Origin of the sequence: Ruminococcus sp. RTP21358st1_G6_RTP21358_211008 (assembly GCF_040908885.1) — a bacterium.
GTDB lineage: Bacteria > Bacillota > Clostridia > Lachnospirales > Lachnospiraceae > Blautia_A > Blautia_A faecis.
The window spans coordinates 1-57671 of record NZ_JBDGDM010000016.1; the positions used below are offsets into that span (position 1 = coordinate 1).

The following is a 57671-nucleotide window of genomic DNA, read 5'->3' on the forward strand; positions in this document are numbered from 1 at the left end:
AAGATTGCGACAATAGATAATATTCATACAGTGATACATCAGATTCTGCAGCTTGCTGTTGAAGACAATTACATAAGAAGAAATATTTCAGATAATTTGCTGAAAGAATTAAAAAGTTCTCATCATTATGAGGATTCACATAGACGCGCTTTGACATTACCAGAGCAGGAGCTGTTTATGGAATTTTTGTCTAAAGAGAACTCACAGTATTATCATTGGCTTCCCATTTTTACAGTTATGCTGGGAACTGGAATGCGTGTAGGAGAAATTACCGGGTTACGTTGGAACGATATCGACTTAAAGGCCGGAATGATAAACGTGAACCATACGTTGGTTTATTATAAACATCGGGATGGGAACGGCTGCTATTTCGATATTCATTCTCCAAAGACCAAAGCTGGAGTACGTCAGATTCCTATGACGGAGGAAGTAAAGAATGCGTTTCTGTTAGAGAAAAGAATGCAGGATCTAGCAGGAATACAGTCCCAAGTAACGGTTGACGGGTATCACAACTTCATTTTTGTGAATCGCTTTGGTAATGTGCAGCACCAGGGAACTCTGAATAGGGCTTTACGGCGTATCATACGAGATTGTAATGATGAACAGCTACTAAAAAAGAAGAATCCGGTATTGTTACCCAATTTCTCCTGCCATTCCCTGCGTCATACATTCACGACACGTTTAGTTGAGGCTGGGGTGAATATAAAGGTTATTCAGAACCTGTGCGGTCATAGCCGCAGTGATGTTACACTTGATATTTATACAACGGTTACCAAAGAACTGAAGCAGAGTGAGTTTGACGATTTCCAGAAGAAGCTGAAGGAGAAGAAAAAAGCCTGGAAAGAGAAGCTGGGGGATACTGTGTAAGTTTATTGGAAAAGATTACAATGTTACAGCAATGTTTAATATAGTTTTTATAGATTGATAAATTAAGGGAGATATCATGAAAATAAAAGAGCTGTATGCGGATTTTTAGAGATACTTTATTTACTAACTGCCGTTTGCCAGTATAAGAATGCTTTCAGGTATTAGGAATAAGTAAATGTAGATTGACAGAAAATACAGAAAAGCATATTATAATAATAGGTGGGATTTCCCACACAAAATGCTTGCGCAGGAGGTGTTGATAATGGAAGCAATGAAGGATTATGTTGCCCATCTGGATAACAAAAAAAGGATTACCCTCAGAGGAGCTGCTTATCAGTATTACAATGTAAAAGAATACGGAAATGGCTGCATTATTCTGGAACCTCGGGAATTGGCTGTGCCAGAGAGCATTTCAGCCAGAACTCTGGCAGATATGGATCGTGCAGTAAGCAACTTTAAGAAAGGTGATGTTTCTCCCACTATCGACCTGTCAGATTTTTAAAAGGAATAAGGTATGAACTTTAATATACGAATGGGAATTCCTGAAATGCAGGAACTTTGGCTAGATCTGCAGGAGAAATATCGTTCTGGCAATATAAAAAAGAAGGAAGAACAGTTGTATAAAAAATGGGGAAAGGCTTTAAAGCTGTTGTCGGCAGATCCAGGCTATCCGAGCCTTCAAACCCATGAAATAGAGCCATTATCCAGACGTTATGGAATGAAAGTGTGGCAATCTTACCTGGAAAATAAAACCAGTGGTGCAATGAGAATGTACTGGGTTTACGGTCCAGATCAGAAAAATATTACGATTATCGGCTTGGAGCCACACCCAGAAGATAAGAAAAATGGTGCATACGACCGAATTTCACTGTCAGATTTGTAGAATAAAACTGAATATGGAATTTTAACTGAGCAGCTATTCTATAAATAATGGAGTGGCTGCTTTTATTCCTTGTTAAGAAGCGGCTGGTTTGTCGAAAAAATCTCGTTGCGTATTTATGGATAATGCGCTTATAATGAACGTATAGAAAAACGCCAGAAATATTTTCATAAAAGTGGGAGTTGTAAGAAATGAGCGTGCAGCCAGATTGGCGTTTCATAGTGAGAAGGCATTATGGTATTTGCAGTTGATAAGGAGGGATTCTTATGCTAGAAATGATATATAGTTTTAATGGGAAAGATATCACTATGAATGTATGCATACAAATTAGGGATGTATTAAAATTGTTGCAACAACATTATCATATCGGCTTTGAAGAAGCCGCCCTGAAATTTTATCAGTCAGAAACGTATAAGACACTACAAGAAACAGAAAATGGATTATGGGCAGAGTCTGCAGAATATATAGCTGACAGATATTATGAGGAAGCCGAACGCGATCCTGTTGCTTTGCAGGGAAATTATTGACAGATATGGAGTTGAAAAATGTTAAGTATTTATTTAGGGGATATGCCAGAGGCGATATACCATCCTCCGACATACTTTGATAATACGTATGAAGATGAATGGCTAACGAATCCTTTGTCAGTGAAAATGATTGCTGATGTAGACAAATCCACGGTAATAGGAACTCATCTGATAGAGAGCTCTGTTTTGGGACCGATATCGCCCAAGGAACTGTCAGGGAGCGTAAAAACGTTAATACTGATGGCATTTGATGAAAATGGTCGAGTGTTTAATGCCTCTGTATGTGGAGATAGCTGTTCAAAATGGATATTGCAGATTGCGGAAAATAAGGATTTGACAATTAATCTTCTTCATATTATGGACTTTGGAAGGGGAAATTTTGAAGCAAAAATAGTAAATACAGGACAGCTTGTTCATAATATGCAGGAATTTTTGGATGTTGCAGTAGAGTACGTTTAGAAAAGATAGGCATAGAAAAATAATCAGTTCAGAATGTAAAAACTGAATACTTCCAGTTGGATTTTGGGGCATAATCTTTGTACCAATCTTGTACCAATTTTGTACCAATCGGTACAAAAAATAGTAGGAAAACGTAGATTTCCGTGAAATCACGAAATGTGAAAAAGCCCGAAAAATAGGCATTTGTGGGACATTGGAGAGAGGAATTAAGAGACATCCTGATTTTCCCGACAATGAAGTCACTGGACGCTGACAAGAAAGCTTCCAAGACTTCCGAAGCAGCTCCGGCAGAGGCTGAAAAAACAGTTGAGAAGATTGATTTTTCCAAAGTAAAAGTTGAGCCATTATTTGAAGAAATGGTTGATTTCGATACTTTCAGCAAGTCTGATTTCAGAGCTGTAAAGGTAAAAGCATGTGAAGCAGTTAAGAAATCCAAGAAGCTGTTACAGTTCACTCTGGATGACGGAACAGGCACAGATCGTACGATTTTAAGCGGTATTCATGCTTATTACGAGCCGGAAGAACTGGTTGGAAAGACCTTAATTGCAATCACCAACCTGCCACCGAGAGCCATGATGGGAATTGAATCTTGTGGAATGCTTCTCAGTGCAATTCATGAGGAAGAGGGCGAAGAAAAACTTCATCTTCTGATGGTTGATAACCACATTCCGGCTGGTGCAAAGCTGTACTAAAATTAAATATTAAATGTCTAAAACCATGATGTCAGACCGCATTTGACAACAATTTGACAACAAAATTTGGGATAATAATGAATCGTTATGAAGCATGACGAATTTCAGGTGAAAGGACACAGGTTTGGCAATGAAGTAAGAGCACTTCTTAGAGTTAATCTAAGAGGTGCTTTTTTGCGTTGCATATCAAAGAGGCGCCAGTGGCGCGTCTGATGATTCGGCCCTGGAAAGTTATATCCCGGCAGTCAGCTTCTGTAAAACAGCAAATCTAATTTTGGAGGAAAACATCATGGGTAAAAGTTATAAACCAATTACAAGTATGAAGGAAGTACCAGAGCAGCTTAGAAAATTACGCCGACAGTATCTGCGTTATCAACAGGCAGAGATTATTTACAGCATTTCTCATAAGAAACTTTTTGAACTCGCCAGTGATGCAGGTGCAATTTACAGAATAGATGGAACCGTATTGATTAACCGGGATATTTTTGATGACTATCTGGAGCGTTTTCATGAACCGGCAACAGGAAATGATAAGGAGAAGAAGACGGATGAGCGGTAATGTATGGATGTTTTCAGATGAAATCGATGATGAAGATCTGGAATTTATGCGCCATGATTACGTGACCTATAACATGGCGTGCGAATACTACAGACTGGGAATCAAACCCGTTGTCCGTATGGCACATGAAGCAGGGGCAGTATATAAAATTGGGAAAAAGGTGTTGATTCGAAGAAGTATATTTGAAGCATATCTGAGAGAGAAGAGAAAGATTTGATGGAGGAGAAGAACATGAGCAATCAGAGAAAAATACTACATGATGAAAGGAATGGATTAGATTATGTGTTGGTAGGAGATTATTACCTGCCAGTGCTATCATTACCGGAAGAAACCAGACCGATTGGGTACTGGGGAATGCTTCGAAAAGAATATATGAAAAACTATAAATCAGGTATGTATTCTTATCTTCTGTTGACTGGGAAATTGGACAGCTATCTGGCAGATCTGAATGAACAGGCACAGGAACGGTATGAATTGATTGAGGCACAAATACGAAGTGCGGAGGGAGTTACAGAGGAATTAAAAGCATGTAATCCTATGGAGTGGGTGCGACAGTGTAATAATGTCGAGAATCGTGTGCAGGAAATTGTATTGAGTGAATTGGTATATGTATAGGAGGAGCGTATGAGATACAGGATTGAATATGCTGATGGAAGATGTTGCAATTTCGCAAACAGCAGAAAAGATTTACTGGATTGGTTGAAACTTCTGAAAGATGAACAGATTGTTGATATCCGTAAAATCTATAAAAGCGGTGTTACAGATTCAGTTCTGGATAGTTACCGAAGATATTTAAAATAGTGAAGGGGTAGATGAAGATGTTGAAGCATATATGAGCCAGCACCGTCATGATACAGACATACAGGAATTGAAAACATATTTTACAAGTGTGATAGACTGGATTTCTGGTGTATTTAGTGATGTGGAAAGTGAAATGCGTGGGATTGAGTGGGGAAGATTATTTGAAACTTATCATAACCAACCATATGATCCGGTGGAAGCAGGAAGCGGCACATAAGGAAGCACCGAAAGTAAGAGAAGATAAAGCCAGATAGATGTGAGGACGTGGGAGAAATCCTGCGTCCTTTTTTAATGCGGATAAATATGATAGATGGTAAATAGTGTGTTGTTATTACTCGGTCAACCGACTATGATATATAGTGAATATTTTGTAGAAGATAGAATGTCTGGTGACAGATGAAAAGCAGCATAAAGAATAGCGGTGAAATTCAAACAAAGGAACCTTACATCAAATGTAAGTGGTGTATTTATGCTTTGTGTAGTAAAATTTTAATTGTAAAAAAGTATGAACAAAAAAGAGGTGTTAAGAATGGATTATACAAAAAAACTTTTAGAAGTACGCGACCTGCACAAAGCATATTCCAAAGAGGGCGTTCCCACAAAAGCACTAAACGGAATTACCTTTGATGTTCTAAGTGGCGAATATTTGGGAATTATGGGAGCCAGCGGTTCCGGGAAAACAACATTATTAAATTGTATTGCTACGGTCATTAAACCTACCTCTGGACAAATTTTGCTCTCCGGGGCGAATATAAGTGCCTTTGACGGTGCTAAGTTAGCGGAATACCGTGGAAATAGAATTGGTTATCTGTTTCAAGACTTTGCTTTGCTTGATAATTTGACAGGCAGAGAAAATATTCTGTTGCCCTTATCCATTCACAATATAGATAGTTCCATAGCCGAAAAGCACCTAAATGATATAGCCGGATTTCTTGGAATTACTGATGTTCTTTCAAAGTTTCCGGCGCAAATGTCCGGCGGTCAAAAGCAGCGTGTAGCCGCAGCCCGTAGTTTGATTTCTAATCCAGATATTATTTTGGCTGATGAGCCGACAGGCGCATTAGACACAAAAGCTGCACGGTTGCTTATGGAAAAATTACAGGAAGTCAACCAAGTGCAAGGACGTACCATTTTAATGGTTACGCATGACCCTAACGCAGCAAGTTTCTGTTCCCGCATTTTGTTCATACAGGACGGCGTTATTTTCCATGAATTGCGTCGCAAAGTTCCGACAGAAACACGGGAAGAATTTTATGCGCGCATATTACAGGTAATGGCGCAAATGGGAGGAGGGAGCGCAAATGTTCTTTAACCTTGCATGGAGAAATTCCAAACGTAGCCGCAATGAAAATCTGATTTACTTTCTGACAATGGTAACGGCGGTAGCGGCATTTTACATTGTGCTTTCTCTCGGAGCGCAGGACGTTATACGCTTTTTAAGCAGCCTTGAAAGCGATGCCGTGGAACGGCTGCTTACAAACCTTTTACCTACTGTCTATGTTTGTGCATTATTATTTGTATTTTTCCTTGTAGTATTTGCAAATAAGTATCAGCTCGAATGTCGCAGCCGGGAACTAGGATTATATTTGATGTTTGGTATGACAAAGACCCGATTATTTACGCAAATTATGACGGAGGGGCTTATCACTTCACTTGTCGCCCTCTTGGGTGGACTTATCTGCGGTGGTTTTCTATCCGAAGTTATCAGCCTTGCAACGGCACGTTTAGTCGGACACGGTGTTATTGCACATCAATCAAGTTTTTCATTAAGCGCAGTTTTCTTTACGATATTGGGATTTTTAATCATCCAATGTGTGGCGTTGTTTATACTATGCGGAAAATTGTTTAAGAAAGAAGTCCACCAACTGCTTTATGGAGAAATGGGAAAAAAACAACACACGGGCAGCACACACGGAAGTTTGCTATCCCTTGTAATTGGTACGGCAGTTTTACTTGTTGCATACTGGGTTGTCATAGAACACTTCATGACTGGCGGTGGTGTAATGCTGCTTGTTGCTGTCCTGCTTGGAATTGTTGGAACAATTCTTTTTATCCGAGGCATTGCCCGGCTTTTAAGTATAGTAGCTGCTTCTAACAAACGGAAAGCGACAAATGGACTTTATGTATTTACTTTGCGACAGCTTCACGAGAATGTTGTTTATAAATATATTTCAATTAGTGTTGCGTCTATTCTGATGATGCTTACCATTATGTTTATTGCAAATGGTTCTGCAACTATTATGTCGCATGGGAATGAATTAACAAGAACTTCTGCTGTTTATGATTTTACAGTAATGGGCGAAGAACAGAATGTTGAGCAATACCTTTCCGACGACCAAATGCGAGTTTATGTAGCTAATCTTAACCGTATGGAAACAGGGAACATGAAACGTCCTGCTTCCGGGGAAATGAAATCCTTTGTTGACTGGTCTGTATTAAGAAAAGAGATTGTTCAAAACTTGCCAGAGGGTGTAATAGACCCTGCGACACAAGAAGCTGCCAGTTACGAATTTGGTTCACATCAACCCGCAGCCCTTAATCTGCTTGGATTTATTGATACGGGGAGTGTTTCTCCTTATATGCTCCCAGTTTCATCATATAATCGCCTGTTGGAAGCCGCAGGAGAAAAGCAAATAAATCTTGAAAATGACGAAGCTGTTTTTTACCTCAACCCGGACTTTTTAGAAGATGAACAGGAAGATACCGTTGCTCTGTTAGACAGGATTGCAGAGAACGCACAGACAAGCGGTAATGCGTTGATTTCCATTGACAAAAAGTCAGTTACACTTGTTCCGTCTGTACCGATGAAAGGACTTACTGCTGATGAAAATGTTAAAATTGTAACCGCATTGATTGTTTCCGACGAGATATATCATAACTATGTAGACCCGGACACCTGTTCTGTATATTGGAATTTCTGTATTCCGAATGAGATTGTAGAAGCAAACGGACTGATGCTGTCCGTTATGGAAGCACGCGATTTGCTGAAGCCGTCCGGTCTGTATTACGAAAGCTATCTTGATAATTTCGGGCGGCAACTATTTTATCTTATCTCCGGGAGTTACATGACTTTATATATGGGCTTTATGCTATTGATTATCGCGTGTGCATTGCTTGCTTTGCAATTCTTAACACAAATGCAATCGACAAAATCAAGATATTTGACACTCTCAATTTTGGGTGCGAGGCGAGAACAGATAAAACGGTCAATTTATAAACAAGTTTTATGGTATTTTCTACTCCCCCTAATGTTGGCTTGTATAAGTGGTACGGTTGGTCTTTATGCAATGCAGCAGCATTTATACTCTGACAGCACAAGGATCGGGCAATCTTATCCGTTGTTGATTATTATGGCATTTACTGTCGTTCTTATTATGGCAATTTACGGTGTGGCTGTTGCGCGGACAGCTACACGGGAAATCGGAAAAATAAATTACAAGCCTAATTCATAACAGGCTTACGTGAAAGGAGGTGGTCGTATTGGCACGAATTATGGTAGTTGAAGATGATGTTTATATGCGGGAAGAACTGACGGATTTATTGAGAAAGTCGGGGTATGAAACAGCCTCGTTATTTGATTTTGAAAACGCAATACCGGAAATTACAGAGTATTCCCCCGATTTGGTTTTACTCGACATAAATCTTCCATTTCATTCCGGCTTTGAAATCTGCAAAGAATTAAAAGCAAAGCAGCTTGGAACAGTGTTGGTATTGACAGCAAGAGATAAATTGCAGGACGAACTTCACGCATTAGGATTGGGAGCTGATGACTACTTAACAAAGCCGTGTAATATAGAGCGCCTGCTTGCCCGCATTAAAAATTTATTACGACGCAAAGAGGAACAGATACGGCAAGGCTTACTGGACGGGAACGGATTTTTACTTGACCCAAACACCTTTACAATTTATGTGGGGAAGAGTTCTTCCCTCATGCCACCCAATGAGGGAAAAATATTGCTTGCGCTTTTGAAGAAAAGCCCTAATCTTGTTACCAAACATGAGCTGTGCAACGTGCTTTGGGGAACGGAAGAATGCATTGACGAAAATGCGCTGCAAGTAACTTTTACGCGATTGAGGAAAACGCTCCGTGAATTTGGTCTTGAAGAACGGATAGAAACAGTACGCGGACAAGGCTACCGCTTGAAAGAGCAGGTGCGATTATGAAGAAGCTAAAAATATTTTTAACCTATATTTCCTCTAATCGTGTATGGATTATCACACTTGCCTGTTTGGACGTATTCTTTATATTCCTTGCCTGGCTGGCTAATCCAGATTATTTTATCAATTATGTTGCATTGATCATTTTCGTATCATTTGCCACACTTGCTATCCCGCTTGCTATATCAATCAGAAAACGCAACAAGACAGACGCTATTTTTCGGCGTTTTCTATTGGAGCCAGACGATACCAACGAATACTTACTGTGTGAAGCTGTTCCCGCAGTATTACGCCCTTATATCTGTGAATTGGGGCAGCATTTGAGGACGCAGCAGGAATATATCAACGAACAGAAAATTACAGTTACAGATTATCAACACTACATTGAAAATTGGGTACATGAAATCAAAAAGCCGCTATCCCTTATGACCTTGCTACTGGACAATCGAAAAGATGAAATGTCCCCTTTGGTTCATACCCGTATGCTGTATGTACGCGACCATACCCGACAGGATATAGAACAAATTCTATACTTTTCAAGGCTTGGGGCTACTCATAAGGATTACTTTTTTGAGCCGCTTTCAATTCTTGAAATTTGTCGTGAAGCAGTTGAAGATAATTTAACGCTTCTTGAAGAAGCTGGATTTTCTGTTGAATATACCGAAAACGATGCTCAAGTGATTTCTGACAAAAAAGGTTTGATGTTCATTTTAGGACAGATAATCAGCAATAGTGTGAAATATACGGGGAACAATCCTGCTCCTCGACTTCTCTTTTCCATTGCTGATAGTGCGGATAATGAACAGATTTCTTTATCTATGAAAGACAACGGCACAAGCATACCGTTGTCTGACTTACCTTTTGTTTTCGACAAGGGGTTTACTGGAGATACGGGCAGTTACCTTAGTCGTTCTACGGGTATGGGGTTATACCTTGTTCAGAAAATGGCAACTGACCTGTCTATCACGGTGGAGCTAAAAAACAATTCTTGCGGTGGAACAACTGTAACCTTGACGTTCCCGAAAGTGGAGCGTCCATTTGGGAGGTAATGAAATGCAGTTACAAAACGAAACAATAAAAGAGCGCACACCAATAAAAGGCTTGCTCATTGATTGGTTGATTATATTTGGAACATATCTTTTTATCCGTGTATTCTTCGCCCTCTTTGGGCTTCATCAGAATATTGTCATTTTGGGCTGTTGCCTTGCGGTATTGCCATATCTTTTGGGGGCAGTATATTTACAGAAATCCCACAAGCAATGTCCATTATGGCTTTCTGCATCGGCTATTTTAATACCGTCCATTGTTGAAAAAATAGCGATATATTTATTTGGTGCGTACTTATACAATTTAAGCCCGATAAATGTTTTAGGAGTTATGGAAGCGATTAAGAGTAACGCATCATACACAAACTTCATTAAAAATCAATCAGCACAGAATTTAATCAATCTATCATATTTGAATTGGACATACATTCTATGCAGTATAGCTATTTCTGTTTTGGTTATCTTGCTTTTAAATCAGACAAAACAGAAAAGTAATAAAGGATAAAGAGAACTTTATGAAAGTGACATAGTATAAAACATCTGCCACTCGACGGCAAAAGAAAAAAAAACGTCGCACAGCAAATATATAGGGTTAATTGTGAGATGAAAATATGAGAAATTAGCTGTATTTGATATATCTGAATCCGGCAGAGAGATTGGAGAAAAGTTGATACTTTTGCTTGATGAAAGACAACGGAAAGAACTTGCACAGTATTCGCCATATATTGCAATACCAAAGGTGTCTTCGCAAAACAGAAGATATATTCCGATGGATTATCTTGAAGGAGAAATAATTCCAGGCGATAAACTTTTTACAATGCCGTCAGCCACAAGTTACGAGTTTGGAATACTAATGTCCAATGTTCATATGGCATGGACCAGAGCAGTATGTGGTCGACTAAAGAGTGATTATAGTTATTCTAATATGATTGTTTATAATAATTTCCCTTGGCCTTCTCCAACAAATGATCAAAAGGAAAAGATAAGAAAAACGGCACAGGCTATCTTGAATGCTAGAGCACTTTATACAGATAGCAATCTTGCAGATCTTTATGATCCTTTGACAATGCCAACAGAATTACTGAAAGCACATAAAGCAAATAACAGAGCAGTGATGCATGCTTATGGATTTAGCATTAAAATGTCAGAAGCAGACTGTGTTGCTGAATTAATGAGAATGTATCAGAAATTGACAAAAGAAAAATAATGATTACCCCAAAGGGCATTAACCATAAGTGGTTAGTGCCTATTTTTTTGCTTTTTTTCAAAATCATCTGACTTTATACATTCTGCCACATGTGATTAGTGGAAAAATGATTTTTCAAGAAAATCCATGTCCTCACGTTCTCTGGAATATGCAACTAGCGAAGAAGTATTTCATTTATGTACAAAAAACTTGCAAAAAGGGGTTGGTAAATACCATTTCCAACGCTTTATAGGTAGAGGAATAATTATTTTTCAAAATTTCCCAAAATCATGTCCGATTTTGTCGCTCCCAATACAGAGTATATGAAGGGACTAACGAAAGTAAAAGAAAAAATGATAAAAATGTAAAAAAATATCACGAATCTTTTGCATCTTGCAAAGTCATTTGACTTTAGTAATTAGAGGACGTTTTGGAATGTTCCTTTGTTGAACCTTGACAATTGATAAGTGCACCCTGAAAGCCTACCAGGAGTTCTGCCATGACCTTTCTTTTTCTGAAAGCAAGCGGAATCATAATGACACTCCCGATGATGGGCGGTTGATCAAAGCCTTATGATCAGTGACCTGTGTATGCAGGCAGAGGCAGTCTGAGACGGCTGCAGGTGACAGGGAAACGCACAATAGACCGCTGATGCAACAAGTAACTAATAACAATGATTAAAGGGTATCATGCCCGGAAAGGACGTAAAAACTATGAATAGAGTGATTTTAATGGGAAGACTGACAAAGAATCCGGAGATCAAATATGCCGGAAAAGATAATGATATGGCAGTAGCAAGATATACACTGGCAGTGAACAGAAAATATAAACGTGATGGTGAACAGGAAGCGGATTTTATTTCGTGTGTAACATTTGGCAAGAGTGCAGAGTTTGCACAGAAATATCTTCACAAGGGAATGCGGATTGTGATCGGTGGTCGCATCAGCACTGGCAGTTATAAGGATAAGGATGGAAAGACGATTTATACCACAGATGTGATTGTGGAAGAACATGAATTTGCCCAGAACAAGGACAGCGGTGCTGGAGCAGATTCACTAGAAACCCTGAAAGCAGATAAAGACGGATTTATGGAGGCGAAGGATGAAGAAATTCCGTTTGACTAATAAAAACAGAAATCTGCCTAATAAAAATGTGGAGGTTATTTATGAGTGTAAGTTATAACAGATTGTGGAAACAGCTCATTGATAAAAATATGAAACGGATAGAAATGCAACACCTCACCGGGATTAGTGCAAATATCCTTGCCCGGATGGGAAAAAATCAATATGTATCAATGGAAACAGTCGAGAAAATTTGTAAGAAAATGAATTGTACTATTGACGAGATGATGGAATTTATAGATTAAAGATAGCAAGCCGGATACGGCATAATTCTCTTAGCAAAGCTAAGAGCGCACTTCTATACAGGCAATTACATCTGCCTGTATCGTGCGACCTGCGGTGCCATTCCCGATTTTGAAGAATTTCAATCCGGGAATATAGCGAAATCATAGATTTCGGACAAGGGGATAATTTCCCCTTGCGGCACAAGGCCTATCTTGTTGTAGCAATTAAAGATTTTTAAGATTACAGAGGTCAGTATGTCCTTATTGTGGAACGACGACCTCAGTTTTTTATATTCAGGAATCGGCATTTGTGAAAAGACCGGTTCTTTTTATTTACAGAAAGAGTAGGAGGTTGAAAACTTGAGCAGAGCGAAAAATCCAAAATATGAATCCATGTCACTGGAAGAACTGAAAGCCAACATGGAAAAAAGTAAAAAGGAACTGGAACATGCGCTCCACAATAAAAATATTCTGGAGCAGAGAAAGAAGTTGGTGGAGCGAAAGGAACGTTCTCACAGATTGATTGTTAAAGGAGCAGAGTTTGAAAAAGCATTTCCATTATCAAGAGATCTGGAACAGGAAGAAGTTCAGGATGTTATGAAACAGTTGCAGAACAGTAGTTACAACAAGAGTATCGTGCGGCAGGTTCACATAGCAGCCTTACACAAAGAGCAACAGCAGATTGCAGAAGCAGTTGAAAGAGCAGAAAGAGGAGATGACAGCTAATGGCACTGTATCATTTTTCGGTAAAGCAGGTGTCCAGAGGAAAAGGTCAGACGGTGGTTAATTCCGCAGCTTATATTTCGGGGCAGAAGCTTTATAACGATTATTATGGACAGACACATGACTACACAAAAAAGTCTGGAGTGGTTTTCACAGAAATCCTGACTCCGGAATATGCGCCGGAACGTTTGTCTGACCGGGAAACGCTCTGGAATGAAGTAGAGCAGATAGAGAAAAGTAAACGGGCACAGTTAGCTTATTCTTTTGATATTGCTTTACAAAATGAACTGACACTGGATGAAAATATAGAACTGGCGAGAGAGTTTTGCAGGGAACAGTTCGTAGCACGTGGCATGATTGTAGATCTGGCGGTTCATGAGGGAAAATCAAAGAATGAGGATGAACCAGATAATCCACATTTTCATGTACTTGCTCCAATCCGTGCGTTTACAGAAGATGGAAGCTGGGGCAACAAGCAGAAACGTGAATATGTTTTGGATGAAGACGGAAATCGGATTAAAGATGCCAGAGGAAAGGATATATTCAATGCTGTTTCCACTACCGGATGGAATGATCCGGAACTTTTAAAGGAATGGAGAAGAGCGTGGACAGAGAAGGTGAACGAAAAATTCCGGGAGTGCCATATGGCAGCCAGAATTGATCACCGTTCTTACAAAGAGCAGGGAATTGACCTGATTCCGACCATACATGAGGGATATGAAGTTCGGGCGATGGAGAAAAAGGGGATTAAAACAATCATCGGGGAACTGAACAGAGCTATTCGACAGTTCAACCAGATGTTTATTTCTCTGAAAGAATCCATTCAGTGGATGAAGACAGCTTATGAAGAAATGAAGGTAGAACTGGATCGCAGACAGAACCCTACACTTCTGGAAAGCCTGCAAGATTATTATGATAAAAAGACACAGGGCAGACCACCACTTCCCAATTTCTATGCGGAGATGAAACGAAAAGGGAAGAATCTCTCCAACTTACAGGAGTTTGCAAAGTCTATCAATTATCTTCAGACACATCAGATAGAGACAATGGATGACTTGAAGGAACGGATTGATGAACTGAACGGTGTTGTTTCTGTCGGTAAAAAGGAAATTTCCGAAAAGCGAGAGCAGTTAAAGAAATTGGAAAATCTGGAAAAGATGGCAGAGGTAATAAAGACAAACCAGCCATTGATTGATGAGTATAACCGTTTCTATTTTCAGAAAAGACGGGAGAAATATTACCAGCAGCATAAGAAAGAAATCAATTACTATCGCAAATGTGAACGGGAGCTGAAACAGCATCTGGATAAAAATGGAAAAGTTCCAACTGCCAGATGGAAACGGGAAAAAGAAGAACTCCGGACAGCGATCGAAGAGCTGAAAGCAGATAAGCAGCCATATCAAGATGAGTTGGCTTTTGTGAAAAAAGTACAGACCTGTGCAGATATTGCCAGACGTGACCGGGAAATGGCAGAAGCAGATACTTCCGGGCGTTCAGAAGAAAAAAGCGAGAAGCAGACAAAGTTCCCAGCATTTCACGCAGCTCAGACGGAAGATATTTTTGAAGAAAGCGGTAAAGCAGAGCAACAGCCGGTGAATCAGCAGGAGAAGAAGCCAGAAAAGAAGACTTCTCTTCTGAGAAAATTGGATGAAAAGAAGAAAGAGTGTGCAGTGCGTGATGCAAAACAACAGGCAGTGAAGAAAAAACGGAACCATGAGATGAGTTTATAGCAGTCTGTCAGCAGGACAGACAGGAAAGGATGATAAAAATGCAGTATACAGAAGAACAGATTGCAAAAGCAAACAATACCGATCTTGTTTCTTTCCTGAACGCACAGGGAGAACAGTTGGTGAAAAGTGGCAGAGAATACCGTTGGAAAAAGCATGACAGTGTAACGATATCTGGAAACCGATGGTATCGGCATAGTCAGAGTAAAGGAGGTTATCCGGTAGATTTTGTGATGGAATTTTATTATGCAACATTCCCGGAAGCAGTGAAAATGCTGATCGGGGAAGAAGGCGAAGGCAGGCAGAAGTCCTGCCCCGCCCCGTCTAAAGACTTTCGATTACCGGAGAAAAATGAGGATAATGAAAAAATCATGAAGTATCTGACAAAAAAAAGAGAGATTGAGAAAACACTGGTGGAAGATTGGATTGACAGAGGTGATATTTACGAAGAAAAGGAGCATCATAATGTTATATTTGTCGGCAGAGATGCAGATGGTATTCCGAGATATGCACACTGCCGGGGAACTGGTGAAATAAAATATCGTGGAGATGTAGCAGGTTCTGATAAAGCTTTTGGATTTTGCCACAGAGGAACGGATAATCAGTTATTTGTGTTTGAAGCAGCCATTGACCTGCTTTCTTTTATCCAATTATTTCCAAAAGACTGGAAGAAACGCAGTTACCTGAGTCTGGGTGGCGTCTCCAGTGTGGCACTAATGTCTTTTCTTTCTGAACGCCCTCAGATTACTTCTGTTTTCCTGTGCCTGGATAATGACCAGGCAGGGAATGAGGCTTGTGAGAAACTGGCAGGAGAAATCTCAGAAGGATACAGTGTAATTCGTCTGAAACCATCGCGAAAAGACTGGAATGAAATCCTCTGTGATAAAAATACTGACAGAAAGAAAGCAATCGCAGAAACAATCACAATAAAAGTACCAGAAGCAGAAGAACTGGTGCCGATGTTATGTTATGAAGATATTAAGCAGACCAGTGTGGAGTGGTTGTGGTTTCCTTATATTCCATTTGGAAAACTGACAATCATTCAGGGCAATCCGGGAGAAGGAAAAACTTATTTTGCAATGATGCTGACGGCAGCTTGTACCAATCGAAAGTTATTTCCTAATATGGAAGATATTGAACCGTTCAATGTAATTTATCAGACAGCAGAGGACGGTATGGGTGACACTATCAAGCCAAGACTGATAGAAGCAGGAGCAGATCTGAGCCGGGTTATGGTAATTGATGATACGGAAGAAGCATTAACCCTATCTGATGATCGAATTGAAAAAGCAGTCAGACAGAATCGAGTGCGGCTTGTAATCATTGATCCGGTACAGGCATTTATTGGAGCAGATGTGGATATGAACCGGGCAAATGAAGTGCGTCCGGTGTTCCGAAAACTGGGAATGATTGCAGAGAAAACCGGATGTGCCATTGTGCTGATCGGACATCTGAATAAATCTTCTGGGACGCAGAGCACGTATCGAGGACTTGGTTCTATTGATATTATGGCAGCAGTGCGAAGCTTGATTTTCATCGGGAAAGTAAGAAAAGATCCAACCACAAGGGTATTGATTCATGAAAAAAGCTCGCTAGCGCCACCAGGGGAGACAATGGCGTTTAAACTGGGAGACGAAGATGGTTTTCGATGGGTGGGAGCCTATGAGATTTCCGCAGATGAATTGTTAGATGGGAAAGAAGGAAAAGCAACAGAAACAAAGCTGGAGAGAGGGGCAAAGCTGATCAGGGAACTGCTTGCTGATAAAAAAGAAATTTCAATCAGGGAATTAGATGAAAAAGCAAAGGAACAGGGAATTTCTGGGAGGACCATGCGTGATGTAAGAAGCCGGATGAAGAATGAGTTGGAGTACCAAGTAAATGAAAAGCAGGAGAATAGTATTCGATTAAAAGAATGATGGGTGGCAGAGTCATCGAAGCAAATACAGATTTTTATAGATACCCTATCTGCCACCTGCCGTCTGCCGGTGCATGAATACTTTCAAGTATCAGGAGTAAGTAAAAGTAGATTGACAGATAATATAGAAAAGCGTATTATAATAATAAGAGGTGGGATTTCCCACATAAATGCTTGCGTAGGAGGTGTTGGTAATGGAAGCAATGAAAGATTATGTTGCCCATCTGGATAACAAAAAAAGAATTACGCTCAGAGGAGCTGCTTATCAGTATTACAATGTAAAAGAATACGGAAATGGCTGCATTATTCTGGAACCTCGGGAACTGGCAGTGCCAGAGAGTATTTCAGCCAGAACTCTGGCAGATATGGATCGTGCAGTAAGTAACTTTAAGAAAGGCGATGTTTCTCCGGTTATTGACCTGTCAGATTTTTAAAAGGAATAAGAGATGAATTTTAATATACGAATGGGAATTCCTGAAATGCAGGAACTTTGGTTAGATCTGCAGGAGAAATATCGTTCCGGTAATATAAAAAAGAAGGAAGAACAGTTGTATAAAAAATGGGGAAAGGCTTTAAAGCTGCTATCGGCAGATCCAGGGTATCCAAGTCTTCAAACCCATGAAATAGAGCCATTATCCAGACGTTACGGAATGAAAGTGTGGCAATCTTATCTGGAAAATAAAACCAGTGGCGCAATGAGAATGTACTGGGTTTATGGACCAGACCAGAAAGATATTACAATTATCGGACTGGAACCACATCCGGAAGATAAGAAAAATGGCGCATACGACCGAATTTCACTGTCGGATTTGTAGAACAAAACTGAATATGGAACAAAAATACAAGCAGTTAGTCTATGAAAAATAGGTTAGCTGCTTTTTTCATGCAGAAAAGGAGGTGCGGTGTATGGGATATGCACGTAAAGATGTAGAGAAAACAAAGAAAATAGCAAAGAAATTCGTCCGTTATCAGGAAGGGGCAGAGCTTTACAGCATTGGGCTGACGAAATTCCAGGAGCTGGCGAAAGAAGCCAAAGCAGTGTATAAGATTGACAAGGTTGCTCTTGTAAACTGTGAGATATTTGAAAAGTATCTGGAGACATTCCGGATTGCGTAGGGAAGAAAAAATTGTGGAAGGACGAAAAACAGGGATTGACTTTTTGTCATACGAAAACTATAATGAAGATGTGGAGGAATAAGAACAGATATGGCGAAGACAGGAAGACCAAAGTCGGAAAATGTAAAAAAGAAAGTATTGAGTATCCGGGTGGAAGATTCTATGTATAAGCGTATCTGCGATTATGCCGGAAAGCACAAAATGACTGTGACAGAAGTTGTCCTGCAGGGACTGGAAAGAATTTTGAACAGACCTGAATAACATGAAGTCCTTCCTTTATTGAAGGAGGATTTTATATGGCACAGACACGAAAAGATCTGCGAGGCAGAGTCTTGCGGAAAGGTGAATCACAGAGACGTTCCGATGAGAGGTATGTATATACTTATACAGATCCCCTTGGAAGACGTAAGTATGTTTATGCACAAGACCTTGTAACGCTTCGAGAAAAAGAAGCACAGCTCATGAAAGATCAGATGGACGGTCTGGATATTTATGTTGCCGGAAAGGCTACAGTAAATTTTGTATTTGACCGCTACATGAGTCTCAAAAACAATCTGAAACCAACGACCAAGAGTAATTATCTTTATATGTATGACCGATTTATCCGGGATACATTTGGAAAGCGGAATATAGCAGAGATTAAGTATTCTGATGTGGTGCAGTTCTATAATCATTTGACCAAGAAGCAGGAACTGAAGATTAACACATTGGAAACCATTCATACGTTATTACATCCAACTTTTCAACTGGCTGTGAGGGATGACATTATCAGAAAAAATCCTACGGATGGAGTCATGGCAGAATTAAAGAAAAACTTAGGCATGAAGACCGGTGTGAGACATGCACTGACAATTCCACAGCAGAGAGCATTTATGGAATATATTGCTACGCATCCGATTTATTTTCACTGGTGGCCGATTTTTACGATTTTTCTTGGAACCGGGTGCCGGATTGGAGAAGTTTTAGGGCTTCGATGGGAAGACATTGATTACGAGAAGCGGATTATCAGCATCAATCATAATCTGACGTATTATCCGGTAGGAGAAGACCGGGCATCGGAAAATCACATTTCGACGCCGAAAACAGAAGCCGGAATGCGTACGATTCCCATGTTGGATACAGTGAAAGATGCTTTTGAAATGATCTGGGAAGAGCAGAAAGAAAATGGCTGGACAGATGCAGAGATTGACGGAATGACAGGCTTTGTTTTCTGTAACCGTTATGGAAATATAATGAATGCCCAGTCAGTCAATCGGGTAATCAAGAGAATCTCATCTGCTTATAATGCAACAGAAGAAATAGAGGCAAAAAAAGAGCATCGGGAGCCGGTGCTGTTGCCGGATTTTTCAGCGCACAGCTTGAGACACACATTCTGTACAAGGCTTTGTGAAAGAGAAACCAACCTGAAAATAATCCAGTCGATCATGGGGCATAAGGATATCCAGACCACTATGGATATCTATGCAGAAGCGACAGAGGAGAAAAAACAGGAAACATTTGAACATTTGGCTGCAACAATGGATGTATTTTAAGAAGGGCTTATGAACCCTTTTATCTGACAACAGAAATAACCAAATGACATCAAATTGACAACAGATATGATTTGACAATGATTCATCATGAATGGTGATGAAGAGAAGACAATTTAATAGAAATAGCACAGCGAAGCATCACGAAGGGTAATGAAGAAAAATCAAAAAAATTCCCGACAATGAAGACCCTCGGTGGTGTAAAATCCGAAAATGGTGTAAGTTCTAAAGAGGTTTCTACACCAAATTCAGAGCCGGAAAAAATTGATTTTTCTAAGGTAAAGGTTGAGCCTTTGTTTGAAGAAGATGTTGATTTTGATACATTCTCAAAGTCAGATTTCAGAGCAGTTAAGGTTAAAGAATGCGTTGCTGTACCGAAGTCAAAGAAACTCCTTCAGTTCACTCTTGATGACGGAACAGGCACAGATAGAACCATTTTAAGCGGTATTCACGCATATTACGAGCCGGAAGAACTTGTTGGTAAGACACTTATCGCAATCACAAATCTTCCTCCAAGAGCAATGATGGGCATTGACTCTTGTGGTATGCTTCTCAGTGCAGTACACGAAGAAGAAGGCGAAGAGAAGCTTCATCTCCTTATGGTAGATGACCATATTCCGGCAGGTGCAAAGCTCTATTAAGAAGTACCGTTTTACCTTACAAAACGGGATGTACTTCATTTGTGAAAAAGCTCTGAAAATACACAAATACACCAAATTTACACCAAATGGTGCTTGAAACGGTGCAGAGCCTTAAAAATCGCATATTTTAAAGATATATGGGCAGTTCCATTGCGGAATTGCCCATTTTCAGAAAGAAAAAGATAAATTGGTATTTATAAAGGAGAATATTGATGAAACTATTTTTATGTTCGCACTTTTCAAGTGTGGGAAGTCTGATAAAGGAAGAAATTGAAAATAAGAAAGTCGCATTTATTCCAACAGCTTCACTGCGTGAAGGCTACACCGGTTATGTCGGCTCGGCTCGAAAATTATTCAAAAAGTTGGGAGCAATCGTAACTGAAATTGATATTTCAACGGAGGCTTATTCAACGATACAGTCTGTTTTTGAAGAAGCAGATGTGATATATTTTACCGGCGGAAATTCTTTCTTTCTTATGGACCAGCTCCGTAAAACGGGAACTGATGGGCTACTGAAAAAGGAATTGGCAAATGGAAAATTGATGATCGGCGAGTCGGCAGGCGCAATTATATGCGCTCCAAGCATCCAATATATCGAGCAAATGGATGAAAAGCCAGAGGACTACTCACAAGAAGATGATGCAGGGCTTGATTTGATTGATTTCTATGTTCTTCCGCATTATCTTACAGCACCATTTAAGAAAGTTACCGAGAAAATAATGACTGAGTTTTCGGATTTGAATCTATGCCCGATTAACAACCGTCAGGGAATTGTAATTGATGGTGAAGGTTCAAAGGTTATTTGCAAAGACTAATTTGAAAATTCCCATTTATCAAGCCCTTTGAGAGAGGAGAAATCTTTTCTCAAAGGGCTTTTTCTATTTTACGGATATTCGCAAACTACAAGAAAAAGCCGAAACCTCATATACTTTAATCACAGAGGAAGTGGAGGTTTTGATATGAGTAACAGCTTAGCGGCAGTACATCCAGAATTGATTGCAGAGTGGTCAGAAAAGAATTTACCACTGACACCGGACAGTATAACTTTCGGCTCGAATAAGAAAGTATGGTGGAAAGGTGCTTGCGGTCACGAATGGACTGCCGTTTTATCCAGTGCTGCTTTGATATCGTTTCTGTATCCAGCGATTGACTGAGTAGCCAGCACAATATTCACATGATACTTTCTTGCTTCACACAGCATTTCTAACAGAACGGAATCCTCTTTCAAAGAAAGATTCTGGAACTCATCTATAAAAATCCATAGGCCTTTAGTAATCAGCTTTCTTGTACGTAACCCTCTCCAGAGTAATGCAAGGGGCCTAAAGATTGCGACAATAGATAATATTCATACAGTGATACATCAGATTCTGCAGCTTGCTGTTGAAGACAATTACATAAGAAGAAATATTTCAGATAATTTGCTGAAAGAATTAAAAAGTTCTCATCATTATGAGGATTCACATAGACGCGCTTTGACATTACCAGAGCAGGAGCTGTTTATGGAATTTTTGTCCAAAGAGAACTCACAGTATTATCATTGGCTTCCTATTTTTACAGTTATGCTGGGAACTGGAATGCGTGTAGGTGAAATTACCGGGTTACGTTGGAATGATATCGACTTAAAGTCTGGAATAATAGACGTGAACCATACGCTGGTTTATTATAAACATCGGGATGAGAACGGCTGTTATTTCGATATTCATTCTCCGAAGACCAAAGCTGGAGTGCGTCAGATCCCTATGACGGAGGAAGTAAAGAATGCGTTCCTGTTAGAGAAAAAAATGCAGGATCTGGCAGGAATACAGTCCAAAGTAACTATTGACGGGTACCACAACTTTATTTTTGTAAACCGCTTTGGTAATGTGCAGAACCAGGGAACCCTAAATAGGGCTTTACGGCGTATTATAAGAGACTGTAATGACAAACAGCTCCTGAAAGAAAAAAATAATCCCGTGTTACTTCCAAACTTCTCCTGCCACTCACTCAGACATACGTTTACAACACGCTTGGTAGAAGCAGGAGTAAATATTAAAGTGATACAGAACCTGTGTGGTCATAGCAGAAGTGATGTGACACTTGATATATATACGACAGTAACAAAAGAATTAAAACAGGCAGAGTTTGATGATTTCCAGAAAAAACTGAAAGAAAAGAAGCAGGAATGGAAAAACAGACAGGAAAAGGATGCGAGATTCTCTTCTGGCGTTGTCGAAAAAATCTTATTGCATAAGCAGTGGTAGTAAGATTATAGTAAATGTAAAGGGAACAAAAGATAAGCTATGGAGCTATAGACTATAACAAGTGAATGAAACATTGGATAATTTGAAAGGAGGAATTGTCGATGGGAGCAACAGCAACAGTGAGAAAATCAGATTTTATAGATGCAATGGAAGAGAACCAGAAGGATGTCCGTAAGATGGTAATGGACAGTTACCATGATATTGAAAAAGGAAAAGGAAGAGATTACAAAGAGTTTTTTGCAGAATTAGAAAGCAGGTACAGGAATGAAAGTGTGGCAATCATATCTGGAAAATAAAACCAGTGGCGCAATGAGAATGTACTGGGTTTACGGTCCAGATCAGAAAGATATTACAATTATCGGTTTGGAGCCACACTCAGAAGATAAGAAAATGGTGCATACGACCGAATTTCACTGTCAGATTTGTAGAATAAAACTGAATATGGAATTTTAACTGAGCAGCTATTCTATAAATAATAGGGTGGCTGCTTTTATTCCTTATTAAGTGGGAGATGTTTGTCTAAATTTGGAGAAAAATACTTATTGCATAACCGAGTGTGGTACGCTTATAATAAAGTAAGATATCTACTATATTTGAACAGAAGGTGCCGTGAGAGGCATTGAAACTGGTAATGAGCAGCAGGAGGTGGGACTATGCCGATAACAACACGAAATTTATTGGACCAGTACACAGAAATTTTGCAGAAAATATATGGAAAGCATTTAAAAAAGGTGATTTTGTATGGTTCTTATGCAAGAGGTGATTACAGGGATGATTCAGATATAGATATTATGGTTCTTCTGGATTTATCTGATATGGATATAAAACAGTATCGGCATGAATTATCTGGTGAAACCTTTGATTTTAATATGGATCACGATCTTGATATAAAGCCCATAGCTAAAAGTCAACAGCATTTTCAAAATTGGGTTGATGCGTACCCATTTTATGCAAACGTGGAAAAAGAGGGGGTAAAGCTATTTGAAGCAGCCTAATGAAAAAGGAACACAGAAGGATCTGGTTCTGTATAGAATTGAAACGGCACAAAGTGACATTAAAGCCGCAGAGATCCTTCTAGGTGCGAAAGAGTTTCGTGGTGCCAATAATCGTGCATATTACGGAATCTATCATGCTGTGTCTGCAATTCATAATTGAGGTGCTTCGGCATCTCTTTTTCTTATCCTCAAAAATGTAGTATCAGGTGTTATCAAAAAGTGACACCTTGACGTTACTGTTCACTGGTAACGTTCCGCGAGGCGTTTTTTGTGAACAAAGTTCACAGAAAACCCGAGAATTGCGGCGCGAAATCATGCGAATGCATGATTTCTGTGCATCGCGAAGCGCGTTACTGTGAACGGAGTGAACAGTAACACCTTGACGAATAGAAGTTGCGAACGAATCCTCATATCTTGAAAAAAATAGATTATTCATAGTATAATATCAAATAAGAATGAAACAGTATCCCTTGGGGGATTAATGGCAAGGTACAGATACTTGCACCGGAAAGTGTGAAAGAACAGTACAGACAGATGATTGCAAAAGCTGATGAGGATATGCAGAAAAGCGAATAGTGCAGATTTGAATTTGCGCAGACAGTCTGCACAAATTAGATTGAATTATAAGACTATGAAGCGAGGTAGTGGATATGGAAAAAGACCCGTTTAAGGAATATTTGAGGGAGTCTGAACCGGATAAAGCTCATAAGGGATATGCTTGGAGTACGGCAATCGGACTTCAGGCAGTGGACGGACTCAAACCATCTAAATATTTGATTGATACTGCCATTCAGAATATTGAAGGCAAAATCACAATGAAAGAAGTACAGAGCCTTATTGATAGTTACTATGAGGAAAGACCTGTGCATTTGTCCGATGATGAGCGTACCGAAGAAGCTGATAAGGTTTCGTCCCGTATTGCTGAAATTCTTTCTGAAACAGCGTTCTCATTTTCTCCAAATGAGTATATCTCTATCCACCGCAAACTCTTTCGGGGTATTTATAAACACGCCGGAAAGATTCGAGATTACAACATCACAAAGAAAGAATGGGTGCTTGATGGAGCAACTGTAATGTACGGTAGTGCTTCAGAACTGAGAGCCACACTGGAATATGATTTTTCGCAGGAGAAAGATTTTAGTTATAAAGGACTTTCAATGGACGAGATTATCCATCATCTTGCGGTGTTTGTTTCAAGGTTATGGCAAATCCATATCTTCGGAGAAGGCAATACGAGAACAACGGCAGTGTTCTTTATCAAATATTTAAGGACACTGGGCTTTTCTGCAACCAATGATATTTTTGCGGAAAATGCGTGGTATTTTAGAAATGCACTTGTCCGTGCAAATTATACGAACCTGCAAAAAGGTATTCACGAAACAACAGAGTATCTGGAAGTATTTCTCAGAAATCTTCTTTTGAACGAGAAAAATGAGCTTCATAATAGAAATCTTCATATAAGTGGACTTTTGAACGAAGAAAAAGTGGACATTGGGGATTCGAAAGTGGATATTGAGAATGAAAAAGTGGACATTCAAGACAAAAAAGTGGATATTGAAAGTGTGCTTTCCGGAAAAGGTAGTGATTTCTCAGTAAAAACGACGATTCATATTCATAGACTTTTTGAAAGATTTGGTTTTGATGAGGTGTTTGGAAGAAGTGCAGTTATGGAGCTTCTTGAGCTAAAAGGTTCAGGTGCTTCAAAACTTCTTTCCAATTTGGTAAAGGCAGACATTATTGAACCGGTATCCGGTCACGGAAAAGGAAGATATAAATTCAAGAAGTAGGGCTTCTTACATCTGTTCATTGTATAGCGATGTGTGGAGGGATTAATCTGTCGCAGTGCATTCCTGTGGCAGACGATGACAATGGGAAAACTCCGAAAAATAAGATAATCTTTCCATCCTTGTTATATAATACGGGACGTGTGATTTCATATTCGGTAATCGGTTTTTTGCTGGGCGGAATGGGAATGCTGTTAACAGGAGGCGGCGGAATGGGAATTCCACTGCTTCTGCAGGGGATATTGAAAATAATAGCGGGTTTGTTCATGGTGATCATGGGAATAAACATGTTGGGCTGGATTACATTATTAAGAAAGTTCCAAATCAGATTTCCACAAAGGCTGACTGATAAAATAAACAAGAAAAGAAGAAGAGAGAACAGACCGTTTTTTGTCGGACTGTTGAATGGGCTGATGCCGTGTGGCCCCATGCAGTCCATGCAGATTATAGCACTTGGATCGGGAAATCCTGTCTCAGGTGCGGCTGCGATGCTGATGTTCAGTCTGGGAACGGTTCCTCTGATGCTTGGTTTTGGAAGTCTGGATACGTCAGAAGCTGAAAATACGGAATCAGATGCGGAGAAAGAGGAAACAGTGGTATATGAAACTCCTGCCGTAGAGAATGGTGAAATTTCAATTAATGCAGATACATTGACTTCGAATCCAATGTATATCAATTACGATTCCAATGGAACCAATATCCAGCTTATTGCTGTAAAAGGCTCGGATGGAACTCCGCGCTTATCACTTAATACATGTCAGGTATGCAATCCATCGCCAAGGGCGTATTTTAAGGAACAGAACGGAAGACTGGTATGCCAGAATTGTGGAAATGTATTCACGACAGACAGTGTAGGTGAAACTACTGGCGGGTGCAATCCTATGTATATAGATTATAAGAATACAGACGGAAAACTGACGGTAAGTGTGGCAGATCTGGATACATATGCAGATCAATTTGCATCGTGGGATGGTCCGGTAAAATAGTATCTTCATCGGAGAGCTATCAGCTTGAAAAGTGGATACCTTATCTGCCACCTGAGTCTATGGTGAAAGACCTTAAAGCTATCTGATATAACTGAAGTTTTACGGGCAGGATTCTTATTCAAAATGTGAACTGTGGAGGAAATCATGACGAAGAAAAAATTTATCAAGCCGTTCGCAATACTGGCGGCTGTTTTTCTGGGATCACTGGAGATGGGATGGCGCTTTTTTAACATGGTGGTCCGCTGCAAAAGAGGAGAGCAGAAAAAGGAAAGAAAGAAATGGTTTGAACTGTCTCATATCAGGGAAAATCATCCACAGAACGGTTATGCCAGAGAATATAATGAGAGTAAGGCATGGTGCTTTGAACAGAAAATGCAGGACTGTTATATCAAAAGTATTGACGGATTAAAACTACATGCATTATATCTTCCTGTTGAAGCTGCGAAACGGATCGTCATATTAAGTCATGGATATCGTGGCAGCCGGTTTGGCACGTTGTCGTTTATGGCGAAATATCTGCATGAGCATCAGTGTGATGTCCTGTTTATAGAGCATCGCTGCTGCGGTGACAGCGAGGGAAAATATATTACTTTTGGAGCAAAGGAACAATGGGATGTGCAGCAATGGGCAGTATATATGGCTGAACGAAACAAAGAGAAGCTTCCGATTTACCTGTACGGACAGTCCATGGGTGCAGCTTCTGTGCTGATGGCATCAGGACATACACTTCCACCGGAGGTGAAAGGCCTGATTGCGGACTGCGGTTTTCAGTCTATGGAAAGGCAGATGCGTGATATGGCAGCTAACTGGTTTCACCTGCATCATATTCCGTTGCTTCTGATGGAACTGGACTGGTTCTGTTCTCTTGTGGCTGGATTTCATATGAAAGATGCAGATACTACAGAAGCCATGAAAAAAAATAAAAGACCGGTTCTCTTTTTCCATGGAGAGAAGGACACCTATGTATATCCCAATAACTCTTTTCAGAACTATATGCTCTGCAGGGCAGAGAAGGAACTGGTGATCATACCGGGAGCTCGGCATCTGTGCAGTGCCTATGCAGATCCGGAACTGTATCAGCATAAGATGATGGAATTTTTTGAAAAATACGATTAAACGGAAAAAATCCTGACCGGGATTTATCAGACATAGTACATAGCAGGAAATACACATTTGAACTGTTATGTTAAATGTATGATAAGTCTCGGTCAATTTTTTATAAAGTGTTCATTAAGTCTTCAGGGTACTGGTATTTCCTGAGAAGGTATGATATTTTTTCACCTGAAGCATACATACAATGTTTTCTGTCCCGGATAAAGAGGAAAATCGGGACAATGGAGGTTATCTATTATATGAGAAATTATTATCCTTTGACGGCAGCTCAGAAAATGCATCACAACTGGATTCTGGATTATGGTACACAGCAGGTATCTGGCGTAAGCGTTGTGGCTTCTGTACAGGCAGAACTGGATTTTGGATTATTAAAAAAATGTATTCAGATGGAAACAGAGCGTTCCGGTTGTACCAGAGTCCGTTTTACAAAGCCGGATAAAGAGGGAAATGTAAAACAGTATATCGAAAAACAGGACCCGCGTGATATTGAGCTGAAGGATCTGTCAGGAATGGAAAGTCTGGCAAAGGCAGATGAGCTGATGCAGCAGTGGGCATATGAAACATTTGACGGAAATAATATTCCCATGTGTGAATTTACCATGCTGAAGCTTCCAGAAGGATACAATGGTTTCTTTTTACATATGGATCACAGACTGATCGATTCCTGTGGACTTGTAGTTATGATCGAAGATCTGTTCCAATTATATACGCATTACAGATATGGAACCGCCTGCCCTCAGGAACTGGTAGATTTTGAAACGGTTCTGAAAAAAGACCTGGCAAAGGCGGGCAATGAAAAGCGTTTTGCAAAAGATAAAAAATTCTGGGATGACCAGCTGGATGCACTGGGTGAGCCGTTATATTCTGATATTCAGGGCCCATCTGTATTGGAGGAAGCAAGAAAGCGTCATGGAAATCCGAAGCTTCGTGCTTCTGACATTGAGATGAACGAGCTGTTTGTTGCAGTAAAGGATTATCATCTGGAACCGTATGCGACACAGAATCTGATGGATTTCTGTATGAATCATCAGCTCTCTATGACAAATCTGCTTCTGCTTGGTATTCGTACTTATTTGTCAAAAGTAAATAATGGACAGGAGGATATTACAATCCAGAATTTTATATCCAGACGTTCTACCCATGACGAATGGACTTCCGGAGGAAGCCGAACCATTATGTTTCCATGCAGAACAGTGATCTCACCAGAGACAGATTTTCTTTCGGCAGCTTATGAAATCCAGAATATGCAGAATCGAATTTATATGCACAGCAATTATGATCCGGCATTTATTGTGGATGAGATGAGAAAAAGATATCATACACCGGAGCATACCAGTTATGAAAGCTGCTATCTGACCTATCAGCCAATGCCGGTGAAGGTGGAGAATGAAATGCTTGGAACTATTCGCCAGCATGCCAAATGGTTTGCAAACGGTGCTGCAACCAAGAAAATGTATCTGACCGTATCTCACACCGAGGATGGGGGAATGAACTTCTCCTATCATTATCAGACTGCGCATCTGGAGGAGCATGACATGGAATTGTTGTATTATTATATGATGCGTATTCTTTTTAAAGGGATTGCAGAGCCGGATATGAGCATTGGAGAGATTATGGAACAGGTATAAAGAGTAACAGGTCCCACAAAGCCTGAAAGGTTAAGAGTGGTTAAAGAGAACTTGTCGGCATTGTTTTTATAGAAATCAAAAATCAGGAGGAAATGGAATGAGTCAGGAAATGGAATTTAAAAATATTGTGGCGCAGTACAGTAAAGTGAAACCGGAGGAGATGACAGGTGAGATGAGATTTCGCGAGGATCTGGGATTTACGTCCTTGGATTTTATGTCTTTCCTGGGTGAGCTTGAGGATACCTTTGATATTGAACTGGATGAAAACGAAGTGACAAAAATTACAACTCTTGAGGAGGCACTCAAGCTTCTTGAGGAGCTTCAGTAGGACTTAATGTTACTGTTCCCGGAGTGAACAGTAAGACTTAACAGAGTGTCAGTTCACTGAACAGTGAAGGAGGAAAAATATGCTGATCAGGAATATATTAGAAGAAAGTGTACAGAAATTTGGCGAAGTCAAAGCAGTAAAATGGCTTAATCGAAAAGAAGTTCTGGAGAAAAGCTACAGCGAAATGATGAAAAATGTGATTTCTACCAGAAAAGGACTTCTTGCAGAAGGGTTTGAGGGAAAACATATTGCATTAATCGGAACCAGTTCTGTAGAATGGATCGAAAGCTATCTGGGGATTATTACAGGATGCGCGACAGCGGTGCCGCTGGATGCTGCACTCCCGTGTGAAGAACTGATCGACCTGATAAATCGCTCCGATTCCGAAGCACTCTTCTTAAGTCCGAAACACAGACCATATCTGGAAGCATTTCTTGCAAACTGTCCCAAGCTTCAGAAAGTATGGATGCTCCAGGAAGAGGTGGAGGATCTGCCTTCAGGCGTGTACAGTATCAATGAGCTGAGAGACATGGGAAAGAGCGCAGCAGAAGATGCTTCCTGTCCGGATGCAGAAGCTATTGCGACTATTATCTTTACTTCCGGAACCACAGGAAAGAGCAAAGGGGTTATGCTGACACAGAATAATCTGGCATCCAACGTTGAGGCAGTTAAGATTTCAGCAGAGCCTGGAACTGCCATGCTCAGTGTACTTCCAATCCATCATGCATTCTGCCTTGTTATGGACTGGCTGAAAGGATTTTCTCAGGGGACAACTATCTGTATCAATGACTCTCTGCTTCATATGGTCAGAAATATGAGCATTTTTAAACCAGATATCATGCTCATGGTTCCGATGATGATTGAGACAATTTATAAGAGACTGGCGGCTGCTGATCCGAAAATCCCGAAGGCGGTTCTTGCAGAAAAAGTATTCGGCGGAAAACTGCAGACGATTTTTACCGGCGGGGCACATCTGGATCCGTACTATATTGACCGTTTTGCAGAATATGGCATTCAGATACTGGAAGGATATGGTATGTCGGAATGTTCTCCTGTTATCAGTAATAATACACCGGAAAATCATAAGCCGGGTTCTATCGGAAGACCACTTGAGAATGTGGAGATAAAGTTTGAAAACGGGGAGATTCTGGTAAAGGGTACAAGTGTTATGAAAGGGTACTATCAGATGCCGGATGAGACAGCGGAAACACTGAAGGATGGCTGGCTGCATACAGGCGACAAGGGCTATATGGATGAAGATGGATACCTCTTTATTAATGGTCGTGTGAAAAATCTGATCATTCTCTCCAATGGGGAAAATGTATCACCGGAAGAACTTGAGAACAAGCTTGCGCTGAACCCGCTTGTTGCGGAAGTGATTGTGACAGGTGAAGAGAATGGTCTGACAGCACGCATCTATCCGGAACAGGCAGTTGTGGAGGCAAAGGCACTGGATACTGAGATGATTCGTTTACAGCTTCAGGCATTTCTGGATGAATACAATAAAAATCAGCCGACCTACCGTCGTATTACAGGTCTGGTGATCCGAAAAAATCCGTTTATACGCAGTACAACAAAGAAAATCAGGAGACAGGATGTCCTGATTGATGAGCCACAGGCATAAGAAAAACCCGTCTGAGTGAATTGCTTAGACGGGTTTTTCTTATGCTTGTTTGAAAGAGTGTTCCCGCAATCTGCACGCCTCATTTTGCGGGAATGCTTTTTCAAACACGTTAGGATAAAAGAGGCAGCATGCCAGTCAGGAAAACCTGAGTCAGAATCTCTGCAATGACTTCTGGTGCAAGATCAAAATGATCCCGGGTCCATTTGTGAAGAACACCGATCGTGCTGCCGATCGCACAGGTGATCACATAAGATATTTCCTCTTTTGTGTGTCTGCCGGGTCTGGCACTGGAGGTAGTAGTGGTGACATAGTGATGAAGCATAGTCAGCATTTTTTCAAAAAGATCATTCCCATGGGGTGTGCTCAGAAGACTGGACAGGAAAGGATTTTCCATTGTATAGCGGCAAATAGTCAGAAAATAGGACTGACAGATATCCCGGTCATTTTCAGGATGAAATTTTTCCATTATAGAAAAAACATCCTGGATCGTCTTTTCTTCAACAGCGGATACAAGAGAGGGAATGTCCTGATAATGATTATAAAAAGTGCTTCTCGCGATACCGGCTGTCTTAGTGATATCGGATACTGTGATCTGATCAGGAGTTTTTTTCTTTAGAAGTTTAAAAAAAGCACCCAGGATGGCTTCATCCGCCACAGAATATCTTTCGTCAGGAAATGGATTTTGCATAGTCGATTCCCTCCCAATATTTTATCAATAAATATAAGGATATGAGTGGCAAAAGACCTTTTGACTCTCATATCATGTATATATGGAAATCTGGAAAATGTTTATTTCTCTATTTCATAGGCAGGAATCAATATACATGCGCAGAAGTTTTCTAACGGTTGGAAACATTTGATAATAAGTTCACGATGAATCCTGGCACTGTAAGTCTTGAGACGACAGCTTCCGCCATTCAAGGCAACATCTGTATATGCGGCAAGGAGCTTCTTATCTCCGTTGGGAAATGCCTGATAAAAAGACTGGTCAAGTATTTCCAAAGTATCCATGCCTTCCAGAAGAAGCATTTCTTTATTGCAATAGCGGAAAACGAAGTCAATTCCAGTTCCGTTTTTATTAAAAATCAGTTCGATTACACAAAAAGCAATGGGCATATCATCTAATACAGAAAAACGCGTACGAATATTTGGAGATAAAGTCTTGGCAGGATCCTGATGCAAAGATTTGTTCAGAAATTTATGAGTGGCCGCGCCACGCTTACGTCCTTCCAGACGTACGCCATCCTTCATATGATAGGTGCAGTTCTCAATATGATCAATCTGTCCTCTGGAAACCACGGTGCCCTTATTTATGGAAATATAATCATAAGGTATAAGAATTTCATATAAATCTTTGACTGTGATAAAAGTTTTCACAACTCGCCCATCGGTCAAATAAATACAGGTCTTATTCTCCTGCCTGAGCAGATATTTGATATTACTGATATGGATATTGTTTTTCCTTAAAAATTTCATGATTTTTTCATCCATATAAATATCCCTCCGGTTATTAGTGTAAGGTAGAAGATGTCAGGTTACTATATTTCTGACATTGCTATCTGCAGATAATGAAATAAGTATACCATAAACGTAAAGATTTTACCAGTGTAATTGGGTAAAATATAAGGCTGCATGATCTGTATGCATCGTGATTTGTTTTGGGCGAAAAGAGCGCAGAAAATCCGGTTTTTTCAGATGAAAAAATGCACGGATATTACAATTGAAAAGCAAATTTGTGATAATTTCACAATAAAAGACGGTATTTTCGAAAACAATTTCGAAGTGGATAAATATATCATAAATACAGTGAAAAAACAGGAATTTTAGTATCAAATATTTCTGCAATAAGTAATAAAAAAGGTATCACAACCGGAAATGAAAGGTTGCGATACCTTTTTTACGTCAAACTGAAAATCGTTTCACCAGATTTGCCGAAACTTCAATTTTACAGGTATGCTGCCGGGGTTCGTTTATTTGAGAGAGAAGCTCTCTGGCGGCAACCTGTCCCATATAATGACGAGGGATGCTGATACTGGTAAGGGAGGGGTCGATAATGCGTCCCTCAGAGATATTGTCGAAGCCTACAATTGCCACCTGCTCCGGCACCTTGTAGCCTCTGAGACGCAAGGCCTTGATGGTTCCGATTGCAATCAGGTCATTGTCCGCAAAATAACAGTCTGCCAGAGTATCTCCCCTGTCAATAATTGCAAGCATATCTGCCATTGCTCCATCAATGGTTGGAGAAAGCTGGTGGATAATACAGCGGGAACGGGACATTCCGTTATCATGGACAGCATGATAAAATCCCTCCAGGCGCTCTGAAAAGTTGCGGAGAGGATAAGCAGACTGCAGGTATCCAGGCTGCTTCATTCTCCGGCTGATCAGATAATCGGTAGCCAGATAAGCTCCCTGACGGTTATTGGGAACAACATAATTACAGTTAAGGTTTTCAAAATAGGCGTCTAGGATCACCACCGGAAAAGGAAGCTTCAGGAAAGGCCGGACCATTTCTTCCCGCATTTCAGTACCAAACAAAATAATTCCAACGCAGTCAGTAGTTCTTAAATCCCCCAGATAATGCTCCAGATTATCCCGCTTTTCATAAAATGTGATTACTTTCAGTTTATAATTATCTTTTTGCACTACGGATTCCATACCCTCCACCATAGCATCAAAAATAGGAGAATAGGACATGATGGCATTATGGGAACGATAGCTTACCGCGTAAATGCTTCCGGCTTTATTTTTCTTTAGAGAAAGTTTGGTAAAGTCGTAGCCGTATTTTTCCGCAGCTTCTACCACCAGCCGGCGGGTTTCAGTGCTGACTCCGGGCTTATTATTCAGCGCCATGGAGACGGCAGTCTGTGAAAGATTCAGTTTTCTGGCCAGTTCTTTAGCAGTAATGGACATTTGCGGCACCTCCCGGAGTGGTATTTAGTAAAGTATCTGCTGTTTAGGGCAGAAAGTTGGTTTTCTGTGGAAACTGTTCATATTTCTTTGGCAGAAGTTTTTTCTGTTGTATATATTGTACTTCTTAATTGAAAAATAAACAATATATTTGCGAAAAATAAAGCGAAAATAAAGTCAAAAACACTTTATTTTTTATTGGAATAAAGCTGAAAGAGACCTATACTAGAGCTATAAAGAAAAGCAAACAGAATATCTGGGTAAGTAATAAAGAAAAAGATTTTATAGCTAAGAAAAACCAAAAGAGAATAATAAATGTAAACAAGGAGGAATACCAGAATGGCAAAGATCAAAATCGGCTACGCGCCAACCAGACGAAGTATTTTCAGTGCACCGGATGCAGTTAAGTATCGTGGACTTACTGCAGACAGATTAAAAGAATTAGGAATCGATTTTGTAGACATCACAGATGTAAATGACGAGGGTCTTCTTTATGACGAGGCAGGTCGCATCAAGATTGCAGAGAAATTCAAAAAAGAGAAAATCGACGGACTTTTCCTTCCGCACTGCAACTTCGGAACTGAGTTTGAATGTGCAAGACTTGCAAAAGAGTTAAATGTACCGGTTCTCCTGTGGGGACCTCTTGATGAGAGACCAGACGAGAATGGTGTCCGTCTTCGTGATACACAGTGCGGACTTTTTGCAACAGGTAAAGTTCTCAGAAGATTCCGCGTTCCATTTACATACATGACAAACTGCAGACTGAATGATCCGGTATTCGAGCGTGGACTTCGTGATTTCATGGCTGTCTGTAATGTAGTAAAAACCTTCCGCAACATGAGAATCCTTCAGATTTCCACAAGACCATACGAGTTCTGGTCCACCATGTGCAACGAAGGTGAGCTCCTTGAGAAATTCAACATCCAGCTGACACCAATCCCAATGCCAGAGCTGACAGATGAGATGAAGAAAGCAAAAGCAGAGGGAACAGAGGTTGCAAAGGTTGTGGAATACTGCCGCCAGAACATGGAAATCTGTGTAAAAGACAACGAGCTTGAGAATGTAGCAGCTCTTAAGGTTGCTATGGGAAATCTTATTAAGAAATACGGCTGCCAGGCAGCTGCAATCCAGTGCTGGAACCAGCTGCAGAGCGAGATCGGAATCATGCCATGTGCAGCAAATGCACTTCTCAATGAAGAGGGAATTCCGGTTGTATGTGAGACAGATATTCACGGTGCAATTACCGCTCTTCTTGTTGAGGCAGCAGCACTTGATGACACAAGAAGCTTCTTTGCAGACTGGACCATCCGCCATCCTGACATTGAAAACGGCGAGCTCCTTCAGCACTGCGGACCATGGCCGATCTCTGTTGCAAGAGAGACACCGAAGCTTACTTATCCGCTGGCATTCAGTCATCCGGGAAGCATTACAGCAGAAGCAAAGCATGGTGAAGTGACACTGGCACGTTTCGACGGTGATAACGGAGAATACTCCATGCTCCTTGGAAAAGCAAAAGGCGTTGACGGACCGAAAGGTATGGGAACTTATCTCTGGGTTGAGGTTGAAAACATCAAACGTCTGGAAGCCAAGATTGTAGAAGGACCATACATCCATCACTGTGTAGGTATCCATAAAGACGTAGTTCCGGTACTTTACGAGGCATGCAAATACATGGGAATCACTCCTGATTTATATGATCCTATTGAAGAAGATGTGAAAGCATATTTAAGAGGTGAATGAGAATGGAAAATTTAAAGGCAAAATCTTTTGACTTGAGAAAAGATACTGTAGATATTATCGTTGCCGGAAAGGGTGGACATATCGGCGGCGACATGAGTGTGATCGATACTCTGATGAGCCTGTATTTCTGCCAGATGAACATTTCTCCGGAAAACATGGATGATCCGGACCGTGACCGTTTTGTACTCAGCAAAGGTCACTCTGTAGAGGCTTATTACGCTGTACTTGCAGCAAAGGGCTTTCTGGATCTGGAAGATATTAAGGCACATTTTTCAAAATTTGGGTCCAAATATATCGGACACCCGAATAATAAGCTTCCTGGAATCGAGATGAACTCCGGTTCTCTGGGACATGGACTTCCGGTATGCGTAGGCATGGCTCTTGCAGGCAAAAAAGATAACAGAGATTACCGTGTTTACACCGTAATGGGTGATGGTGAGCTGGCAGAGGGTTCCGTATGGGAGGGCTTCATGGCAGGACATCAGTACAAGCTGGACAACCTTTGCGCAGTAATCGACCGTAACCGTCTTCAGATTTCCGGAAATACAGAGGACGTTATGGGACATGATGATCTCCATGAGCGTATCCGTTCTTTCGGATGGCATGTGATCGATGTAAAAGACGGAAACGATATTGACCAGTTAAATGCTGCTTTTGAAGAAGCAAAAACTGTAAAAGGCAAACCAACCGCTGTAATTGCCAACACTGTAAAAGGCTGTGGCTCTTCCGTAATGGAAAACAAGGCAAACTGGCATCACAAGGTTCCAACACAGGAAGAATATGATCAGATCATCGCGGATTTTGCAGCAAGAAAGGAGGCCGCTCTTCATGAATAAGATTCCAAATAGACAGGCCATCTGTGAAGTTTTGATGGATAAAGCAAAAGAAGACAAAGATATTATGGTGCTTTGCAGCGATTCCAGAGGATCCGCTTCCATGACACCATTTGCAGATAATTTCCCGGATCAGTTTATTGAGACCGGTATTGCAGAGCAGAATCTGGTAAGTATTTCCGCAGGTCTTGCAAAATGTGGAAAGAAACCATTTGCATGCTCACCAGCCTGCTTCTTATCCACAAGAAGCTACGAGCAGGCCAAGGTTGATGTGGCATACTCCAATACAAATGTTACTCTTATCGGTATCAGCGGCGGCATCAGCTACGGCGCACTTGGAATGAGCCATCATTCTGCACAGGATATCGCAGCTATGTCCGCAATCCCGAATATGAGAGTTTACCTTCCAAGTGACCGTCATCAGACAAAGCATCTGATCGAGGCTCTGTTGAAGGATGAGAAACCATCTTACATCCGTGTTGGAAGAAATCCGGTCGAGGATATTTATACAGAAGATAACTGCCCATTTGAAATGGACAAGGCAACTGTTCTGAAAGAGGGAACAGACGTGGCAATCATTGCCTGCGGCGAGATGGTTCGTCCGGCATTTGCAGCAGCAAAGTTACTGGAGGAGCAGGGAATTTCCGCAACTGTACTGGATATGTACTGCGTGAAACCGCTTGACGCTGAAGGCGTTGTAAAAGCTGCCAAGAATGCAAAGGCAGTGATCACGGTAGAAGAGCACGCACCATTTGGCGGACTTGGCTCCATGGTTGCACAGGTTGTTGGTGCAGAATGCCCGAGAAAAGTGCTGAACATGGCTCTTCCGGATGCTCCGGTTATCACTGGTAACTCTCAGGAAGTATTTGATTACTATGGATTAAATGCTGAGGGTATTGCCAAGAAGGCTGTTGAAGCTCTGAAATAAAAATCAAATAAGAAACAAATTTAAGCGTGACTGACAGACTGCGTGGATGCAGAGCCAGGATGCTGCTTGGAAGTGCTGCCCGATTGGGCGTGCTTCTGAGCAGTCTGGTCAGGCACGCTTATTATTTAGTTACAAAACAGACTTAAGGTACAGAGATGTTGATTTTAGAGAATATAAAAGTTTTAAGAGGATAGTAAACATGGCAAAATATATTATTAGTATTGATCAGAGTACCCAGGGTACCAAGGCGCTCCTTTTTGATGAGACAGGAAGCATTATGCGCCGTACCGACCGCCCTCACAGGCAGATCATCAATGAAAAGGGCTGGGTTTCCCATGATCCAGAGGAAATTTACAGCAATGTTCTGGAGGTTGTGAAAGAACTTCTGGAGGGGGTAGAGAAGGAATATGTAGTTGGGCTGGGAATCAGTAACCAGCGTGAAACTTCTCTTGCATGGAACCGCGTCACCGGTAAGCCTTACGGAAATGCAGTTGTATGGCAGTGCGCCCGTGCCGTGGATATCTGTGCACGTGTGGAAAAGGCTGGCGCAGCAGAGCTGATCCGCCAGAAAACAGGAATGAATCTTTCCCCTTATTTTCCGGCTTCCAAGATTGCATGGCTTCTGGAAAATGAAGAGGGTGCAAAAGAGGCAGCAGAGCGTCATGAAATCTGCCATGGTACTATTGACAGCTGGCTGGTTTACAAGCTGACAGGGGGCAAAGAATACAGAACCGATTATTCCAATGCTTCCAGAACGCAGCTTTTCAATATTTTTGACCTGAAATGGGATGAGGAAATCTGCGGATTATTTGGCATTGATCCGGCAAATATGGCAGAGGTTACAGATTCCGATGCCTGCTTCGGCGAGACGGATTTCGAGGGACTTCTTCCTCATAAAATCCCGATCCATGGCGTACTTGGAGATTCCCACGGCTCTCTTTTTGGTCAGGGATGCCTGCAGCCTGGTATGATCAAGTCCACTTATGGAACCGGTTCTTCTATTATGATGAATATTGGCGAGAAGCCAATCCTCAGCACCCATGGTGTTGTTACCTCTCTTGCATGGAAAATCGGTGGCAAGGTTAACTATGTGCTTGAAGGCAATCTGAACTATACAGGCGCTGTGATTACCTGGCTGAAGGATGATCTTCAGATCATTTCTTCTCCTGGAGAAACCGGTAGACTGGCGAAAGAAGCCATTCAGGAGGACAGCCTGTATCTGGTTCCTGCATTCAGCGGCCTTGGTGCTCCTTACTGGGACAGCGAGGCGAGAGCTTCTGTTGTAGGCATGAGCCGTACTACCCGCAAGGCTGAGTTTGTAAGAGCGGCACTTGAATGTATTGCCTATCAGATTACAGATGTTGTACAGGCTATGTCTGAGGATGCTGGTGTTCCGGTGAAGGAGCTTCGCGTAGATGGCGGTCCGACCCGAAACGACTATCTGATGCAGTTCCAGAGCAATATTGCAGATGCCGGAGTTCTGGTTCCGGATTCCGAGGAGCTTTCCGCTATCGGACCGGCCTATGCGGCAGGATTACAGCTTGGTGTCTGGGATGAAAGTATTTTTGGAAAATTGAACCGGGTTTCCTATAAGCCGGACATGGATGCCAAGAAACGAGAACAGAAGTATGCCGGATGGAAGAAGGCTGTGGCTTCGGTGATCACAAATAAATAACAATTGGTATTTAAGATGGTTTAGTCCGTCTCCTATATGCAAGCCCCATGAACAAGCTGACCTATAAAGGGTCAGGACAGTGCTCATGGGGCTTGTCCTATGTCCATAAAATTCTGGTTTCTGACTACTTGTAAGAGGCGCAGGCAGTTTCATTTATCTGAAAAATTTACATAATGGTCTGAAAAATGAATATACCAATGAAATTGAAAAGACTTTATAATGAAAAACAAGACGAAAGAGCAAGCTCCTTCTGATAAACTGCGAAGCAGTTATTCAGTTATGAGCAAGTAGCGAAGCGGACCTGGAATATCCGCTTGATATAGATTATGTAGCTGGAAAGAGAGGTTGAATTAAAATGCATGGAATTACGTTGACGAAGGCTCCTGCAGATTGGGAAATTTTGCAGCAGGAGAATGGTAAGGCATCTGTAGCTTTAAAGGGAAACTTTCAGGTTCATCCGGCAGCAATTGAAGTGGGTGTTGAAAGGGTTACTCCGGTTGTGAGAGTTATGCGTGAGGATGACAATATGACGGTGATTCCCTGGACAAATGCAGATCATTTTACATGTAATGAGAAATTTCAGGGGGAATTTGAGGTGACACTGGAGATTCCGGCCGGGGGACCTTACAGGATTGACACCAGCCTGGAAACAAAGAGCACTGTTCCGGATCTTACATGGCTCTATCGTGGAGATTGTGTGCTCCATCTGGGAGTAGGAAACCTGTTTATTATTGCAGGTCAATCTAATTCAGCGGGATACAGCAGGGATTTTTGCATTGACCCACCTAGCATGGATGTGCATTTGTATCGTAACAGAAACAAGTGGGATATTGCAAGCCACCCTATGAATGAAAGCACTTTTGCCGGATCTCTGGCCAATGAAGAGATGGGTGTGCCGGGAGTATCTCCTTATCTTGCGTTTGGAAAGACTTATGGGAAAATGACGGGAATGCCTGTGGGATTGATTCAGACCTCTCTTGGCGGTTCTCCTATGGAAAGATGGAATCCAAAGGACGGAGATTTGTACTTAAATATGTTGGACAAGATTCATCAGACCGGGGGAAAATATGCAGGAGTGCTCTGGTATCAGGGATGCTCAGACACCAATCCGGGACCGGCAGAAAAATATCTGGAGCATTTTAGGGAGTACGTGGAAGCAACCAGAAAAGAACTGGGATATGAGATCCCGTTTTTTACCATGCAGCTGAACAGACAGATCAATGGAATCAATGACGAGTGCTGGGGAATGGTGCGTGATGCTCAGGCAAGAGCAGCGAAGGAGATACCGGGAGTTTCTGTTTTGACAACTTCCAATTTAAGCCTTTGCGATGGAATCCACAATACAGCACAGGCTAATGTAGCGCTTGGAGAAAAGCTGGCGAAGCAATGTGCCCATGTGTTAAATGGAAAGGAAGAGTATCAGCCGCCTGAGCTTGTAAAGGTTGAAAGAGCAGACGAAGCGGAAAGAAAGAGCTTCCAGCTGGAGGGAAGCGGAATCTGGCTGAAGCTTACCTGCGATCATGTTAAGAATTGCTTCCTGGTTTACTCAGCAGTGGGAAAAGACAGCGGATTTACTTTGACAGACAGTGAGGGTGAGGTGGAGATCCTTCATATTCGCGGAAACAGAGAGAACAAAAATCATCTTTATCTGGAATTGGCACGAGAAGTGGAGGATGAAGCAGAGCTTTCCTTTGTATGGCAGGCAGATCCGGTTAAACAGCCACCAGTGGACGAAGTGACCTTTTTGCCGCTTCTGTCTTTCTATAAGAAGTCAATAAAATTGTAATAAATTCAGCCTGCCCATGGCAGTGCAACAAAAAACGCCTGCGGGCAGAATGGAGTATTGGAAAACATGAGAGAGGTCAATTGGAACAATGTAAAAAGAGAAGCACCAAAGTGGTTTCGAGATGCAAAGTTTGGATTATTTTTTCACTGGGGACCATATAGCGTTCCGGCATATCAAAACGAGTGGTATTCCAGAAATATGTACTGCAAAGGCTTGGAGCAGAACCAGTATCATGAGAAAACCTATGGAAGTCTTCATGACTTTGGCTATAAGGACTTTTATGATATGCTCAAAGGAGAAAAATTTGATCCGGATCAGTGGGCTTCTCTTGTAAAGCGTTCCGGCGCAAAATATGCCGGTGCAGTTAGTGAGCATGCAGATAATTTTTCCATGTGGGACAGCGCAGTTAATCCAATTAATAGTATGAATTATGGTCCTCACCGTGATATTGTGGGAGAATGCACAGAGGCCTTTCGCAAGCAGGGAATTCGTACAGTGGCAACCTTTCACCACCAGTGGTTGTGGGGATGGTTTATGTCAACGGATAATGAGGCAGATGTGTATATTCCGGAAAATGAAAAATATTACGGTCCTGCACTGCCTCTTGAGACAAATCGCTATATTCCTTATCGCTATCCTGACGAAGCATTTTGCAAAATCTGGCGGGATAAGGTGTTGGAGGTTATCGACAAGTATGAGCCGGATGAGGTGTATTTTGACAGCCGTACCTGCATTATCCAGGAAGACTATCGCTATGATGTAGCCGAATATTATTACAACACCAGAGAAATTAAGGACGGAATCATTACATACAAACAGGAGGATTATCCTAAGGATATCGGCGTTTATGATATTGAGTGCGGAAGATTTTCTTCCCCAAAGGACTTCCCATGGCAGTCTGACGACCGGCTGGAGGATAACATTACCTGGTGTATGGTACAAAATCCCAAATATAAATCAGCAGAGCGGATTATCCATCAGCTTTGCGATATTGTTTCCAAGAATGGAAATCTTTTGCTAAATGTAGGTCCATATGCAGACGGTTCCTTCCATCCCGATGCAGTGCGTATTTTGGAAGAGATCGGGGACTGGCTGGCTTTAAACGGTAAGGCAATTTATGAGACAAGGCCATTTAAGGTGGCAGCAGAAGGTCCTACTACAGTAGATGATGCCAATTATGATGTGGAAAAAATCCAGGAGCAGCTTGATAAGGGGGATGCTGTTGACGTGCATAGTGATACTCTTACCGCTCAGGACTTCCGCTTTACCACACATGGCGATGCTCTTTATGCTATTGCATTTGGCTGGCCAGAGGATGGAGAGTTCCGTATCCGTACACTTCGTAAGGGCGGTATTCTTGATGGCGAGATTAAGAAGGTAACTATGCTGGGAAATGAAGGTGAGCTTGCTTTTTACAGAAAAGAAGACGGGCTTTATGTAAAAGCACCGGAAAAGAAACCTTGTGACTGTGCCTATGTTTTGAAAATTAATTAATTTTTTCCATACGAAATCCCCACTGAAATGATTGCTGTATAAGCAAAGCTTCAGGTGGGGATTTTTAAATTAATTTTGTGATTCTGCGAAATTTTCATTTTGCCTTTGAATATATTCGTCCAGTCCGTCAGAGCGCATTTGCGTTAACACATTTTCCCACATGTCTACGGCATCGTCATTTCCGATAATACAGCTTATGAATTGTTTAAATGCATTGGAGGTGCTAAATTCCTCTGTTGGTTCTTTTGGATAGCTCATAAATGCATAAGGGCGGCTGACCTGCGTAGTGTGCTCCTTGCAGTAATTAGCGGATTCAGAAGCAAGAATAGTTGCAAATTTTCCATAACGGAGCGTATTCATATCATTGACTTCAAAATCTTTCCAGCTTCCGCCCCAGGTTGCAATATTGGAAAACAAAATAGAAGATGGATATTTTCTGGCAAGAGCTGTGGTAAGACTTTCTCCTTTTGTATCCAGAAGGCAGGAATAATTCCCATCTTTATCCTTTTCATAATCAATTCCCTCTAATCCATAATGACAGAAATCCTGTCCTTCATCAGAAAGAAGAAATTCAAATAGAGCAAGAATGCGCTCTGTCTTTGTATCGTCTACATCAGAAGAAATATAAGATTCTGACCAGAAGCTGTTGGAGGAATTACTGTATCGAATCCCGTCCTGTGCGGGAAAAACAGGGAGTACATCCACACAGTCCTCAAAGGACTTGTCATTTAAGACATCCCATCTGTTTTTTAATTCCATAAGTGAAGAAGGGGAGGATTTATATTCCAGGGCACCGAGCCGTCCTGCTGCGAAGTCGTCCATAACAGCGGAGGGAGATTTGGTGTAAAAATCAGGATCCAGCCCACCCTCTTCGTACAGCAGGCGATAATCCTTTACTACTTGCTTAAATGCATCAGTGGACCAGGATGGAACATAGAAACCGTTATTTTCCGTCCAGGAATAAACATTGCATTCAGGAGCGATGCCAAGAATCACCCATTTTCCAAGTGCATTTATGGAATTAACATTGTAACCAAGCGTATCATCAATGCCATTTCCATCCGGATCATTTTTGGCAAAAGCAATAGTCATGTCTGCAAAATCCTGAAAGCTTTCCGGATTGGAAATCCCAAGGCTATCCATCCAGTCCCGGCGAACCAGCATGGCAGCATCTGTAGCACCAAGAACTGGATCCAGAAAGGAAACACGGGGAATGGCATAATACTTGCCATCTGTATATCGGGTATAGGATATAGAATCCAAAATCTCATTCAGGCGCGGATAGTCTGTCAGATCCTCCGGCAGAGCACGGATGGCACCGGTATTGATAAAATCGGAAAAGGTTGCGGAATCATTATTGTCGTTGGAAGAAAGTGTTAATGTGGCAAAAACATCAGGAAGGCTTCCGGTAGCACTTAAAATCTGATAACGCTCTTTGTAATTTGACCAGGTTACAGCTACCGGTTCCAGCGTAATATTAAATAAATCTTCAATATACTGAGTCATAGCATCTGGTTCGGCTGCTTTTTCCATCTCCTCAATATTCCAGTAGCCAACACTGATATTTAAATGTTCATCAAAGGACAGATTCTGAATGGATTCAGGAAGCGCCTGACGGCTGGTTTTTGTAGTAGTTGAAGAGGAACCACAACCGGTGGTTGTGAAAATCAAAGTGGCTGCAATGGAAATCCCCAATAACTGTTTAGAAATAAGATTACACATGTTCTTCAGAATCCTTTCGATAAGCGGTGGGTGTACATCCTTTTACTTTTTTGAATACCTTTGCAAAATAAAAATAGTCACTGTAGCCAACCTGAGTGGCAATGGCAAATACGGTTTGGTCACTGTGTGCAAGAAGCCATGCAGCATGTTCGATCCGAAGGCTAGTCAGATAGCTGACAAAGGTTCCTCCTGTTTCCTGCCGAAAAATCTGACTGGCATAATTAGGATTGATGCTGCAGTATTCTGCAAGATTTTGTATGGAAATATCTTCCTGATAATGCTTCTCTGTATAATCAATCATCATCTGCACAGACTTGTGGAAAGAAACAAGATGCTGAGGATGAAAAATGTTTGGCTGCTCTTCCAAAGAAGCATCTTGATTTTCTGCTTTTTGCTCCTGCTCCTGAAGAAGCTGATAGGCCTTTTGCATGGAATCCATAAGCTCACTTCGGGAAAATGGCTTCAAACAGTATCCGATAGCATTGTGAAACATTGCTTTCTGAGCATACGCAAATTCAGCATGTCCACTTATCATAATGAAAAGAGTTGATAAGCCTTCCGCATGAGCTGCCTGCAGAATTTCCAGTCCACCCATGCCAGGAAGTCTTACATCCACAAATGCAAGGGCCGGTTGATGAATACGGATATATTCAAGACCGGAAAGGCCGTCATAAAATTCTGTGGTGATTTCAAAATAGTCCTGATTTTTAATGGTAGCAATCAGACTTTTTACAACCCATTTTTCGTCGTCAATTACAATTGCCTGATACATATAAATATTCTCCTTTAGATGCCCTGGTGAAGAGGTGAACTGTTACGAGGTTTGCAAAGAATCACTTGTCTGATAAGGAACCCGCAGCTGAATATTGGTTCCTACACCTTCCTCGGAGTCAATGATAAGAGTGTAGTCAGCTCCATAGTAAAGCACCATACGGCTATTGACATTTAGAATTCCGATGCTGTCGTGATTCTTCGCATCCATTTTTGCCAGATCAGCAGAAGCATCTCCGGTTTTATCATGGACGGAAGCCGCAATGGAATTGCGCAGCTCCTGTAATTTTTCCGGAGGCATGCCCACACCGGTATCAAAAATCCAGATGGCCAGATAACCGTGCCGGGGATTTCGTCCGGCACCGATCAGAATAGAGCCTGGTTTCAGACTTTTTTCCAGTCCATGGACAATTGCATTTTCTACCAGTGGCTGGATGACCATTTTGGGTATCAGGCAGTCATAGGCATCATCAGAAAAATTATATTCAATGGTGAAGCGATCTGCGAAGCGTTCCTTTTGGATCATCAGATAAGATTTTACGATTTCCAGCTCTTCCCGCAGAGAAACCATGTCGTTCCCTTTAATGCTGTATCGAAAAATCTGGGAAAGTGCACCTGTAACCAGAATAATCTTATCAGTCATGCCTTCTGCAGCCATACCGCAGATCATGGTAAGCGTATTGTAAAGAAAGTGCGGATTAATCTGGCTTCGCAGAAATGCAATTTCTGTTTTGCGGTTGTTGGCTTCCAATTCATACATTCTGGTATAGGAATCAAAAATGGTATGATTCAGTTCTTCGGTTTTGATCAGCATTTCGTTAAATGCGTTAAAAATATCGTTGATTTCAGTAGATCCAATTAAGCCCTGATGAATCTGAGCACCTTTTCTGATTGCTTTTCTGTTTCCGGCAGAAATACTTTTCATAAAATCAATCAGCTGCTTCAGCGAATCCAAAAATGGCTTGTAAAGGAAGGTTACAAAGAGGAAAACCAGCAGAAGTATTGCGCCTGTAGCGAGAAACTGACGCAGGGAAATAGTCTGGATCTGGCTGGTTAGCTGACTTTTGTCTACAAGTACATAAAGGGAAAGTCCAAGCTTGCGAAAGGAATAGCATTTTGCGATATAGGTTACCGGGGAGCTGTTTGCTTTTACTTCGTAGGTGTCTGTTTCAGACTGAGGCGCGGGGGTGTTAAGAACGGTACGGTAAAGGCTTTTTGTTCCATAAATCAGTTCTTGCTGTGCATTTGCAAACAGGATTTCCGGTTCATAAAGCTTCTGGCTATTCATATTGGTCATAGAGTTGCTAAGCAGATGATTAATGTCAATGGCCAGAAAAAGGATGCCAAGGCGCTGGCTCTGTCCGGTACCTAAGGTACAGATTGGCATGGCAAGGATGTGGCAGTTGGTTCCGTTTATTAAGGTGGTGCCAACGGTGCAGTAGGGAAACGAGGTTTCGTCAAGCTTATCGGCAAAGGGCTTGTAGCTGAATGCAGATCCTCCAAGGGAGGCAAAGGTTCCGTCCTGTCCGTAAACTGCAATATCAGAAATATATGGATTCAGAAGGAAGGTATTTTCCAGCTGTGTTCGCAGTTCCTGATAAGCTTCATAGGAACTCTGCCTGTTCTTACTGCTGAGAAAATCCTGAACTACAGAGCTGTATGCCGCGCTATAGCATATATTTTCGTAGCTATCGTAGGCTTCCTGGGTATTTTTGGCAAGCTGCGAGGAGTAAGAGTCCAGACTGCTGCTAAGAAAGTCAGTCTGTACCCGAACGTAATCCTGAGTGTTGTATAGTGTAATGCCTGCCGTGCAGACAATAAATAATACTAAGATAATAGAAAACTGCCGTCCAAGGGGAAGCAGGATTGTTTTGTGCTTTTTCATATATAATGCCTGTCCTTTCTTAATCCTATTTTACAATAAATCCTTTACAGGGTGTCATGGAAAATTATTGGACAAACCTGAGAATATTCCATATTTAGCGGGAAAACTCTGAAAAAAATGTAAAATATACATGAAAAAATTATGAATCTTCCATTCAAACACTGCGATTTATACAATACAATAATTACATCAGAAAAACAAGACCGGAAGGAGAGAGAAATATGGCGAAAAGGTCAAATACCACGTCTATTCCATATGCGGCAAAGAAAAAAACATTCTGGCAACTGCTATGGAAACAGAAAGCCCTTTGCATTATGGCACTGGCACCGCTGATCATGCTGATCATTTTCAAATATGTTCCAATGTACGGAATTCTGATCGCATTTAAGAATTATAAAGCATCAAAAGGTGTCTGGGGCAGCAACTGGCTGGAGCCTGTGCTGAAAAATTTTATTAAATTTTTTAAAAATGTAAACAGTGGACAGATTATATGGAACACACTGAAAATCGGAGTTCTGAATCTGCTATTTACGTTCCCGGCGGCAATTATTTTTGCCATTCTGCTGAATGAGTTAAGAGGAAAGGTATTCAAAAGTGCGGTACAGACAATTTCTTATATTCCTCATTTCCTTTCTGTAGTAGTTATCTGTTCCATGCTAAATGGATTTGGCTCTACTACCGGACTTTTCAACGATGTGAGAGACTTTTTGGGAATGGCGAGAGTGGACATGAATAATGGAAGCCAGTATTTCCTTCCTTTATATCTCGGTTCACAGGTATGGCAGACAGTAGGATGGAGTTCCATCATGTATTTGTCTGCACTATCCAATGTAGACGTAACCTTATATGATGTAGCAAATATTGACGGTGCAAACCGCTGGCAGAAGATCAAAAATATTATCTGGCCGACTATTAAGCCAACCACTACGATTCTTCTGATCATGAATCTTGGAAACGTGCTGAACAGTGATTATACCAAGATCCTTCTGATGCAGAACGACACAAACAGAAGTCAGCTGGAAGTAATCGGAACCTTTGTTTACCAGAAAGGTATCGTGGAAGGTAAATTCTCGTATGCAACAGCCGTAAACCTGTTTATTTCAGTCATTGGTTTTGCTCTTGTATTTGGAGCAAACATGATTACCAGGAAAATCAACCCGGAAAACAGTTTGTGGTAGGAGGAAAAATTCATGTCATTTGGAAAAGCAAAAAAACAGAATAACAAAATACATATTGGCAGCAGAGCATTTGACGTGTTCCTCATTGCATTCATGATCATTGTATCGATTATATTTCTGTATCCGTTCCTGAATGTAATTGCCACTTCACTGTCTAGCAACCGCATGATCACAACCGGTCAGGTTACCTTCTTTCCAAAGGAATTTCATTTGGACGGATACAAAGCTTTATTCAAGGATGAGAATATCCTGGGAGCTTACTGGAACACGATTGTAATCGCCGTGGGAACTATGATCGTCAGCCTGGTGCTGAATTCCCTTATGGCTTACGTTATGATGGCACCGGAATTCGTACTGAGAAAACCATTGTCCATTATCCTGCTGATCACTATGTTTTTCAGTGGTGGTACAGTTCCTACTTACCTGCTGATCCAGAATCTGGGTCTGTATGACAGCTGGTGGTCACTGATTTTGCCAAATGCGGTAAGTGCTTACAATATTTTCATTTATCGTTCGTTCTATCAGGGAATTTCCCCGGAAATCAGGGAAGCCGCCCGAATTGACGGAGCCAGTGAGTTCCAGATTCTTACAAAGATTTATGTGCCCCTTTCAAAAGCATTGTACGCAACCTTCGGTCTGTTTTCCGTTGTTGGCGCATGGAACAGCTACTATGAAGCACTTCTTTACATTAAGGATCCTGCAAAACAGCCGATTCAGATGCTTCTTAGAAAAATTGTATTTACATCTGGTACTGCAAACATGAGTGATGCACAGCAGATGATCAGTAACGGTAACCTAAACAGTCTGAATGTACAGTATGCCTGCGTAATCGCAACCATAGGACCAATCCTTCTGGTATATCCGTTCATCCAGAAATACTTTGCACAGGGCGTACAGGTAGGAGCTGTTAAGGGCTGATATTCAGATTATACGGAAGCTGGGGGACAGCTTTCCTTATAAATAAAAGACACACGTTTACTATTCAACAATGTCTAAAAAAGAAAATGGAGGAAATTATGAAGAGAGAAACCACCAAAAGACTTACCGCTATGGGAATGTCAGTAGCAATGGCTGCAGGACTTTTCACAACCATGGGAACAACTGCTGTATGGGCAGAGGATTCAGCACCAAAAGCAACAGCTGCAGATAACGGCATTGAGCTTCCGGAGCTTGAGGATGGAACTTTACATCTGGAAGTAAGCATCGCAGATTATCAGCAGTCTTCTGACGGAACACTGGTTCAGGAAAAATGGCAGGAGGCTATGGAGAATTACCTTGGTTGCAAGCTTGACATTACATGGACAAGAACACCTGCGAAGGACTATTCGGAAAATGAGCTGGTTGTACTTCAGTCCGGTTCAGTTCCGGATATTGCTACTGTAACAAAGGGATCAGCGGTCAATGAGTACGGTGAGGACGGCACCTTATTAAATCTTGCTGATTATTCCGATTATATGGTTTACTATCCGGAATATATGAAAGAGACAAACGGCGGCGAGAATTTCGCAAAGAATGAGGACGGATCCATGTATTACTTTATGGACGGCTTCTATAACCCGGATGACATCCAGGGAGCACAGTCCTTCACAGCATTTGCATATCGTTTTGATCTTCTCAAAGAAAACGGCTGGCAGCCGGCTGCCACACTGGATGAGTTTACACAGCTTTGCTCTGACATGCAGGCAAAGATTGACGATGGATCACTTGATCTTGATTATGTTATTATCAACAACACAAAAGATTACACCCTGTACCGTGGATTTGTTGGAATTTTCCACACATGGGACTGCCTGTACTACAACGGTGAGGAATGGGTATTCGGACCGATTGAGGATAATTTCCGTGAGTGCCTGAAATATCTGAATAGCTTATATGAGGCTGGATATATTGATCCCGAGTTTTCAACAGCAGACTTCAATCAGGGTCAGACAAAAGCTACAACAAATGTTGGCGGTATTTGCCCGACACTTTGGTCAGGATCTGTAGCAAGCTGGAATGCTGCTAAGACAGATGACAACATGGAATGGGGCCTTGCATATCTTCCGGAGAATACAGAGTATGGTACTGCCTGGAAGTGGGGTTCCAGACAGGCTGCCAAATCTCTGAATGCAAATATGGGTATTTATATCAGTGCAGAAACCGAGCATCCGGAATATGCAGTAGCAATGATCGACTATCAGTATTCTGATGAGATGGTAAACCTTATGAACTGGGGTGTTGAAGGTGAAACCTATACAGAAACTGATGGAACTAAGACCTTTGCAGATGATATTCTGAATGATGCAACACCTGCAACAAAATCCGCTGAGTATGGACTTACCTCTTCTAGTGTTTGTAGAACCGGTATTCCATTTAACCCGATTGATTTCAACGCAATGCTTGAGGTTGCTTCTAATCCGGAGCCATGGTGGAATGCTGAAAAAGGTTACTATGAAGGAAAATACTGGGTTGAGTCTGACGCCAATGGCGGAGAGGATTCTGTTTCTCCATACGACAGAGCACCGGTTACCTATCTGACTGCCGAAGAGTCTTCTGCAAAAGCAGAGCTTGGATATGGCGGAACCTGCGAGACACGAGTAAAAGAGCTTGCGCTTCAGTTTATCACAGGTGAGAACGACATTAATGATGACGATGCATGGGAAGATTACATTGATGACATCAAGAGCCAGACAGATGAAGACTTTGATGAAATCATTGAAACTCTGAACGAGAAAACTGTTAAATAAGACAAACAATAAGGCTTTAAAAATTCTGCTTTCATAAAGAGAAGCCCTCTCCAGCGAAAAGGCACAGGTTATGTGTTTTCGCTGGGGAGGGCTTTTTAATGTGGGGGATATGAAAAATCTACATAGGAGATATACGTTTTTTCCATTCAAAATATATCAGGTAAATTTTATAATAAATTATCCATAAAGAGGGAGGAATATGCAATGAAACTGTACGATCTGATGACAGATAATCGCCGGGAAAATATCCTGGTAGGAAGTAAAAAACCTGTATTTGGCTGGAGAGTTGAGACAGAAAAAAGGAATGTGCGCCAGGAAAGCTATCGGGTGCAGGTCTGGGATGAGCAGGGAAATTCTGTTTGGGACAGCGGAACTGTAGAATCTTCCCGGATGGCTGGAATTCAGTATGAAGGAAAGGAGCTTCAGTCAGGAAAAAGAATGACCTGGCATGTAAGCTGTATATTTTCCAGCGATGAGGGTGTGATAACTGCAGAGGAAGAGAGTTCCTTTGAGACCGCCTATTATAATCGCGAGGACTGGAAAGGGAAGTTCATTGGTGAGACAAAGGACCATGAATATCACCTGTACCGGAAGAAATTTGGCTGTAAAAAGGCGGTGAAGCTGGCCAAGCTTTATGTGTGTGGAATGGGGGCTTTTGAGTGCTGGATTAATGGAAAAAGAGTGTCTGATCATGTAATGGAACCGGGCTGGACAGATTTTCGAAGGACCTGTTTTTATACGGCATATGATGTGACGGAATATTTTGCAGAAGGGGAAAATACAGAGAACGTAATTCTGGTAAAGCTGGGGGATTGTATGTTCAATGTTCCAGGAGGACGTTATGTGTATTTCCAGCGTTCCTATGGAAAAGCCAAGCTTCTGTGCCAGCTGGAGCTGGTTTATGAGGATGGCAGCAGGGAATATGTGGTGACAGATGAATCCTGGAAAAGAGCCAAAAGTCCGATTGAATTCTGCTGCATTTACGGTGGAGAGGATTTCGATGGAAGACGGTGGACAAGGGAATATTTAACATCAGAAGCGTCGGAAATCTGGGAAGCTGCAGTGTGTGTGGAACCACCTTTAGGGGAACTGAAACCGGCACCAATGGAACCTTTAAGGGTAAAGGAAATCTATCAACCGGTTGGTGTGAGAGAAGTGGAAACAGGGGTATGGCAGTATGATCTGGGAAAAAATTTTTCCGGATGGGCAAGGATTTTCCTGAAAACAGATGGCAGCAGAGCAGGACAGAAGGTGGTGCTGAAAACTGCAGAAAAGTTAGATGAAAACGGACGGATTGATCAGTCTGTAACAGGAAAAGATTACGCCTGGACATATGTTTTAAATGACAAAAAAGAACAGGAATTTGCACCGGATTTTACGTATACAGGGTTCCGCTATGTGGAGATGACAGGTGCTGTGCCGGGAAAAGAAATTTCTTTACAGGGGGAATTTATTTACCCTGATGTAGATCAAGCTGGTGATTTTTGCTGCTCCAACACCTTGTTTAATCAGATACATAAGATTATTTTGCAGGCAATCAAAAGCAATACAAAAAGTTATTTCACAGACTGTCCACATAGGGAAAAGCTAGGCTGGCTGGAGCAGACACATCTGATCGGACCTTCCATTATGTATAATCTGGATGTGCATAATCTGTATACAAAAATTGAAGGAGATATGGCAGATTCCCAACGGGAAAATGGTCTGATACCGGATATTTGTCCGGAATATGTGACTGGATTTGATAAGTGGCATAAGGGATTTCTGGATTCACCTGAGTGGGGAAGTGCCTGTGTGCTGGCTCCCTGGTATGCATACAAACGTTACGGAGATCTTGCATTGCTGGAAAAATATTTCCCGGTAATGAAGAAATATGTGGAGTATCTTTCGTCTAAAACACACCATGAAGTGCTTCATCACGGGCTTGGAGACTGGCTGGATATCGGTCCTTGCACCCCGCATTCCCAGAACACTCCGGTTCCTGTTGTGGCGACTTGTATTTATTATTATGACCTTCAGATTATGGCAAAAATAGCACAGCTTCTCGGGAAAAAAGAGGTTGCAGAAGCGTATCAGAAGAAAATGAAACTGGTATTTGAGGAATACAATCTGCAGTTTCTGGATGACCAGACCGGACGTTATGCAAACGGCAGTCAGGCGGCACAGGCCATGAGCCTGATCGTGGGACTGGTGCCGGAGGAATATCAGGATAAAGTGGTTTCGCAGCTGAAGGATGACGTGGTAAAAAGAGGCTATGCCATCACAGCTGGTGATGTGGGACATCCGTTTTTGATTGCTGCACTGATGAAATATGGCATGTCAGATGTGCTCAATGAGATGACGAATATTACAGATAAACCAGGATACGGCTATCAGGTCGTAAATGGAGCAACAACCCTTACTGAGGAATGGGACGGACCAGAGCCTGGAAACATTCACGGTTCCCAGAATCACCTGATGCTGGGAAGTATTGAAGAGTGGTTTTATGGATCTCTTGGAGGGATGGAACTGGTTCGCGACGGGCTTTCATTTGAAGAAATCCGAATTCAGCCGCACCCGGAAAAAGGCTTGAACTGGGTAAGTGCCTGGACCCTGCATCCTTATGGAAAAATCAGTGTAAAGTGGAAATGGGAAAATGAGAAAATCAGGGTCTTCTGCCAGATTCCGCCGGGACTTACAGCGCATTTGGAATCACCGGATGGGAAGGAAATCATGACTGTGGGAAGCGGATATTATGAGTATACGATATAAATAAGAAAACAGTAAGGATAGATCGTCGGGGGAATAAGCAATGAGAAAACAGAAGCTGATATGGCTGGATACGGCAGAAAATCCAGAGGGACAGATGGAATTAATCATAAAATACAGAGGGAGTACAAGTAAAGAAAATGTTGCCGCCTTTCTGGAAATCAGAGATAAAAGTAGTGTCCTTGTGAAAGAAAAAGGTGAGCTCAGACAAGACACTGCCAGAGTGAAAACAGCTGTATTTAAATGTCAGGGAGTACAGTGCTGGACACCTGATAATCCGGCTGTGTACCAGGTGAATATAGTGCTTGAGTTATCAGATAAGAGTAATGAGAAGACCTATATAAGGCATGGACAAAAGCTTGGATTTCGTTCTTTGAAGCGGCAAAATCAGCAGGTTTTTTGGAATCATAAGCCTGTAAAGCTGCTGGGGATCTGTTACCGTGAACCAGATTCTAAGATGGAAAATTGGGAGACTGTTTTGCGTTGTGATCTGGAATTATTTAAGGCAGCACACATTAATTTTATCCGCAGTATCTATTATCCTTTTAGTGAAAAAATGTTGGAGCTGTGTGATGAAATGGGATTCTGGGTGGAAAATACAGCTCCTTTCTATGAACTGGGACAGACCAAAAAAAACATCAGTGAGCTGCCACATATGCAGAAAGAATTTGAAACAGCAGCAGAAGAATTGCTTGTAAATGGAAGCCATACCAGTGTACTTCTCTGGTCATTAGGACACGATTGTGCATGGGGAGTAAATTTTGGAATCATTCGTGACCGCATCAGGGAACTGGATGATATTCGCCTGATGACCTTCCATTTGCCAATGTCCATTCCAGAAGAAGAACCACAGATGGATGTATGGCCGGTTCATGATATTGACTGGCGTCTTCCTTTTGACAAGACATATGATCAGATGGTGATTTTCCACACACCCGGGGCAGAAAATGAGATTGGATATATGATTGCAGATGCAGAATATCCAGTGCCTGTACTTCACGAGGTCTGGTCACCGGTAGTATGCCATAACCGGGATGAAATTCAAAGAGATCCTGGAATCCGTGATTTCTGGGGAAAAAGTATTCGTACTTTTGTAGAAAAATCAGCTCGGACTCCAGGATGCCTTGGTGGCGTAGTTCTGGCTGGTGTGGATGAGGACGGTAGCTTTGAAGGGCTGAAGGAGTATGAATGGGGGATTCTGGACGTGAATCATAATCCGAAGCCAGAATATTATCACTTGAAAAATGCATATGAAGCAGCTTCAAAAGAAACATACGTGGAGTGGGAAAATGAGAATTCTGCTGTGGAAACAAAGATAAATTGTTTCAGAAGGCAGAATGAAATCTGTAATATAAACTGGAAAATTCAGTGGACAGAAGATGCTCTTCACATAGAAAATGATAATATTTTTTATATTTTTTCCAGAAAAAAATGTCTATTAAAGGAAGCTGGGCTTATACAAAAACAAGGAAAAAAAGTACTGATAAAAGGCGGTCCGTTCTTGAATACAGCAGGATTCTTACTTGGGAAATGGATAGGGAGAAGCCTTGAAATTTGTTCTGTGGATGGGGCAGAAAATGTACAGATAAAGATAAGCGGAACCTATGAAAATACCCTTGATATTTGTTTTTATCTTACTCTTTTTCAGAATGGAATACTGGAAACTGCATATGAAGTTCAGAAGCTATTCCGCCATATGCCACACCGTGTGAAAGCAGAAATCGGCATTTCAAGTGGTGGCTTAGGAGAGAAGGGTGGAGCTTATTATGTAACAGAACCGGATAGAGTACGAATGGTTTCTCAGGGGTGTAAGGTTCGGTTAGAACCGGCACCTGAATTAACAGAAGGAGCTATTGTAAATAATTTGGATCCGCGAATAAATTATGTGGGTAATTGGATAAAAATGGAAGATTACTGTGGAAATCTTAACGGATCTGAAACATTAAGCAATACAGCAGGAGATTACGCGGAACTGAGTTTTACAGGGACAGGAATCACTGTTTATGGATCATGGGATATTTTATATGGGATGTGTAACGTATATTTGGACGGAGAACTCTGGAAGAAAGATGTGAGTCAGTACCCACCGAAAGTGGATTTTCCGGGAATGAGCAGAGGCTATGAAAAACGCTATAGACAGATACTGGCAGAGGTACATGGACTGGAAGAAAAAAAACATACACTTCGCATAGAGGTAACCGGAACAAAAGAAGCAAAAGCGCAGAATACATACACTTCAATTGATTATGCAGTATTGGAAGGAAGCAGTTATACAGGTGGATTCAAAATGAATATTGCAGTAGACTTTAATTATCCCAGAATGGTACGAGGCTGCGTTCGAAGACCTGATGTAAAGCTGATTCCAGGCGTGCGGGAGTCTTTCAGAATACAAATGCTGTTGGAGGAAGACAAATGAATATGACTATAGATGAATTAAAAAATTATCCTATGCCAAGAGTGATTCCCCTTCCAAAATGGAGTAAAGCGGCAGAAAATTCAGTAATCTGCCTGGATGGAAGCTGGAAAGTAACAGACAAAAAAGATGGTGCAGTACAACAGGTTCAGGTGCCCTTTGACATGGGAATTCTTCACAAAAAGGGATTATCACAGCACTACAGCTATGAGAGGAAGATACAGCTTCCAAAGAGAGCGGAAAATAGTCATATTGTGCTGAAATTTCAGGGGATTAATGGTTTTGCTACAGTCTATGTGGATGGAAAACAGGTGGCATATCATGAAAACGGATTTATTACATGGAATGTGGACATTACGGAGGAAGTATGTGGAAAACAGACGCTTTCACTTGCTATCGATGTGGATGAAGAATCAGATATTGTCAGTGCCTATAGCCATGGCGGGATGCTTCACAGCAGCTGGCTGTATGTATTGCCGGAAGCTTATGTGAACGCACTTTACTTGTCACCATTGTTTGATGAGGACATGGAAACCTGCAGTCTGCGGGTGGATATAGACCTGGCAAATATGCCTGAAAGCATAGATGGGAAGGGGAAAATACGGTCTGCGGAAATGGCTGCCGGGAAGGAAAAAGGTCGGCTTGCTAGTGCTGCTGTATATAAAGCTGAGTTTGCTTTATATGATCCAAACGGTATAAAAACAAAGGAGAAATCTCTGGTTTTAGACAATAAAATAAAAGGCTATTACACCGATCAGCTGTACGTAGCCAACCCGGTTCTCTGGGATGCAGAGCACCCAAGACTATACAGATTTGAACTTATATTATATAAATTAGATTCTATCTCTGGTACCTGGGAACCACTGGAACAGATAAACAAAAAGGTAGGACTTAGAAAGCTGGAACGCAAGGGTAATCGTCTATTTGTAAACCATAACGAGGTGAAATTACGCGGTGTGTGCCGCCATGAAATCAGTCCAAGAAATGGACGTGCATTGACCAATGAGCTGATTGAACAGGATGTAGCATTGTTTAAAGAAGCAAACTGCAACTATATTCGAACCTCCCATTATCCGCCAAGCGAATATTTTCTTGACCAGTGTGATGAGCATGGAATTTATGTGGAGGATGAACTGGCACTGGCATTTATTGCAAGGACATTGCCCTATACACAGCGCGATCCTAAGGAAACAAACCGTTATCTCAGTCATTTTGCAGAAACAATGGCGAGGGATTACAATCATCCTTGCGTAATTATCTGGTCTCTTTGTAATGAGTCCTTTGGAGGTCATAACTTTGATCTTCTTAATCGCTTTGCGCATTTGAAGGATCCTACCAGAATGACAAAATTCAGCTATCCAATGACTATTCGGGAAGAACATGAAATGCCGGATATCTGGAGCATTCATTACTCTGAATATAATGCTGATCTGGCAGGAAAAAAGGACAATTTAAGTGTGGGAGGTGCACCTGGAAAAGATATGCCTGTGCTTCATGACGAATATGTGCATGTAGCCTGCTACAACCGTGAGGAGATGCGAAGAGATCCAAACATCAGAAGCTACTGGGGCGAAAGCATCCGTATTTTCTGGGATAATATCTGGAATACAGAGGGTGCTCTTGGCGGTGCAATCTGGGCTGGAATCGATGAAACGGATCTTTATGATGGTGGGAACGGACAGATGGAATGGGGAATTATTGATGTCTGGAGAAGAAAGAAACCGGAGTTTTACATGACCAGAAAAGCCTATTCTCCAATTAAAGTTATTCACAGCGAAGTAAAGGCTCAGGAGAAAAAGGTTCTGTTGATTATAGAAAATCGGTTCTGTCACACTAATTTAAATGAGGTCAAAGTGAAGTGGAAATGCGGTGATGAAAGCGGTATCTGGAAGCTTCCGGAATGTGCGCCGGGAAAGGTAATTAAGGTTTTACTATCACTGGAAAATGCAGAGGATCAGTCTCCGGTGACACTGAAATTTCTGGACGGAAATGACTG

The 57671-nt window shown here is 41.4% G+C and carries 58 protein-coding genes (1 of these 58 running past the window's edge); 52 read left to right on the forward strand and 6 right to left on the reverse strand.

The window, feature by feature from the left end; genetic code table 11:
- The 40 genes from AB5Z12_RS08225 to AB5Z12_RS08420 form a co-directional block, all read left to right on the forward strand.
- The coding region (locus AB5Z12_RS08225; protein WP_368368602.1) for a site-specific integrase at positions 1-867 on the forward strand (867 nt) is incomplete at its 5' end.
- Between the two features lie 262 nt (positions 868-1129).
- Entirely contained in the window at positions 1130-1369 is a 240-nt protein-coding gene (locus tag AB5Z12_RS08230) for a hypothetical protein (RefSeq protein WP_368356860.1), read from the forward strand.
- Positions 1370-1399: 30 nt separating this feature from the next.
- Positions 1400-1750 carry a hypothetical protein gene (locus tag AB5Z12_RS08235; RefSeq protein WP_368368603.1) on the forward strand — a complete coding sequence of 117 codons (351 nt, stop codon included), beginning with the start codon at positions 1400-1402 and terminating at the stop codon, positions 1748-1750.
- Between the two features lie 263 nt (positions 1751-2013).
- Positions 2014-2274: a hypothetical protein gene (locus AB5Z12_RS08240; RefSeq protein WP_368356858.1), complete on the forward strand. Its 261-nt coding sequence runs from the start codon at positions 2014-2016 to the stop codon at positions 2272-2274.
- 18 nt (positions 2275-2292) lie between these two features.
- Complete coding sequence (locus tag AB5Z12_RS08245; protein ID WP_368356857.1) at positions 2293-2733, forward strand: DUF4869 domain-containing protein; 441 nt, start codon at positions 2293-2295, stop codon at positions 2731-2733.
- A gap of 185 nt (positions 2734-2918) precedes the next feature.
- On the forward strand, positions 2919-3425 hold the full coding sequence (locus AB5Z12_RS08250; protein ID WP_368356856.1) for a methionine--tRNA ligase subunit beta: 507 nt from the start codon (positions 2919-2921) through the stop codon (positions 3423-3425).
- 289 nt (positions 3426-3714) lie between these two features.
- Positions 3715-3984 (forward strand): DUF6462 family protein, encoded by a 270-nt coding sequence (locus AB5Z12_RS08255; RefSeq protein WP_055282113.1) that lies wholly within the window; start codon positions 3715-3717, stop codon positions 3982-3984.
- The gene (locus tag AB5Z12_RS08260; RefSeq protein WP_055282111.1) at positions 3974-4201 is read left to right on the forward strand and encodes an excisionase; all 228 of its coding nucleotides are present in this window, start codon (positions 3974-3976) and stop codon (positions 4199-4201) included. The genes AB5Z12_RS08255 and AB5Z12_RS08260 overlap by 11 nt, the downstream gene beginning before the upstream one ends.
- 14 nt (positions 4202-4215) lie before the next feature.
- Complete coding sequence (locus tag AB5Z12_RS08265) at positions 4216-4599, forward strand: TnpV protein (protein ID WP_368356855.1); 384 nt, start codon at positions 4216-4218, stop codon at positions 4597-4599.
- Positions 4600-4608: 9 nt separating this feature from the next.
- Positions 4609-4785, forward strand: a complete 177-nt coding sequence (locus tag AB5Z12_RS08270; protein ID WP_172677202.1) for a hypothetical protein — start codon at positions 4609-4611, stop codon at positions 4783-4785.
- Positions 4786-4816: 31 nt separating this feature from the next.
- Complete coding sequence (locus tag AB5Z12_RS08275; protein WP_055282109.1) at positions 4817-5002, forward strand: hypothetical protein; 186 nt, start codon at positions 4817-4819, stop codon at positions 5000-5002.
- A gap of 312 nt (positions 5003-5314) precedes the next feature.
- The gene (locus AB5Z12_RS08280) at positions 5315-6097 is read left to right on the forward strand and encodes an ABC transporter ATP-binding protein (RefSeq protein WP_055282106.1); all 783 of its coding nucleotides are present in this window, start codon (positions 5315-5317) and stop codon (positions 6095-6097) included.
- Positions 6087-8237, forward strand: coding sequence for an ABC transporter permease (locus tag AB5Z12_RS08285; RefSeq protein WP_055282104.1), 2151 nt, complete (start codon positions 6087-6089; stop codon positions 8235-8237). The genes AB5Z12_RS08280 and AB5Z12_RS08285 overlap by 11 nt, the downstream gene beginning before the upstream one ends.
- A gap of 28 nt (positions 8238-8265) precedes the next feature.
- Positions 8266-8949, forward strand: a complete 684-nt coding sequence (locus AB5Z12_RS08290; protein WP_226838039.1) for a response regulator transcription factor — start codon at positions 8266-8268, stop codon at positions 8947-8949.
- Entirely contained in the window at positions 8946-9992 is a 1047-nt protein-coding gene (locus AB5Z12_RS08295) for a HAMP domain-containing sensor histidine kinase (protein ID WP_055282102.1), read from the forward strand. The genes AB5Z12_RS08290 and AB5Z12_RS08295 overlap by 4 nt, the downstream gene beginning before the upstream one ends.
- 4 nt (positions 9993-9996) lie before the next feature.
- Positions 9997-10494 carry a hypothetical protein gene (locus tag AB5Z12_RS08300; protein WP_055282100.1) on the forward strand — a complete coding sequence of 166 codons (498 nt, stop codon included), beginning with the start codon at positions 9997-9999 and terminating at the stop codon, positions 10492-10494.
- 171 nt (positions 10495-10665) lie between these two features.
- The gene (locus AB5Z12_RS08305) at positions 10666-11196 is read left to right on the forward strand and encodes a type IIL restriction-modification enzyme MmeI (RefSeq protein WP_055282097.1); all 531 of its coding nucleotides are present in this window, start codon (positions 10666-10668) and stop codon (positions 11194-11196) included.
- 692 nt (positions 11197-11888) lie between these two features.
- Entirely contained in the window at positions 11889-12299 is a 411-nt protein-coding gene (locus AB5Z12_RS08310; RefSeq protein ID WP_117683014.1) for a single-stranded DNA-binding protein, read from the forward strand.
- Between the two features lie 41 nt (positions 12300-12340).
- A complete protein-coding gene (locus tag AB5Z12_RS08315) occupies positions 12341-12541 on the forward strand; it encodes a helix-turn-helix transcriptional regulator (RefSeq protein WP_117683015.1) in 201 nt (66 codons plus the stop codon).
- A 339-nt stretch (positions 12542-12880) separates the two neighbouring features.
- On the forward strand, positions 12881-13246 hold the full coding sequence (locus AB5Z12_RS08320; protein WP_117683016.1) for a DUF3847 domain-containing protein: 366 nt from the start codon (positions 12881-12883) through the stop codon (positions 13244-13246).
- Positions 13246-14973: a MobQ family relaxase gene (gene mobQ / locus AB5Z12_RS08325; protein WP_161275995.1), complete on the forward strand. Its 1728-nt coding sequence runs from the start codon at positions 13246-13248 to the stop codon at positions 14971-14973. Before AB5Z12_RS08320 ends, mobQ begins: the two co-directional genes overlap by 1 nt.
- A gap of 38 nt (positions 14974-15011) precedes the next feature.
- Positions 15012-16886, forward strand: a complete 1875-nt coding sequence (locus tag AB5Z12_RS08330) for an AAA family ATPase (RefSeq protein ID WP_181972412.1) — start codon at positions 15012-15014, stop codon at positions 16884-16886.
- 193 nt (positions 16887-17079) lie between these two features.
- Entirely contained in the window at positions 17080-17319 is a 240-nt protein-coding gene (locus AB5Z12_RS08335) for a hypothetical protein (protein ID WP_117683019.1), read from the forward strand.
- Between the two features lie 30 nt (positions 17320-17349).
- Positions 17350-17700 (forward strand): hypothetical protein, encoded by a 351-nt coding sequence (locus AB5Z12_RS08340; protein WP_242853638.1) that lies wholly within the window; start codon positions 17350-17352, stop codon positions 17698-17700.
- A gap of 91 nt (positions 17701-17791) precedes the next feature.
- Positions 17792-18001, forward strand: a complete 210-nt coding sequence (locus AB5Z12_RS08345; RefSeq protein ID WP_005609464.1) for a DUF6462 family protein — start codon at positions 17792-17794, stop codon at positions 17999-18001.
- 90 nt (positions 18002-18091) lie between these two features.
- Entirely contained in the window at positions 18092-18262 is a 171-nt protein-coding gene (locus tag AB5Z12_RS08350) for a hypothetical protein (RefSeq protein WP_172677201.1), read from the forward strand.
- Positions 18263-18297: 35 nt separating this feature from the next.
- Positions 18298-19533: a tyrosine-type recombinase/integrase gene (locus AB5Z12_RS08355; RefSeq protein ID WP_368356854.1), complete on the forward strand. Its 1236-nt coding sequence runs from the start codon at positions 18298-18300 to the stop codon at positions 19531-19533.
- Positions 19534-19712: 179 nt separating this feature from the next.
- Complete coding sequence (locus tag AB5Z12_RS08360) at positions 19713-20171, forward strand: tRNA-binding protein (RefSeq protein WP_004611708.1); 459 nt, start codon at positions 19713-19715, stop codon at positions 20169-20171.
- Positions 20172-20383: 212 nt separating this feature from the next.
- The gene (locus tag AB5Z12_RS08365) at positions 20384-20986 is read left to right on the forward strand and encodes a Type 1 glutamine amidotransferase-like domain-containing protein (protein WP_055271744.1); all 603 of its coding nucleotides are present in this window, start codon (positions 20384-20386) and stop codon (positions 20984-20986) included.
- A 144-nt stretch (positions 20987-21130) separates the two neighbouring features.
- A complete protein-coding gene (locus AB5Z12_RS08370; protein WP_202017096.1) occupies positions 21131-21325 on the forward strand; it encodes a zinc-ribbon domain-containing protein in 195 nt (64 codons plus the stop codon).
- Positions 21326-21589: 264 nt separating this feature from the next.
- Positions 21590-22411: a site-specific integrase gene (locus AB5Z12_RS08375; RefSeq protein WP_368368604.1), complete on the forward strand. Its 822-nt coding sequence runs from the start codon at positions 21590-21592 to the stop codon at positions 22409-22411.
- Between the two features lie 101 nt (positions 22412-22512).
- Positions 22513-22707, forward strand: a complete 195-nt coding sequence (locus AB5Z12_RS08380) for a hypothetical protein (protein WP_118577689.1) — start codon at positions 22513-22515, stop codon at positions 22705-22707.
- Positions 22708-23064: 357 nt separating this feature from the next.
- Positions 23065-23406 carry a nucleotidyltransferase domain-containing protein gene (locus AB5Z12_RS08385; protein ID WP_195991228.1) on the forward strand — a complete coding sequence of 114 codons (342 nt, stop codon included), beginning with the start codon at positions 23065-23067 and terminating at the stop codon, positions 23404-23406.
- Complete coding sequence (locus AB5Z12_RS08390) at positions 23393-23566, forward strand: hypothetical protein (protein ID WP_226814914.1); 174 nt, start codon at positions 23393-23395, stop codon at positions 23564-23566. Before AB5Z12_RS08385 ends, AB5Z12_RS08390 begins: the two co-directional genes overlap by 14 nt.
- Before the next feature lie 490 nt (positions 23567-24056).
- Positions 24057-25193, forward strand: a complete 1137-nt coding sequence (locus tag AB5Z12_RS08395; protein ID WP_173718651.1) for a Fic family protein — start codon at positions 24057-24059, stop codon at positions 25191-25193.
- A gap of 29 nt (positions 25194-25222) precedes the next feature.
- The gene (locus tag AB5Z12_RS08400; protein WP_173718650.1) at positions 25223-26176 is read left to right on the forward strand and encodes a Fe-S-containing protein; all 954 of its coding nucleotides are present in this window, start codon (positions 25223-25225) and stop codon (positions 26174-26176) included.
- Between the two features lie 144 nt (positions 26177-26320).
- A complete protein-coding gene (locus AB5Z12_RS08405; protein ID WP_173772998.1) occupies positions 26321-27292 on the forward strand; it encodes an alpha/beta hydrolase in 972 nt (323 codons plus the stop codon).
- A 236-nt stretch (positions 27293-27528) separates the two neighbouring features.
- On the forward strand, positions 27529-28917 hold the full coding sequence (locus AB5Z12_RS08410; protein ID WP_173734822.1) for a condensation domain-containing protein: 1389 nt from the start codon (positions 27529-27531) through the stop codon (positions 28915-28917).
- A gap of 97 nt (positions 28918-29014) precedes the next feature.
- On the forward strand, positions 29015-29245 hold the full coding sequence (locus tag AB5Z12_RS08415; RefSeq protein ID WP_173770817.1) for an acyl carrier protein: 231 nt from the start codon (positions 29015-29017) through the stop codon (positions 29243-29245).
- Between the two features lie 79 nt (positions 29246-29324).
- Complete coding sequence (locus tag AB5Z12_RS08420; protein WP_368356852.1) at positions 29325-30869, forward strand: AMP-binding protein; 1545 nt, start codon at positions 29325-29327, stop codon at positions 30867-30869.
- A gap of 109 nt (positions 30870-30978) precedes the next feature.
- On the opposite strand, the gene AB5Z12_RS08425 is transcribed toward AB5Z12_RS08420, so the two are convergent.
- From AB5Z12_RS08425 to AB5Z12_RS08435, 3 genes are all read right to left on the reverse strand, one after another.
- A complete protein-coding gene (locus tag AB5Z12_RS08425; RefSeq protein WP_368356851.1) occupies positions 30979-31557 on the reverse strand; it encodes a TetR/AcrR family transcriptional regulator in 579 nt (192 codons plus the stop codon).
- A 101-nt stretch (positions 31558-31658) separates the two neighbouring features.
- Positions 31659-32360 (reverse strand): hypothetical protein, encoded by a 702-nt coding sequence (locus tag AB5Z12_RS08430; RefSeq protein ID WP_148461451.1) that lies wholly within the window; start codon positions 32358-32360, stop codon positions 31659-31661.
- Between the two features lie 411 nt (positions 32361-32771).
- A complete protein-coding gene (locus AB5Z12_RS08435) occupies positions 32772-33779 on the reverse strand; it encodes a LacI family DNA-binding transcriptional regulator (protein ID WP_118577680.1) in 1008 nt (335 codons plus the stop codon).
- Between the two features lie 336 nt (positions 33780-34115).
- Between AB5Z12_RS08435 and AB5Z12_RS08440 the strand changes: the two genes are divergently transcribed.
- The 6 genes from AB5Z12_RS08440 (at position 34116) to AB5Z12_RS08465 (ending at position 42232) form a co-directional block, all read left to right on the forward strand.
- Positions 34116-35516 carry an L-fucose/L-arabinose isomerase family protein gene (locus AB5Z12_RS08440; RefSeq protein ID WP_118577679.1) on the forward strand — a complete coding sequence of 467 codons (1401 nt, stop codon included), beginning with the start codon at positions 34116-34118 and terminating at the stop codon, positions 35514-35516.
- Positions 35513-36352, forward strand: coding sequence for a transketolase (locus tag AB5Z12_RS08445; RefSeq protein WP_368072516.1), 840 nt, complete (start codon positions 35513-35515; stop codon positions 36350-36352). Before AB5Z12_RS08440 ends, AB5Z12_RS08445 begins: the two co-directional genes overlap by 4 nt.
- Entirely contained in the window at positions 36345-37277 is a 933-nt protein-coding gene (locus tag AB5Z12_RS08450; protein ID WP_294429870.1) for a transketolase family protein, read from the forward strand. Before AB5Z12_RS08445 ends, AB5Z12_RS08450 begins: the two co-directional genes overlap by 8 nt.
- 199 nt (positions 37278-37476) lie before the next feature.
- Positions 37477-38952: a glycerol kinase gene (locus tag AB5Z12_RS08455; RefSeq protein WP_368368605.1), complete on the forward strand. Its 1476-nt coding sequence runs from the start codon at positions 37477-37479 to the stop codon at positions 38950-38952.
- A gap of 355 nt (positions 38953-39307) precedes the next feature.
- Positions 39308-40738, forward strand: coding sequence for a sialate O-acetylesterase (locus AB5Z12_RS08460; RefSeq protein WP_148461456.1), 1431 nt, complete (start codon positions 39308-39310; stop codon positions 40736-40738).
- Positions 40739-40804: 66 nt separating this feature from the next.
- Positions 40805-42232 (forward strand): alpha-L-fucosidase, encoded by a 1428-nt coding sequence (locus tag AB5Z12_RS08465; RefSeq protein WP_368368606.1) that lies wholly within the window; start codon positions 40805-40807, stop codon positions 42230-42232.
- A gap of 69 nt (positions 42233-42301) precedes the next feature.
- Here AB5Z12_RS08465 and AB5Z12_RS08470 read toward each other — a convergent pair whose 3' ends face one another.
- The 3 genes from AB5Z12_RS08470 to AB5Z12_RS08480 are packed head-to-tail and all read right to left on the reverse strand — an operon-like array spanning position 42302 to position 46610.
- Complete coding sequence (locus AB5Z12_RS08470; RefSeq protein ID WP_368368607.1) at positions 42302-43954, reverse strand: hypothetical protein; 1653 nt, start codon at positions 43952-43954, stop codon at positions 42302-42304.
- A complete protein-coding gene (locus AB5Z12_RS08475) occupies positions 43947-44726 on the reverse strand; it encodes a helix-turn-helix domain-containing protein (RefSeq protein ID WP_368368608.1) in 780 nt (259 codons plus the stop codon). Before AB5Z12_RS08475 ends, AB5Z12_RS08470 begins: the two co-directional genes overlap by 8 nt.
- Before the next feature lie 42 nt (positions 44727-44768).
- Positions 44769-46610 carry a sensor histidine kinase gene (locus AB5Z12_RS08480; protein ID WP_368368609.1) on the reverse strand — a complete coding sequence of 614 codons (1842 nt, stop codon included), beginning with the start codon at positions 46608-46610 and terminating at the stop codon, positions 44769-44771.
- 221 nt (positions 46611-46831) lie between these two features.
- On the opposite strand from AB5Z12_RS08480, the gene AB5Z12_RS08485 reads away from it, so the two are divergent.
- From AB5Z12_RS08485 to AB5Z12_RS08510, 6 genes are all read left to right on the forward strand, one after another.
- Entirely contained in the window at positions 46832-47788 is a 957-nt protein-coding gene (locus tag AB5Z12_RS08485) for a sugar ABC transporter permease (protein WP_117849490.1), read from the forward strand.
- Positions 47789-47800: 12 nt separating this feature from the next.
- Entirely contained in the window at positions 47801-48706 is a 906-nt protein-coding gene (locus tag AB5Z12_RS08490; protein ID WP_186900756.1) for a carbohydrate ABC transporter permease, read from the forward strand.
- 98 nt (positions 48707-48804) lie between these two features.
- Complete coding sequence (locus tag AB5Z12_RS08495) at positions 48805-50514, forward strand: hypothetical protein (RefSeq protein ID WP_368368610.1); 1710 nt, start codon at positions 48805-48807, stop codon at positions 50512-50514.
- A 204-nt stretch (positions 50515-50718) separates the two neighbouring features.
- Positions 50719-53265, forward strand: coding sequence for a family 78 glycoside hydrolase catalytic domain (locus tag AB5Z12_RS08500; protein WP_368356847.1), 2547 nt, complete (start codon positions 50719-50721; stop codon positions 53263-53265).
- A gap of 40 nt (positions 53266-53305) precedes the next feature.
- Positions 53306-55678: a glycoside hydrolase family 2 TIM barrel-domain containing protein gene (locus AB5Z12_RS08505; RefSeq protein WP_368356846.1), complete on the forward strand. Its 2373-nt coding sequence runs from the start codon at positions 53306-53308 to the stop codon at positions 55676-55678.
- Positions 55675-57671 carry the 5' portion of a glycoside hydrolase family 2 protein gene (locus tag AB5Z12_RS08510; protein ID WP_368356845.1) on the forward strand. Its footprint extends 1501 nt past the window's final position, so 1997 of the gene's 3498 nt are visible here — the first part of the coding sequence; it begins with the start codon at positions 55675-55677; the stop codon falls past the right edge of the window. The genes AB5Z12_RS08505 and AB5Z12_RS08510 overlap by 4 nt, the downstream gene beginning before the upstream one ends.

Coding starts and splice junctions, on each gene's coding strand:
- AB5Z12_RS08230 (WP_368356860.1), top strand. CDS start 1,130: ATGGAAGCAATGAAGGATTATGTTGCCCATCTGGATAACAAAAAAAGG.
- AB5Z12_RS08235 (WP_368368603.1), top strand. CDS start 1,400: ATGGGAATTCCTGAAATGCAGGAACTTTGGCTAGATCTGCAGGAGAAA.
- AB5Z12_RS08240 (WP_368356858.1), top strand. CDS start 2,014: ATGCTAGAAATGATATATAGTTTTAATGGGAAAGATATCACTATGAAT.
- AB5Z12_RS08245 (WP_368356857.1), top strand. CDS start 2,293: ATGTTAAGTATTTATTTAGGGGATATGCCAGAGGCGATATACCATCCT.
- AB5Z12_RS08255 (WP_055282113.1), top strand. CDS start 3,715: ATGGGTAAAAGTTATAAACCAATTACAAGTATGAAGGAAGTACCAGAG.
- AB5Z12_RS08260 (WP_055282111.1), top strand. CDS start 3,974: ATGAGCGGTAATGTATGGATGTTTTCAGATGAAATCGATGATGAAGAT.
- AB5Z12_RS08265 (WP_368356855.1), top strand. CDS start 4,216: ATGAGCAATCAGAGAAAAATACTACATGATGAAAGGAATGGATTAGAT.
- AB5Z12_RS08270 (WP_172677202.1), top strand. CDS start 4,609: ATGAGATACAGGATTGAATATGCTGATGGAAGATGTTGCAATTTCGCA.
- AB5Z12_RS08275 (WP_055282109.1), top strand. CDS start 4,817: ATGAGCCAGCACCGTCATGATACAGACATACAGGAATTGAAAACATAT.
- AB5Z12_RS08280 (WP_055282106.1), top strand. CDS start 5,315: ATGGATTATACAAAAAAACTTTTAGAAGTACGCGACCTGCACAAAGCA.
- AB5Z12_RS08285 (WP_055282104.1), top strand. CDS start 6,087: ATGTTCTTTAACCTTGCATGGAGAAATTCCAAACGTAGCCGCAATGAA.
- AB5Z12_RS08295 (WP_055282102.1), top strand. CDS start 8,946: ATGAAGAAGCTAAAAATATTTTTAACCTATATTTCCTCTAATCGTGTA.
- AB5Z12_RS08300 (WP_055282100.1), top strand. CDS start 9,997: ATGCAGTTACAAAACGAAACAATAAAAGAGCGCACACCAATAAAAGGC.
- AB5Z12_RS08310 (WP_117683014.1), top strand. CDS start 11,889: ATGAATAGAGTGATTTTAATGGGAAGACTGACAAAGAATCCGGAGATC.
- AB5Z12_RS08315 (WP_117683015.1), top strand. CDS start 12,341: ATGAGTGTAAGTTATAACAGATTGTGGAAACAGCTCATTGATAAAAAT.
- mobQ (WP_161275995.1), top strand. CDS start 13,246: ATGGCACTGTATCATTTTTCGGTAAAGCAGGTGTCCAGAGGAAAAGGT.
- AB5Z12_RS08330 (WP_181972412.1), top strand. CDS start 15,012: ATGCAGTATACAGAAGAACAGATTGCAAAAGCAAACAATACCGATCTT.
- AB5Z12_RS08335 (WP_117683019.1), top strand. CDS start 17,080: ATGGAAGCAATGAAAGATTATGTTGCCCATCTGGATAACAAAAAAAGA.
- AB5Z12_RS08340 (WP_242853638.1), top strand. CDS start 17,350: ATGGGAATTCCTGAAATGCAGGAACTTTGGTTAGATCTGCAGGAGAAA.
- AB5Z12_RS08345 (WP_005609464.1), top strand. CDS start 17,792: ATGGGATATGCACGTAAAGATGTAGAGAAAACAAAGAAAATAGCAAAG.
- AB5Z12_RS08350 (WP_172677201.1), top strand. CDS start 18,092: ATGGCGAAGACAGGAAGACCAAAGTCGGAAAATGTAAAAAAGAAAGTA.
- AB5Z12_RS08355 (WP_368356854.1), top strand. CDS start 18,298: ATGGCACAGACACGAAAAGATCTGCGAGGCAGAGTCTTGCGGAAAGGT.
- AB5Z12_RS08360 (WP_004611708.1), top strand. CDS start 19,713: ATGAAGACCCTCGGTGGTGTAAAATCCGAAAATGGTGTAAGTTCTAAA.
- AB5Z12_RS08365 (WP_055271744.1), top strand. CDS start 20,384: ATGAAACTATTTTTATGTTCGCACTTTTCAAGTGTGGGAAGTCTGATA.
- AB5Z12_RS08370 (WP_202017096.1), top strand. CDS start 21,131: ATGAGTAACAGCTTAGCGGCAGTACATCCAGAATTGATTGCAGAGTGG.
- AB5Z12_RS08380 (WP_118577689.1), top strand. CDS start 22,513: ATGGGAGCAACAGCAACAGTGAGAAAATCAGATTTTATAGATGCAATG.
- AB5Z12_RS08385 (WP_195991228.1), top strand. CDS start 23,065: ATGCCGATAACAACACGAAATTTATTGGACCAGTACACAGAAATTTTG.
- AB5Z12_RS08395 (WP_173718651.1), top strand. CDS start 24,057: ATGGAAAAAGACCCGTTTAAGGAATATTTGAGGGAGTCTGAACCGGAT.
- AB5Z12_RS08400 (WP_173718650.1), top strand. CDS start 25,223: ATGTGTGGAGGGATTAATCTGTCGCAGTGCATTCCTGTGGCAGACGAT.
- AB5Z12_RS08405 (WP_173772998.1), top strand. CDS start 26,321: ATGACGAAGAAAAAATTTATCAAGCCGTTCGCAATACTGGCGGCTGTT.
- AB5Z12_RS08410 (WP_173734822.1), top strand. CDS start 27,529: ATGAGAAATTATTATCCTTTGACGGCAGCTCAGAAAATGCATCACAAC.
- AB5Z12_RS08415 (WP_173770817.1), top strand. CDS start 29,015: ATGAGTCAGGAAATGGAATTTAAAAATATTGTGGCGCAGTACAGTAAA.
- AB5Z12_RS08420 (WP_368356852.1), top strand. CDS start 29,325: ATGCTGATCAGGAATATATTAGAAGAAAGTGTACAGAAATTTGGCGAA.
- AB5Z12_RS08425 (WP_368356851.1), bottom strand. CDS start 31,557: ATGCAAAATCCATTTCCTGACGAAAGATATTCTGTGGCGGATGAAGCC.
- AB5Z12_RS08430 (WP_148461451.1), bottom strand. CDS start 32,360: ATGGATGAAAAAATCATGAAATTTTTAAGGAAAAACAATATCCATATC.
- AB5Z12_RS08435 (WP_118577680.1), bottom strand. CDS start 33,779: ATGTCCATTACTGCTAAAGAACTGGCCAGAAAACTGAATCTTTCACAG.
- AB5Z12_RS08440 (WP_118577679.1), top strand. CDS start 34,116: ATGGCAAAGATCAAAATCGGCTACGCGCCAACCAGACGAAGTATTTTC.
- AB5Z12_RS08445 (WP_368072516.1), top strand. CDS start 35,513: ATGAGAATGGAAAATTTAAAGGCAAAATCTTTTGACTTGAGAAAAGAT.
- AB5Z12_RS08450 (WP_294429870.1), top strand. CDS start 36,345: ATGAATAAGATTCCAAATAGACAGGCCATCTGTGAAGTTTTGATGGAT.
- AB5Z12_RS08455 (WP_368368605.1), top strand. CDS start 37,477: ATGGCAAAATATATTATTAGTATTGATCAGAGTACCCAGGGTACCAAG.
- AB5Z12_RS08460 (WP_148461456.1), top strand. CDS start 39,308: ATGCATGGAATTACGTTGACGAAGGCTCCTGCAGATTGGGAAATTTTG.
- AB5Z12_RS08465 (WP_368368606.1), top strand. CDS start 40,805: ATGAGAGAGGTCAATTGGAACAATGTAAAAAGAGAAGCACCAAAGTGG.
- AB5Z12_RS08470 (WP_368368607.1), bottom strand. CDS start 43,954: ATGTGTAATCTTATTTCTAAACAGTTATTGGGGATTTCCATTGCAGCC.
- AB5Z12_RS08475 (WP_368368608.1), bottom strand. CDS start 44,726: ATGTATCAGGCAATTGTAATTGACGACGAAAAATGGGTTGTAAAAAGT.
- AB5Z12_RS08480 (WP_368368609.1), bottom strand. CDS start 46,610: ATGAAAAAGCACAAAACAATCCTGCTTCCCCTTGGACGGCAGTTTTCT.
- AB5Z12_RS08485 (WP_117849490.1), top strand. CDS start 46,832: ATGGCGAAAAGGTCAAATACCACGTCTATTCCATATGCGGCAAAGAAA.
- AB5Z12_RS08490 (WP_186900756.1), top strand. CDS start 47,801: ATGTCATTTGGAAAAGCAAAAAAACAGAATAACAAAATACATATTGGC.
- AB5Z12_RS08495 (WP_368368610.1), top strand. CDS start 48,805: ATGAAGAGAGAAACCACCAAAAGACTTACCGCTATGGGAATGTCAGTA.
- AB5Z12_RS08500 (WP_368356847.1), top strand. CDS start 50,719: ATGAAACTGTACGATCTGATGACAGATAATCGCCGGGAAAATATCCTG.
- AB5Z12_RS08505 (WP_368356846.1), top strand. CDS start 53,306: ATGAGAAAACAGAAGCTGATATGGCTGGATACGGCAGAAAATCCAGAG.